The 54,414-nt window shown below is 68.8% G+C and carries 58 protein-coding genes and 1 riboswitch; of the genes, 23 read left to right on the forward strand and 35 right to left on the reverse strand.

Annotation, left to right across the window (positions count from 1 at the left end; genetic code table 11):
* Positions 1-98: 98 nt before the first annotated feature.
* Together Q9G87_RS16670 and Q9G87_RS16675 are read right to left on the reverse strand one after the other, a co-directional pair.
* Positions 99-377 (reverse strand): hypothetical protein, encoded by a 279-nt coding sequence (locus Q9G87_RS16670; protein WP_305917279.1) that lies wholly within the window; start codon positions 375-377, stop codon positions 99-101.
* 195 nt (positions 378-572) lie between these two features.
* Positions 573-839 carry a hypothetical protein gene (locus tag Q9G87_RS16675; protein WP_305917280.1) on the reverse strand — a complete coding sequence of 89 codons (267 nt, stop codon included), beginning with the start codon at positions 837-839 and terminating at the stop codon, positions 573-575.
* A gap of 394 nt (positions 840-1,233) precedes the next feature.
* On the opposite strand from Q9G87_RS16675, the gene Q9G87_RS16680 reads away from it, so the two are divergent.
* Both Q9G87_RS16680 and Q9G87_RS16685 read left to right on the forward strand, forming a co-directional pair.
* Complete coding sequence (locus Q9G87_RS16680) at positions 1,234-1,809, forward strand: O-methyltransferase (RefSeq protein ID WP_305917281.1); 576 nt, start codon at positions 1,234-1,236, stop codon at positions 1,807-1,809.
* Positions 1,810-1,970: 161 nt separating this feature from the next.
* Positions 1,971-2,849, forward strand: a complete 879-nt coding sequence (locus Q9G87_RS16685) for a helix-turn-helix domain-containing protein (RefSeq protein WP_371825783.1) — start codon at positions 1,971-1,973, stop codon at positions 2,847-2,849.
* Positions 2,850-2,974: 125 nt separating this feature from the next.
* On the opposite strand, the gene Q9G87_RS16690 is transcribed toward Q9G87_RS16685, so the two are convergent.
* Entirely contained in the window at positions 2,975-3,421 is a 447-nt protein-coding gene (locus Q9G87_RS16690) for a MarR family winged helix-turn-helix transcriptional regulator (RefSeq protein ID WP_305917283.1), read from the reverse strand.
* Complete coding sequence (locus Q9G87_RS16695; RefSeq protein WP_305917284.1) at positions 3,418-4,035, reverse strand: type 1 glutamine amidotransferase family protein; 618 nt, start codon at positions 4,033-4,035, stop codon at positions 3,418-3,420. Before Q9G87_RS16695 ends, Q9G87_RS16690 begins: the two co-directional genes overlap by 4 nt.
* Before the next feature lie 60 nt (positions 4,036-4,095).
* Here Q9G87_RS16695 and mads6 point away from each other — a divergent pair, with 60 nt between their 5' ends.
* Complete coding sequence (gene mads6 / locus Q9G87_RS16700) at positions 4,096-5,442, forward strand: methylation-associated defense system protein kinase MAD6 (RefSeq protein WP_305917285.1); 1,347 nt, start codon at positions 4,096-4,098, stop codon at positions 5,440-5,442.
* Positions 5,439-5,966 (forward strand): GNAT family N-acetyltransferase, encoded by a 528-nt coding sequence (locus Q9G87_RS16705; protein ID WP_305917286.1) that lies wholly within the window; start codon positions 5,439-5,441, stop codon positions 5,964-5,966. Before mads6 ends, Q9G87_RS16705 begins: the two co-directional genes overlap by 4 nt.
* Here Q9G87_RS16705 and Q9G87_RS16710 read toward each other — a convergent pair.
* Positions 5,953-6,756: an FKBP-type peptidyl-prolyl cis-trans isomerase gene (locus Q9G87_RS16710; protein WP_305917287.1), complete on the reverse strand. Its 804-nt coding sequence runs from the start codon at positions 6,754-6,756 to the stop codon at positions 5,953-5,955. The two genes, Q9G87_RS16705 and Q9G87_RS16710, sit on opposite strands and share 14 nt — an antisense overlap.
* Positions 6,757-6,990: 234 nt before the next feature.
* Here Q9G87_RS16710 and Q9G87_RS16715 point away from each other — a divergent pair, with 234 nt between their 5' ends.
* Positions 6,991-8,034: a DUF2293 domain-containing protein gene (locus Q9G87_RS16715; protein ID WP_305917288.1), complete on the forward strand. Its 1,044-nt coding sequence runs from the start codon at positions 6,991-6,993 to the stop codon at positions 8,032-8,034.
* Here Q9G87_RS16715 and Q9G87_RS16720 read toward each other — a convergent pair.
* From Q9G87_RS16720 to Q9G87_RS16730, 3 genes are all read right to left on the reverse strand, one after another.
* Positions 8,031-9,227 carry a kynureninase gene (locus Q9G87_RS16720; RefSeq protein ID WP_305917289.1) on the reverse strand — a complete coding sequence of 399 codons (1,197 nt, stop codon included), beginning with the start codon at positions 9,225-9,227 and terminating at the stop codon, positions 8,031-8,033. The genes Q9G87_RS16715 and Q9G87_RS16720 overlap by 4 nt on opposite strands.
* A 68-nt stretch (positions 9,228-9,295) precedes the next feature.
* Entirely contained in the window at positions 9,296-9,715 is a 420-nt protein-coding gene (locus Q9G87_RS16725) for a RidA family protein (RefSeq protein ID WP_305917290.1), read from the reverse strand.
* Positions 9,712-10,509 carry a 2-keto-4-pentenoate hydratase gene (locus Q9G87_RS16730; protein WP_305917291.1) on the reverse strand — a complete coding sequence of 266 codons (798 nt, stop codon included), beginning with the start codon at positions 10,507-10,509 and terminating at the stop codon, positions 9,712-9,714. Before Q9G87_RS16730 ends, Q9G87_RS16725 begins: the two co-directional genes overlap by 4 nt.
* 285 nt (positions 10,510-10,794) lie before the next feature.
* Between Q9G87_RS16730 and Q9G87_RS16735 the strand changes: the two genes are divergently transcribed.
* The 3 genes from Q9G87_RS16735 to Q9G87_RS16745 all read left to right on the forward strand — a co-directional run bounded on the left by Q9G87_RS16735 (position 10,795) and on the right by Q9G87_RS16745 (position 12,529).
* Complete coding sequence (locus Q9G87_RS16735) at positions 10,795-11,259, forward strand: VanZ family protein (protein WP_305917292.1); 465 nt, start codon at positions 10,795-10,797, stop codon at positions 11,257-11,259.
* 152 nt (positions 11,260-11,411) lie between these two features.
* Positions 11,412-12,164 carry a GntR family transcriptional regulator gene (locus Q9G87_RS16740; RefSeq protein WP_305917293.1) on the forward strand — a complete coding sequence of 251 codons (753 nt, stop codon included), beginning with the start codon at positions 11,412-11,414 and terminating at the stop codon, positions 12,162-12,164.
* A 122-nt stretch (positions 12,165-12,286) separates the two neighbouring features.
* Positions 12,287-12,529: a hypothetical protein gene (locus tag Q9G87_RS16745; RefSeq protein WP_305917294.1), complete on the forward strand. Its 243-nt coding sequence runs from the start codon at positions 12,287-12,289 to the stop codon at positions 12,527-12,529.
* 174 nt (positions 12,530-12,703) lie between these two features.
* Here Q9G87_RS16745 and Q9G87_RS16750 read toward each other — a convergent pair whose 3' ends face one another.
* Positions 12,704-13,690 carry a hypothetical protein gene (locus Q9G87_RS16750; protein ID WP_305917295.1) on the reverse strand — a complete coding sequence of 329 codons (987 nt, stop codon included), beginning with the start codon at positions 13,688-13,690 and terminating at the stop codon, positions 12,704-12,706.
* A gap of 159 nt (positions 13,691-13,849) precedes the next feature.
* On the opposite strand from Q9G87_RS16750, the gene Q9G87_RS16755 reads away from it, so the two are divergent.
* Positions 13,850-14,371 (forward strand): gamma carbonic anhydrase family protein, encoded by a 522-nt coding sequence (locus Q9G87_RS16755; RefSeq protein ID WP_305917296.1) that lies wholly within the window; start codon positions 13,850-13,852, stop codon positions 14,369-14,371.
* Here the strand turns inward: Q9G87_RS16755 and Q9G87_RS16760 are convergent.
* On the reverse strand, positions 14,343-15,245 hold the full coding sequence (locus tag Q9G87_RS16760) for a DUF1349 domain-containing protein (RefSeq protein WP_305917297.1): 903 nt from the start codon (positions 15,243-15,245) through the stop codon (positions 14,343-14,345). The two genes, Q9G87_RS16755 and Q9G87_RS16760, sit on opposite strands and share 29 nt — an antisense overlap.
* Positions 15,246-15,298: 53 nt before the next feature.
* Here Q9G87_RS16760 and Q9G87_RS16765 point away from each other — a divergent pair, with 53 nt between their 5' ends.
* Together Q9G87_RS16765 and Q9G87_RS16770 are read left to right on the forward strand one after the other, a co-directional pair.
* Entirely contained in the window at positions 15,299-16,642 is a 1,344-nt protein-coding gene (locus Q9G87_RS16765; protein WP_305917727.1) for a hypothetical protein, read from the forward strand.
* Between the two features lie 184 nt (positions 16,643-16,826).
* Positions 16,827-17,018: a hypothetical protein gene (locus Q9G87_RS16770; protein ID WP_211370473.1), complete on the forward strand. Its 192-nt coding sequence runs from the start codon at positions 16,827-16,829 to the stop codon at positions 17,016-17,018.
* 139 nt (positions 17,019-17,157) lie between these two features.
* Here Q9G87_RS16770 and Q9G87_RS16775 read toward each other — a convergent pair whose 3' ends face one another.
* The 7 genes from Q9G87_RS16775 to Q9G87_RS16805 form a co-directional block, all read right to left on the reverse strand.
* Entirely contained in the window at positions 17,158-17,439 is a 282-nt protein-coding gene (locus tag Q9G87_RS16775) for a metal-sensitive transcriptional regulator (protein WP_080044376.1), read from the reverse strand.
* A 29-nt stretch (positions 17,440-17,468) separates the two neighbouring features.
* Positions 17,469-18,617 carry a glycosyltransferase gene (locus tag Q9G87_RS16780; RefSeq protein WP_305917298.1) on the reverse strand — a complete coding sequence of 383 codons (1,149 nt, stop codon included), beginning with the start codon at positions 18,615-18,617 and terminating at the stop codon, positions 17,469-17,471.
* The gene (locus Q9G87_RS16785) at positions 18,614-19,429 is read right to left on the reverse strand and encodes a hypothetical protein (RefSeq protein ID WP_305917728.1); all 816 of its coding nucleotides are present in this window, start codon (positions 19,427-19,429) and stop codon (positions 18,614-18,616) included. Before Q9G87_RS16785 ends, Q9G87_RS16780 begins: the two co-directional genes overlap by 4 nt.
* A gap of 148 nt (positions 19,430-19,577) precedes the next feature.
* Positions 19,578-21,677: a (Fe-S)-binding protein gene (locus Q9G87_RS16790; RefSeq protein WP_305917299.1), complete on the reverse strand. Its 2,100-nt coding sequence runs from the start codon at positions 21,675-21,677 to the stop codon at positions 19,578-19,580.
* A 138-nt stretch (positions 21,678-21,815) separates the two neighbouring features.
* Complete coding sequence (locus tag Q9G87_RS16795; RefSeq protein WP_305917300.1) at positions 21,816-22,400, reverse strand: TetR/AcrR family transcriptional regulator; 585 nt, start codon at positions 22,398-22,400, stop codon at positions 21,816-21,818.
* Between the two features lie 46 nt (positions 22,401-22,446).
* Positions 22,447-23,202: a class I SAM-dependent methyltransferase gene (locus Q9G87_RS16800; protein ID WP_305917301.1), complete on the reverse strand. Its 756-nt coding sequence runs from the start codon at positions 23,200-23,202 to the stop codon at positions 22,447-22,449.
* An 11-nt stretch (positions 23,203-23,213) separates the two neighbouring features.
* Entirely contained in the window at positions 23,214-24,023 is an 810-nt protein-coding gene (locus Q9G87_RS16805; RefSeq protein ID WP_305917302.1) for a sugar phosphate isomerase/epimerase family protein, read from the reverse strand.
* A gap of 91 nt (positions 24,024-24,114) precedes the next feature.
* Here Q9G87_RS16805 and Q9G87_RS16810 point away from each other — a divergent pair, with 91 nt between their 5' ends.
* Genes Q9G87_RS16810 through disA form a run of 5 tightly spaced genes read left to right on the forward strand, consistent with a single transcriptional unit; the run spans position 24,115 to position 28,102 of the window.
* Complete coding sequence (locus Q9G87_RS16810; protein WP_305917303.1) at positions 24,115-24,813, forward strand: class I SAM-dependent methyltransferase; 699 nt, start codon at positions 24,115-24,117, stop codon at positions 24,811-24,813.
* A 50-nt stretch (positions 24,814-24,863) separates the two neighbouring features.
* Positions 24,864-25,232 (forward strand): MerR family transcriptional regulator, encoded by a 369-nt coding sequence (locus tag Q9G87_RS16815; protein ID WP_305917304.1) that lies wholly within the window; start codon positions 24,864-24,866, stop codon positions 25,230-25,232.
* A gap of 3 nt (positions 25,233-25,235) precedes the next feature.
* A complete protein-coding gene (gene trxA, locus Q9G87_RS16820) occupies positions 25,236-25,541 on the forward strand; it encodes a thioredoxin (protein WP_305917305.1) in 306 nt (101 codons plus the stop codon).
* A gap of 36 nt (positions 25,542-25,577) precedes the next feature.
* Complete coding sequence (radA, locus tag Q9G87_RS16825) at positions 25,578-26,984, forward strand: DNA repair protein RadA (protein ID WP_305917306.1); 1,407 nt, start codon at positions 25,578-25,580, stop codon at positions 26,982-26,984.
* Positions 26,985-27,025: 41 nt separating this feature from the next.
* Entirely contained in the window at positions 27,026-28,102 is a 1,077-nt protein-coding gene (disA, locus tag Q9G87_RS16830; protein ID WP_305917307.1) for a DNA integrity scanning diadenylate cyclase DisA, read from the forward strand.
* A gap of 15 nt (positions 28,103-28,117) precedes the next feature.
* On the opposite strand, the gene Q9G87_RS16835 is transcribed toward disA, so the two are convergent.
* Complete coding sequence (locus Q9G87_RS16835; RefSeq protein WP_305917308.1) at positions 28,118-28,792, reverse strand: hypothetical protein; 675 nt, start codon at positions 28,790-28,792, stop codon at positions 28,118-28,120.
* A 195-nt stretch (positions 28,793-28,987) separates the two neighbouring features.
* Between Q9G87_RS16835 and Q9G87_RS16840 the strand changes: the two genes are divergently transcribed.
* Positions 28,988-29,746 (forward strand): HhH-GPD family protein, encoded by a 759-nt coding sequence (locus Q9G87_RS16840; RefSeq protein ID WP_305917729.1) that lies wholly within the window; start codon positions 28,988-28,990, stop codon positions 29,744-29,746.
* Positions 29,747-29,799: 53 nt separating this feature from the next.
* Here Q9G87_RS16840 and Q9G87_RS16845 read toward each other — a convergent pair whose 3' ends face one another.
* A complete protein-coding gene (locus Q9G87_RS16845; RefSeq protein ID WP_305917309.1) occupies positions 29,800-30,177 on the reverse strand; it encodes a cupin domain-containing protein in 378 nt (125 codons plus the stop codon).
* A gap of 64 nt (positions 30,178-30,241) precedes the next feature.
* On the opposite strand from Q9G87_RS16845, the gene Q9G87_RS16850 reads away from it, so the two are divergent.
* Positions 30,242-30,712: a MarR family winged helix-turn-helix transcriptional regulator gene (locus tag Q9G87_RS16850; RefSeq protein ID WP_305917310.1), complete on the forward strand. Its 471-nt coding sequence runs from the start codon at positions 30,242-30,244 to the stop codon at positions 30,710-30,712.
* Between the two features lie 47 nt (positions 30,713-30,759).
* Here the strand turns inward: Q9G87_RS16850 and Q9G87_RS16855 are convergent, their stop codons facing one another.
* The 5 genes from Q9G87_RS16855 to Q9G87_RS16875 all read right to left on the reverse strand — a co-directional run bounded on the left by Q9G87_RS16855 (position 30,760) and on the right by Q9G87_RS16875 (position 37,979).
* The gene (locus tag Q9G87_RS16855; RefSeq protein ID WP_305917311.1) at positions 30,760-31,698 is read right to left on the reverse strand and encodes a sugar phosphate isomerase/epimerase family protein; all 939 of its coding nucleotides are present in this window, start codon (positions 31,696-31,698) and stop codon (positions 30,760-30,762) included.
* Between the two features lie 850 nt (positions 31,699-32,548).
* Positions 32,549-35,050 (reverse strand): ATP-dependent Clp protease ATP-binding subunit, encoded by a 2,502-nt coding sequence (locus tag Q9G87_RS16860; protein WP_305917312.1) that lies wholly within the window; start codon positions 35,048-35,050, stop codon positions 32,549-32,551.
* A 969-nt stretch (positions 35,051-36,019) separates the two neighbouring features.
* The gene (locus Q9G87_RS16865; RefSeq protein ID WP_305917313.1) at positions 36,020-36,352 is read right to left on the reverse strand and encodes a histone-like nucleoid-structuring protein Lsr2; all 333 of its coding nucleotides are present in this window, start codon (positions 36,350-36,352) and stop codon (positions 36,020-36,022) included.
* A 511-nt stretch (positions 36,353-36,863) separates the two neighbouring features.
* Positions 36,864-37,352 carry an RDD family protein gene (locus tag Q9G87_RS16870; protein WP_305917314.1) on the reverse strand — a complete coding sequence of 163 codons (489 nt, stop codon included), beginning with the start codon at positions 37,350-37,352 and terminating at the stop codon, positions 36,864-36,866.
* A 108-nt stretch (positions 37,353-37,460) separates the two neighbouring features.
* Positions 37,461-37,979 (reverse strand): RDD family protein, encoded by a 519-nt coding sequence (locus Q9G87_RS16875; RefSeq protein ID WP_305917315.1) that lies wholly within the window; start codon positions 37,977-37,979, stop codon positions 37,461-37,463.
* Here Q9G87_RS16875 and Q9G87_RS16880 point away from each other — a divergent pair.
* Positions 37,974-39,077, forward strand: coding sequence for a hypothetical protein (locus Q9G87_RS16880; RefSeq protein WP_305917316.1), 1,104 nt, complete (start codon positions 37,974-37,976; stop codon positions 39,075-39,077). The two genes, Q9G87_RS16875 and Q9G87_RS16880, sit on opposite strands and share 6 nt — an antisense overlap.
* On the opposite strand, the gene Q9G87_RS16885 is transcribed toward Q9G87_RS16880, so the two are convergent.
* Positions 39,074-39,631 carry an amino-acid N-acetyltransferase gene (locus tag Q9G87_RS16885; protein ID WP_305917317.1) on the reverse strand — a complete coding sequence of 186 codons (558 nt, stop codon included), beginning with the start codon at positions 39,629-39,631 and terminating at the stop codon, positions 39,074-39,076. The genes Q9G87_RS16880 and Q9G87_RS16885 overlap by 4 nt on opposite strands.
* Positions 39,632-39,908: 277 nt before the next feature.
* Positions 39,909-40,060, forward strand: a riboswitch (cyclic di-AMP (ydaO/yuaA leader).
* Between the two features lie 5 nt (positions 40,061-40,065).
* Between Q9G87_RS16885 and Q9G87_RS16890 the strand changes: the two genes are divergently transcribed.
* Positions 40,066-41,109 (forward strand): C40 family peptidase, encoded by a 1,044-nt coding sequence (locus tag Q9G87_RS16890; RefSeq protein ID WP_305917318.1) that lies wholly within the window; start codon positions 40,066-40,068, stop codon positions 41,107-41,109.
* Between the two features lie 4 nt (positions 41,110-41,113).
* Here the strand turns inward: Q9G87_RS16890 and Q9G87_RS16895 are convergent, their stop codons facing one another.
* Positions 41,114-41,326, reverse strand: a complete 213-nt coding sequence (locus Q9G87_RS16895; RefSeq protein ID WP_043615366.1) for a LuxR C-terminal-related transcriptional regulator — start codon at positions 41,324-41,326, stop codon at positions 41,114-41,116.
* An 811-nt stretch (positions 41,327-42,137) separates the two neighbouring features.
* Entirely contained in the window at positions 42,138-42,317 is a 180-nt protein-coding gene (locus Q9G87_RS16900) for a winged helix-turn-helix transcriptional regulator (RefSeq protein ID WP_305917319.1), read from the reverse strand.
* A gap of 79 nt (positions 42,318-42,396) precedes the next feature.
* Between Q9G87_RS16900 and Q9G87_RS16905 the strand changes: the two genes are divergently transcribed.
* Positions 42,397-43,332 (forward strand): NADP-dependent oxidoreductase, encoded by a 936-nt coding sequence (locus Q9G87_RS16905; RefSeq protein ID WP_305917320.1) that lies wholly within the window; start codon positions 42,397-42,399, stop codon positions 43,330-43,332.
* Positions 43,333-43,376: 44 nt separating this feature from the next.
* Here Q9G87_RS16905 and lysX read toward each other — a convergent pair whose 3' ends face one another.
* The gene (lysX, locus tag Q9G87_RS16910; RefSeq protein WP_305917321.1) at positions 43,377-44,858 is read right to left on the reverse strand and encodes a bifunctional lysylphosphatidylglycerol synthetase/lysine--tRNA ligase LysX; all 1,482 of its coding nucleotides are present in this window, start codon (positions 44,856-44,858) and stop codon (positions 43,377-43,379) included.
* A 156-nt stretch (positions 44,859-45,014) separates the two neighbouring features.
* On the opposite strand from lysX, the gene Q9G87_RS16915 reads away from it, so the two are divergent.
* Positions 45,015-45,497 (forward strand): hypothetical protein, encoded by a 483-nt coding sequence (locus Q9G87_RS16915; protein WP_305917322.1) that lies wholly within the window; start codon positions 45,015-45,017, stop codon positions 45,495-45,497.
* 57 nt (positions 45,498-45,554) lie between these two features.
* Here the strand turns inward: Q9G87_RS16915 and Q9G87_RS16920 are convergent, their stop codons facing one another.
* The 5 genes from Q9G87_RS16920 to Q9G87_RS16940 form a co-directional block, all read right to left on the reverse strand.
* A complete protein-coding gene (locus Q9G87_RS16920; protein ID WP_305917323.1) occupies positions 45,555-46,337 on the reverse strand; it encodes a type III pantothenate kinase in 783 nt (260 codons plus the stop codon).
* A 3-nt stretch (positions 46,338-46,340) separates the two neighbouring features.
* Positions 46,341-48,860 (reverse strand): L-aspartate oxidase, encoded by a 2,520-nt coding sequence (locus Q9G87_RS16925; RefSeq protein ID WP_305917324.1) that lies wholly within the window; start codon positions 48,858-48,860, stop codon positions 46,341-46,343.
* 91 nt (positions 48,861-48,951) lie between these two features.
* Entirely contained in the window at positions 48,952-49,788 is an 837-nt protein-coding gene (gene panC / locus Q9G87_RS16930) for a pantoate--beta-alanine ligase (protein ID WP_305917325.1), read from the reverse strand.
* Between the two features lie 28 nt (positions 49,789-49,816).
* On the reverse strand, positions 49,817-50,707 hold the full coding sequence (locus Q9G87_RS16935; protein ID WP_305917326.1) for a Rossmann-like and DUF2520 domain-containing protein: 891 nt from the start codon (positions 50,705-50,707) through the stop codon (positions 49,817-49,819).
* A 316-nt stretch (positions 50,708-51,023) separates the two neighbouring features.
* Complete coding sequence (locus Q9G87_RS16940; protein ID WP_305917327.1) at positions 51,024-51,245, reverse strand: chaplin; 222 nt, start codon at positions 51,243-51,245, stop codon at positions 51,024-51,026.
* Positions 51,246-51,428: 183 nt separating this feature from the next.
* On the opposite strand from Q9G87_RS16940, the gene Q9G87_RS16945 reads away from it, so the two are divergent.
* Positions 51,429-52,391: an SAM-dependent methyltransferase gene (locus Q9G87_RS16945; RefSeq protein WP_305917328.1), complete on the forward strand. Its 963-nt coding sequence runs from the start codon at positions 51,429-51,431 to the stop codon at positions 52,389-52,391.
* 53 nt (positions 52,392-52,444) lie between these two features.
* Here the strand turns inward: Q9G87_RS16945 and Q9G87_RS16950 are convergent, their stop codons facing one another.
* Both Q9G87_RS16950 and Q9G87_RS16955 read right to left on the reverse strand, forming a co-directional pair.
* Entirely contained in the window at positions 52,445-53,635 is a 1,191-nt protein-coding gene (locus tag Q9G87_RS16950; RefSeq protein WP_305917329.1) for a cytochrome P450, read from the reverse strand.
* A complete protein-coding gene (locus Q9G87_RS16955) occupies positions 53,635-54,396 on the reverse strand; it encodes a TerC family protein (protein WP_305917330.1) in 762 nt (253 codons plus the stop codon). The genes Q9G87_RS16950 and Q9G87_RS16955 overlap by 1 nt, the downstream gene beginning before the upstream one ends.
* Positions 54,397-54,414 lie beyond the last annotated feature (18 nt).

Here is a 54,414-nt window from a genome sequence, read left to right on the forward strand (position 1 = left end):
GCCCAGGAGCGACCTGGGCCGCACGGCGCTCGGACATTCGGTGTTCTTCAAGAGCCGTCCGTGGCCTCGCGAGCACCCACGACGGACTCCTGCGAGCGTCAGAAGCGGGGGGTGACCGCGGCCTGGTTGTTGGTGAGCAGGTCGAGGTCGACCTCCTCGAGGTACAGGAACTTGACGAGGGACACCTCGGTGTCCCTGAGTGCCCCGTTGAGCGAGTTGTTGAACCAGTTGTTCAGCACGTCATCGGTGACCTGGAACTGGCTCAGCACCGCCTGACCCGAGTTGTTGGCGTTGGGCTGGTCGGCGGACGCGCTGGAGGCCGAGAAGCCCAGGGCCACGGCCGCGATTGCCGCGCCCGCCAGAATACGACTGATCATTCTTGTCTTTCCTTCCATGGATGGGCGCGAATTCAGCGCCATGGTCGTTTCGCGCTTCGCCTGGGCGCGAGGAGGGCGCCTCTGGCCAGACGGCCACCGCCAAGGGGGCGGCCGCGAATCGCCTCTCCTGCTGCGCCACGCGACGAGTGTCAGTAGGTGGTGTCGCCGACTCAGGCGGCACTGTCCTTGCTGTGGTTACTGAACGCCGTTGTTGTTGGTCAGCAGGTCGAGGTCGACCTCGTTGATCATCAGGTTCTCGACGAGGGACAGCTCGGCGCCGCTGAGCGCCTCGTTGAGCGAGTTGTTGAACCAGCCGTTCAGCACGTCATCGGTGACCTGGAACTGGCTGAGGATGGCCTGACCCGAGTTGTTCGGGCTGGGCTGGTCGGCGGACGCGGTGGTGGCCGTGAAGCCCAGGGCGACTGCCGCGATTGCCGCGCCCGCCAGAATACGACCGAACATACTTGTCTTTTCCTCCATGTATGGGCGCGGAATTCCCGGCGCCATAGTCGTTTGTGCAGGGCTGTGAGGTGCCGCAGACAACAATCGCGGGAGGCAGCCGGTATCGCAACCCAGAACGCCCCACACGAGGTCAAGGAGGCGCCTCGATTTCTTGGCACTCGGTTTTCACGCAAATCACCGACGCACGGCACTCAGCGCGCACTCACCATCCGGCAATCGACGTTCATTTGGCCGGCGGCAAGATCGATGGGCCAATCTTTCACCGCCACATAAGCAAGGATCGCCGGAAACTTTGAGCAGCCGTGGACGCCGATCGGCGTACCTGGAGCGCCATCTGCGGGCGGATGCCCGGGGCCAGGTGACGCTCGGGGCGGTGCCGGGATAGAAATCAATCATGAACGATGAGACGCCGGAGCCGGTCCGCGTGGCCATGGAGCGGGCACGGGCGGCGGGGTTCGCCTACTCCTGCGAACCCGCCGTCGGCCGCCTGCTCGCCACCCTCGCCGCGGGCGTGCCGGAAGGCGGCCGCGTGCTGGAGATCGGCACCGGTGCCGGGGTGGGGCTCGCCTGGCTGGTGAGCGGCCTCCTCCCGCGGGCCGACGTGACGGTGACCACGATCGAGTGCGATCTCGGGCGGGCCAAGCTGGTGACAAATGGTGACTGGCCTGGGTTCGTGGATTTCCGTTCGGGGGACGCGCTGGACCTGCTGCCGGAGCTCGGGACTTTCGACCTGGTCTTCGCGGATGCGGAGGCGGGCAAGCAGGTGGGGCTGGAGCTCACGATCGCCGCGCTCAGCCCGCGGGGCGTGCTGGTCGTGGACGACATGGTGCCCGCGCCCGCCGTGGTGTGGGACGCGGAGTTCGCCGGCAGGCAGGAGGCCGTACGGCGGACGTTGCTCGGGCACGAGCGGTTGGTCGCCGTCGAACTGGCCGGCCACGGCTCCGGCGTCATCCTGGCGACGGCCCGGTAGCCACGCCGAATCCCCATAAATACACGAAAGAGCACTACATTCCCCAATTTAGGAGATACGGCACGCGCATCGGCTGGCGTGGCAGGATTGTCCTCAGGCCGGAACTATGGAGATCTGCCGATTTAGGAGCATAGATACGGAGTGCTCGCGGTATGGGCGACATGACCGAAATATTCGATAGCGATTCGCTCCAATCTGGACCGACCGCGCTGAGGCTTCTCATCGGCGCACAGCTGCGCCGGCTCCGCGAGTCCAGCGGCATCACCCGCGAGGACGCCGGATACGCCATCCGCAGCTCACATTCCAAGATCAGCCGAATGGAGTCCGGGCGCACCAGCTTCAAGCGGCGCGACGTGGCCGACCTGCTCACCCTGTACGGCGTGAGCGACGACGCCGAGCGCGCGAGCCTGCTCGCCCTGGTCGCTCAGGCCAACGCACCGAGCTGGTGGAGCGACTACCGCGACGTGATCCCCGACTGGTTCGAGCCGTACCTCGGGCTCGAGCACGACGCCGCGCTGATCCGGACCCACGAGGTGCAGTTCGTCCCCGGCCTGCTGCAGACCGAGGACTATGCCCGCGCCGTGATCGCACAGGGCCACGAGCACGACTCCCCCGAGAAGATCGAACGCCGGGTCGCGCTGCGGATGCGCCGCCAGGAGATCCTGAACCCGCCCACGCCGCGCAAGCTGTGGGTGGTGCTGGACGAAGGCGCCCTGCGCCGCCGGGTCGGCGGCGAGGCCATCATGCGAGCGCAGCTGGAGCACCTCGCCCGGATGGCCGGAGAACCGCACATCACCCTGCAGATCGTCCCGTTCGCCTCGGGCAGCACCATCGGCGGCGTCGGGCCCGTCACCATGCTCCGCTTCACGCAGCAGGGGCTGAACGACGTCGTCTACCTTGAGCACCTCACTGGCGCCCAATACCTGACCAAGGAGAGCGACGTGCGCCACTACCGCCGGCTGCTGGACGAGCTCGGCGTGCACGCCTCGCCCCCGGCCGGCACCCCGGCTCTCCTGGATCAGATCATCGAGAGGCTGTAGACCCTCCCGCACCTGCTGCGTCGTCGCACGTCCGCCGCCCTGGGGCTTCGGCCTCCACTCAAAGGACCTCCGCCGAAGTGCGGAGGGTGGTGAGGGAGCCGCAGACGGTCGCCGGGGCGGGCGGGTCAGGGCTGGTCGCCGAGGCGGTCCAGAGCGGCCGACAGGCGTTGGAGGGCCTCCAGGCACTGCCGTGCCTGCTCCAGCCCCAGCTCGCCCACCAGACGGTCGGCGAGCTCTTGGTGTCCGGGGACGATCTTGGAGATCGCCTCCCGGCCGGCCGCCGTCGGCTGGAGCAGCTTGGCCCGCCGGTGCGCCGGGTTGGGCCGGTATTCGGCCAGCCCCCGCTCCACCAGCAGGTCCGCGATCCGCTGCACCCCCTGCCTGGTCATCCCCATGACCCGGGCGATCCCGGCCACGGGCAGGGGCTCGCGCAGGACCGCGCCGAGCACCTGCCACCAGGCCGCGGTCATCCCCGCGGGCCTGGCCAGCCCCTCCGCGACCTGGAGGAACTGGCCGTTGAGCCGGAACGCCCCCAATGCCAGGCCCGACAGCAGGTCCGCCTTCTCACTCATGCCGCCATCAGCACCTCGTAGGCCGAGGGGTCGCTCCGGGCGAAGAGCCGGAACCAGGCGTCCAGCACCTCGGGCCGGTAGATGTCCAGCCGCCGGAAGATCTCCCTGGCGAACGCCACCGGCTCCGTGGGCCCGGCCGTGATGAGGTCGCCGTCGAGCACCGCGTCCTGGTCCAGGTAACGCTTGGCGCCCGTGTAGCCCTCCTGCGCCTCCAGGTATTGCACGACGCCACTGGTGTGCTCGCGCTCATTCAGCAGCCCCTCCCTGGCGAGCCCGGCCGTGGCGCCACAGATGGCCGCGACCGGCACCCCGGCCTCCAGAAACTCACGGGCCTTGCGCGCGAACGGCGCCAACTCCCCGCCCGCGTCCCACAGGGTCGCCCCCGGCAGGATCAGCAACGCGCTGCCGGCCGGAGACAGCTGGTCGAGGGCGAGGTCCGGGGTGATGCGCAGCCCGCCTATCGTGACGACGGGGTCGGTGGTCAGGCCCACGGTGACGACCTCGTAGGCGCCGGGCTCGCGCTGGTAGCTCCCGTTACGCAGGTGCGCGGTCGCGTGACCGGTCTCCCAGTCGGCGAGCGTGTCGTAAACGGCGTGGTGAACGATTCCCTTCATGACAGCATCTTGTCATTTCGACAGCATGTTGTCAATCGGATTGCGTGGGAGGATGGGCGCATGGCAGAGATCGTCGGCGGAGGACGTCCAGTCAACGACGCCGAGCGGCGCGTCATCGCATACCTGCGCGACCAAGCGCCCGCCGACTGGCTCCTGCTGCACAACATCGAGGTCCCGCGCGGCCATGACGTCTTCGAGGTCGACCTGCTCGTGCTGACCGGCCACTCGCTGGTGGTCGTCGACGTCAAGGGCACCAGGGGGCGGATCGAGGTGTCGGGCACGCGGTGGTTCCCACCGCGCAGGGAGGCCTTCGGCTCTCCGGTGGCCAAGCTGCGGGGCACGGCCAAGGCGCTGAAGGGCCTGCTGGTGTCCAAGGCCACCCAGCTCGAACGCGTCTACGTCGACAGCCTGGTCGTGCTCACCTCCCCGGACGCCGAGCTGATCGATCCGGCTGGGCGCGACGCGGTCAACGCCACGACCCTGCCCGGCCTCCTGGCCACGCTGAGCGACGCCTCGCGGGTCAGGCGCGGGTGCACCCCGGACGCGCGACCATATATGACCGCGATTCTCGACGCGCTCAACCAGACCGTGCGCCGCAGCACCGCGCCGCCCAGGTTCGGCAACTGGGAGGTCGAGGAGCAGCTCGGGGGTGATGCCAAGGTCACCGAATACCGCGCGTTCAACGCGACGATGCCGGGCAGCGAGACCGTGCTGCTCCGGGTTTACCAGGCCGATCCGCTGGCCGACCATGAAGCCCGGGCGGCCGAGCGGCAGCGCATCGCCAACGCCTACCAGACGCTGGCCAGGATCCCCCCGCACCCATGCGTGGTGCGCTCGCGCGACTTCTTCGCCATCGACGACGAAAGCCGGTTCGTGCTGGTGCTCGACGACGTGCACGGCCAGGCGCTGCACCTGTCGCTGGGCCGGGGCGAGCGGATGGGCGTGATCCAGGACCTGCTGCGCGGGCTGGCGCACGCGCACGCCAACGGCGTCATGCACCGGGCGCTCACGCCCGCGTGCGTGCTGGTCACCGACGACGGCCACGCGGTGCTGACCGGGTTCGACTACGCCAAGCCGGGACCGCGCAACTACACCGTCGCCCACGAGCTGGGCAACGTGCTGGACGCGCATTACGTGGCGCCGGAGTGCCAGGAGCGGCCCGACAGGATGACGGTCGCGTCCGACGTTTACGCGGCCGGGGCGATCGCCTACCAGCTGCTCACCGGGGAGCTGCCGACGAGCGCCGACGCCCACGGCCCCGACGTGCCCGAGGTGGTGCGACGGATGCTCGACCACTCTCCGGCCAAGCGGCCGACCGCCGCCGAGGCGCTGCACGCCCTGCAGGCCGCGCCGGTTCAGGAATCACGGCTCAGGCGCCTGGTCCGTCGCATAGTGTCCGGATCATGACCATCAAGCTGCGCCCCGTCGACGAGGACGACCTGCCCTTCCTCCACCGGCTCATCAGCGACCCGGACAGCACGGGTGCCTTCCAGTGGTACGGCTTCCAGAACCCGCACCGGGTCCGCGAACAATGGGCGGACAACGGGATGCTCGGCGACGACCGCGGCATGCTGATCATCGCGGACGGCGACGAGGCGGCCGGCTTCGTGTCGTTCAGCAAGCAGATCGCCAACCGCGCCAGCTACTACTGGTCCATGGGGATCATCGTGGCGCCGGAGTTCCGCGGCAAGGGGATCGGGACTGAGGCGCAGAAGCTGATCGCCCGTTACCTCTTCGACCACACGACGGCCAACAGGATCGAGGCGTCCACCGAGATCGACAACCTGGCCGAGCAGCGGGCGTTGGAGAAGGCCGGGTTCACCCGGGAGGGCGTCCTGCGCGGCGGCGGGTTCCGCGCCGGCAAGTGGCACGACGGCGTGCTTTACAGCATGATCCGCTCCGACCTCGACGGCGAGGTCACGCCTGGGTGATGGTGTCCAGGACGTCGATGACGTACAGCCTCGGCTCCTCGCCCGGGGACGGCACCACCAGGCGGCAGCCCACCCGCTGCCCGACCAGCGCGCTCAGCCAGGCCGGCGGCACCGCCCCCGGCTTCAGCGGGTACGCCGCCGGTCCGCCCCGCCGGTAGGAGGAGTCCACGACCAGGCGGGACGGCCAGGCGGCGGCCACGTACTGGACGACCACCTTCGAGCCGGCCACGATCTCCCGCCCGGAGCCGTCGATGAGGGTGCGGGGCGGCGCGGCAGGGGTGAGGTCGGCGGGGACGACCGGCAGCGCGCGGCCGATCAGGCGGGCGTCGGGCGGGTAGCCGCCCAGGATGTCGAAGACCACCACGAGCGTGTCCGCGGGCGCGACGCCGGTCACCGGAACGTCCGGCCCCAGGGCCTCGGCGGCGGGGCCGACGAGCATGACGCGGCTGCCCGCCGGGTGACCGATGAGCGAGCGGCGCCAGGTCTCCGCCACCTGCCTGCCGTCGAAGACGACCGTGGTGGGCTGGTTGGCGTCGTACGTGCTCAAATACGGCTGATTGCCGGACCACCGCCGGATGTCCACGTCCGCGAGCACCACGTCCCCCGGCAGCGTGCGCCGCCCGCTCCCCTCCGACAGCACCGTGATCCGCGACGTGCGGGCTGGATCCCCCTTGGGGATGGCGACGATCGGCTTGCTGCCGACCGCTCCGGTGACGACGGGTTGTGTGCCCTCCTCGGCCAGGCCACACGAGGTGGCGACCATGAGGACGGCAGGCCAGAACAGGCGCACGATGTTCCTCCAATCCGGAGGAATTACTAGCCCCGATGCGCAAAAGGAAAGCTTCGAGTCTGGCCATCTCCCGACAAAGGGCGCGAGAGACTGGCCACGTGAGCGAGCGGAGCGAGCGAACCAATAGACACAGCAGCATGCTCACAGGGCCGACGAAGGAGGCCCTGTGAGCGAGCGGAGCGAGCGAACCAATAGACACAGCAGCAAGCTCACAGGGCCGACGAAGGAGGCCCTGTGAGCAAGCCGAACCTGGCACGCAGGGTCGCCGACGCGGCCGAGATCGCGCTGACCACCCGCAAGTACGTGACGTTCATCGACGTGGTCGCGGGCCTGCGCTGGCTGCATTCCAGGCACGTGGATACCTGGCGGCAGGGCCGGGTGGCCACGCTGGCCGAGCTGGCGGACGTGGACGAGGACCGCCTGGTCTCCGCGGCCGCGTTGCTGAAGGAGTGGGCGCTGGCCAAAGGGCTCAATCCGGTGGACACCCCGTACGTGGCCGGCACCCGCGACCGTCGCGAGCTGCGCTTCACCGCCCGCCACCCGCAGGAGCCGTTCCGTGTCCACTGGATCTCGCCCGACCTCGGCGAGGCCAGGGTGCGCCGCCTCACCGAGCGGCAGAGCAAGGCGCCCGACCTGGTGGCGGTGGCCCCGCTGACCGACTGGACGTGCGCGGCCTGCGGCGACACCGGCCCCTACCTGATCATGGAGGACGACCAGCCGCACTGCCTGACCTGCGCGGACATGGACCACCTGGTGTTCCTGCCTGCCGGGAACGCGGCGCTCAGCCGCCGCGCCAAGCAGGAGAGCGGCCTGTCGGCCGTGGTGATGCAGTTCAACCGGCGGCGCAAGATCTACCAGCGCCTCGGCCTGCTGGTCGAGCAGGCCGCGCTGGACGCTGCCGAGGAGCGCTGTCTGGCCGACGAGGAGGTGCGCCTGCGCCGCCGCGAGCGCGACCGGGAGCGAAGGGCCGAACAGGACGTCGAGTTCCAGGCCCGCATGGCGGCCGAGATCGCCCGATTGTTCCCCAGCTGTCCGCCGGAGCGGGCGCGGGAGATCGCCGAGCACGCCGGGCAGCGCGGCAGCGGCAGGGTCGGCCGGTCGGCGGCGGCCAGGGCGCTCGACGAGAACGCGATCACGCTGGCCGTGATCGCCTCCATCAGGCACCTCGACACCGACTACGACAGCCTGCTGATGTCGGGCGTGCCCCGGATGCAGGCCCGCGACCTGATCAGGGACGTCATCGAGGGCAAGCTGGAGGAGTTCCGCCGCCGCGCTTAGGTGACGGCCAGCCGCTGGGCGTACTTCTCCTCCCGCCAGAGCTCCCGATCCAGCACCTCCAGCAGCGTGGCGGCCGCGTCGTAAACGTCGGTGTAGCGGATGTAGAGCGGCGCGAAGCCGAACCTGAGCACGTCCGGCGCGCGGAAGTCCCCGTGCACGCCCCGGTCGATCAGCGCCCGCATGACCGGATAGCCGTCGGGGTGGCGCAGGCTCACCTGACTGCCGCGCGCGGCGGCGTCGGCCGGCGAGGCCAGCTCCAGCGCGTCCCCGACCAGGTCGACGAAGAGCGAGGTCAGCGCCATGCTCTTGGCCCGCACCTGGCCCATGGGGACCCGTTCCCATACGTCGAGCGCCGCCTCCAGCGCCGCGAACGACAACACATGCGGCGTGCCCACCGCGAACCGTCTGATCCCCTCGGCCGGGCGGTAGCCGGGCTCGAACGCGAACGGCTCGGCGTGCCCGTGCCAGCCGGACAACACGTTCTCGGCGGTGGCGTGGTGCCGCGGGTTGACGTAGAGGAACGCGGGCGCGCCTGGGCCGGCGTTCAGGTACTTGTACGTGCATCCGACCGCGAAATCCGCCGCCGACACGTCCACCTCCATGGCGCCCACGCTGTGGCACACGTCCCAGACCATGAGCGCCCCGGCCTCCTGCACGCGGGCGGTGATCGACGGCACGTCGTGGCGCGCGCCGGTCCGGTAGTCCACCTCCGACAGCAGCACCACGGCCGCGTCGTCGAACCGCCCTGCCCCGAAGTCGCGGATCTCGTAGCCGCCGAGCAGCCCGGCCAGCCCTTGCACCATGTAGTGGTCGGTGGGGAAGTTGCGCACGTCGGAGACGATCACCCGGCGCTCCGGGCGCAGCCGCAGCGCGGCCGCCACCGTCTGGTAGACCGCGATCGAGGTCGTGTTGCCCACCACGACCTGCCCGGGTCCCGCGCCGATCAGCGGGGCCAGCCGGTCACCGGCGGTCAGCGGCTGGGCGTACCAGCCGTCTTGGTTCCAGCCGCCGACCAGGTGCCCGCCCCACTCGTCCTCGACGGCTCGCCGCACGCGCTCCGCGGTACGGCGGGGCAACGCGCCGAGCGAGTTGCCCACGAGGTAGACGACGCCTTCGGGGAGCACGAACTCGTCTCGGAACGCGCGGAGTGGGTCGCCGGCGTCGAGGGCGAGACAGTGGTCGCGATCTATCACCCGTTCACTCCCTTTATGGGCAATTATCCCGGTTTACACCATTCTGGCCGGTTGTGGGGCGTCCCGGGTCACTCCTGCGGATGGTAGGCGACGGCCTGCATCTCGATGAGCAGGTGGGGGTGCGGCAACTGGTGCACCGCGACCGTGGTCCTGGTAGGCCCCTCCTCGTCGAAGAACTCGGCGTAGACCTCGTTGTAGCCCTTGAAGTCGTTCATGTTGACCAGGTACGCCGTGATCTGGACGAGGTCGGCGAGCGAGCCGCCGGCCGCCTTGAGAATGTCGCCGATGTTCTCGATGACCGCCCTGGTCTGAGCGCGGATGTCCAGGTTCGTCGCCCCGTCCTTGTAGACCTCCACTCCCACGAACGTGTCGTCGGTCCTGCGGCAGTTGACGCCCGAGACGTACAGGAAGTCACCTGCCCGCTTGACGTGCGGAAACCTGCCACGCGGCGTGGCCTTTCCAGGCACCCGCATGCCTTTGGCCCTCACGTGCCGAACACCGCCCGCACCGATCCGAGCCCGTCGATGTGCGCCTCGAACACGTCCCCGGGCTCGACCGGCACGACCGGGCCGAGCGCGCCGGTCAGCACCACCTCGCCGGCCCGCAGCGGCCGCTGCGTGCGGCCCAGCCGCGTGGCCAGCCACACGAGCGCGTTGAGCGGACTGCCCAGGCACGCGGCGCCCGACCCGGCCGAGACCTCCGTCCCGGCGCGGGTCATCGTCATCCCGGACGCACGCAGATCGAGTCCCATCAGCGAGACCGGCGTGTTCCCCAGCACGAACACCCCGCTGGAGGCGTTGTCGGACACCGTGTCCGCCAGGGTGATGTCCCAGCCGTCAATGCGCGAGTCGGCGATCTCGATGGCGGGCAGCGCGAACTCCACCGCCCTGATCACCTCGGCCACCGTGAAAGGACCGCCCACCAGGTCCGCGCCCAGCACGAGCGCCACCTCCGCCTCGGCCCGCGGCTGCAGGAGCCGTCCGTACGGAATGGGCAGCCCGTCGAGGTAGGCCATATCCGCGAAGAGCGGGGCGCAGGTCGGCTGGTCGATGCCGAGCTGCCGCTGCACCTCGAGGTTCGTGACGCCGATCTTCCTGCCGACCAGCCGCCGTCCCTCGCCGAGCGCCCGCCGGATGTTGATCTCCTGGACGGCGTACGCGTCGGTCGCCGTACCGATCAGGTCCCTGATCGGCGCGCACGGCTTGCCGGATCGCGCGGCTTCGGCCAGCCGTTCGGCGGCCTGGGAACGCGCGTCGACGGCCTGGGACCATTCGTCATGCATCGGGTTGCTCCAGTTTGATGGTGATCGTGGTGGGTTCAGAGTAGAAGTTGAGCGATCGCATGCCACCCTCCCTGCCACCTCCACGTCGCTCTCGGCGAGAAGGCTTCCCTGGCATCGTCTCCCTCGACCACGGCGCAGAAGGATCCGAGAAGACCTGTCCAGATGGACATCTTCCGGTACCCCTAGATCACTGACCATCATGGTCGGATGGCACGGACGTGGGAATTGTGGGGAAACGTCATTATTGCTGGTACGTTTGCACTCCCCTTGGCCTTGCTAGCAATCTTGCTTGTCTCCCGCCACCGCGCTCGCGCCGGCCACCCGGCGCCTCTGCGCACGTCGATCGCCGACATCGGCATCGTGGTCGGCACCGCGCCGTGGATTTGGATGATCCTCACCCCGTCCGACGGCGCTCGCGGAGTCGGCCTCGTCCCGTTCATGGACCTCGCCGACGTCGCCACCGCATCGTGGCAGACCGTATTGGTGCAGGTCGGAGGCAATCTGCTGGTGTTCGCCGCCCTGGGGGCGCTGCTGCCGGTACGCACCCCCGCCATGGCCTCGATCGGCCGGGTTGCGGCGGTCTCCGCGGCATTTTCGGTCCTGGTCGAGCTCCTCCAGTACGTGCTGAGACTGGGCCGTTTCTCCTCCATCGACGACGTCATCCTCAACACGGCAGGCGCCGTGATCTTCGCACTGATTACTCGCCGCTGGTGGGCCACCCGAATACCGGCTGGGACCGTTCCACGGTAACGGTCTGCTAAAACGCAGCGGAATTCACCACACGGGCACGATCCGCTCAAAAGAAGCCCGGGACCAACCTCTGTATCTGTGCGATCGTGGACAAGACGGGGCAAGTTCTCTGGAGACGCCACTACCTGGTTGGTGACAGAGGGTGATCAAAGTTGTCTGAATCCCCGGTACCCCACGAGCCCCCTATCTATCGCCGCATCGCCGACGGTCTCCGCGCCCGGATCCTGTCCGGCGAGTTGCGCGATGGGGACCGACTACCGGGCGAGAACGCTCTGATGGCCGAATACGCAATCGCACGAGCCACCGCCAGGCAGGCGCTTGCCGTACTGATCAATGAAGGGCTGGCGGTGCCCAGACGAGGTTCGGGGGTTTACGTGCGGCTGTTCAAACCGATCCGCAGGCACGGCTCACGTCGCCTGTCACGAGAGCAGTGGGGTCAGGGCCAGGCCATCTGGGAGGCCGACACCCGAGGCCGGCCGTTCACCGTGGATCACGTCGAGGTGGCGCTGGAGCGGGCCACAGAGGAGGTCGCGAGCGTTCTGGACAGCCGCGAGGTCTGGGTGCGGCGACGCCGCTACTCGGTCGACACCAGGCCCGTGCAACTGGCCACGTCCTACTTTCCCGCCGCCCTGGTGGAGGGCAGCGCGATCACCCTTCCCGACACAGGCCCGGGCGGCGTCTACGCCAGGCTGGGCGATCTGGGCGTGCCCCCGGCCCACTTCACCGAGGAGGTGCGGGCCCGCATGCCGCAACCGCGCGAGAGCGCGCTGCTGGACCTGCCGGGCGGCACACCCGTGATCGTCATCGCGCGGACCGCGTACACGTCCGGAGGACTGCCCGTCGAGGTCAACGAGATGGTGCTGGATTCGGCGGCTTATGTACTCCAGTACGACTTCGACGCCTAAATCAAGGTGATCTGTCAAGCGATAGGTTGACCTGTCCATCACGATCATTGATATCTCTAGAGAAGTCGTTCATCTTCTTAGAGAGATGGAACTTCGCCTGGGGCCCGGGAAGGTGGACGGCGATGTCCTTTGATCGGCACCTCGCCGAGATCGCCCGGGAGTTCCCCCAGTGGACCATCTGGCGGAGCGATGCGGGCCGCTGGTGGGCCACGAGACACCATCCGCTGAGCGCGGCGCAGCGCGACGCGGGATGTGCGATGACCATCGACGCGGACGACCCGGACGGCCTGCGTGACCGGCTCCGGGACCAGGAACGACGAGCCGGGGACCCGCACCGGTGGCGGGCCGGCCCGGCGCCGCCTTGACGTCCGCCGTGGAGCGTTCCGCGGCGGACGCACATGAGCAGCCCGGTGCCGGGTCCAGCGTCTCGGCGGCCCCGGCACCGGGCCACCACACAGGAGGGGCCACGAACGCGGAAGCCTCCGACCCTATCGGGGGCGGGGGCTTCCGCTCCGTACAGTCATAGCCGCCTGGTGGGATTACTTGGGGACCTCGGACAAGCGGACGATGGTCACGTCCGTGTCGTCGGAGATGGCCGGGGGCGCGTCCGCCGGCGGACGCTCCTCCTCCTGCGCCTCCACGATGATCCGCACGTCCTCCTGCCCCGAGGGAAGGGCGTGCTCCTGAGGCGAGGGGGGAAGGGCGTGCTCGGGCACCAGCGGCCCCGCGCCCGACTCGCTGCGCATGAGATCGCCCAGCACCGAGCTGATCTCCGTCAGCCGCCGCACGACCTCGCTGTGCGTGTTGGTCAGATAGTCCACCCGCCGCCCCGCGTGCTCGTCCAGCGTCGCGGTGCGCTGCCGCGCCGCCGCGAGCATCGAATCGGACTCACTCCGCGCACCCGTGAGCAGCTGCTCGGCCTGCGCGTTGGCGGACTTCATCAGCTGCTCGGACTCGGCCTGGGCGGCGGTCACCACCCGCTCCGCCTCGGCCCGTGCCTCGCGCAGCGCCTCATCAGCCTCGGTGCGGGCGGCGGTGAGATGCTCCTCCGCGTCCGCACCCGCCTGGGCCAACATGCCCTCCGCCGCCTGCGTCGCCTCGTGCACGCGGCGCTCGGCCTCGCCCTGCGCGGAGGTGAGGATCTTGTCAGCGGTCTCGCGGGACGTCATCAACAGCCGGTCGGCCTCCGACTTGGCCGCGTCACGCACGCTGGCGGCCTCGGCCTCGGCGTCCGATCGCTTGGCCGCGGCCTCCTCTTCGCCGAGCTTGAGGATCTGGGCGAGCCTGGGGCTGAGGTCCTCATAGCTCTGCGGCGCCTCGACCATGCGCCGCCTGGCCTCGGCCAGCTCGATGCGGCCCTGCTCGGCCTGGTCGATCGCCCGTGCCAGCCGCTCTTCCAGATCCCGTATCTGGTTACGGGTTCGGAGCATGTAGTCGTGGACCTGGCGGCGGTTGTAGCCGCGCATCACGACTTCGAAGGTGTCCTCTTGCATCAGATCGGGAATGCTCTCGTGCTGGTTCATCATGGGGGTTACCTAAAGGTGGTTTGCGTGAGGCGGGGGGAAACTGCGGGTTGTGAGGGTCTGACGACGAGACGTCAGGAAACGACTCTCCTGCCATCTGCCCACGTCCGCAACCGGAACGCCATAGTGGAGCCACGGAGCTCGGGAATTACGATGTGACGGGTGTACATAGCAGCGTTGGACAACGGAGCAGTCCCGGACATACATCCCGAGGCGTACATAGGGCACGGCGTGACCGTGGTCGGCAGGGTCCGGATCGGCCGGGCGTCCAGCATCTGGTACGGCTCCGTTCTCCGCGGCGACGACGAGCGGATCGAAATCGGCCAGGAATGCAACGTACAGGATCTGTGTTGCCTGCACTCCGACCCGGGTGAGCCCGCGGTCCTGGAGGACCGGGTCAGCCTGGGCCACAAGGCCATGGTCCACGGCGCCCACGTGGAGTCCGGCGCGTTGATCGGCATCGGCGCGATCGTGCTCGGCGGCGCCCGCATCGGGGCGGGCACACTGGTCGCCGCCGGAGCGCTGGTGGGCCCTGGCAAGAAGATCCCGGCCGGCGTGCTGGTCGCCGGCGTGCCCGGGAAGATCGTGCGCGAGCTCACCGACGACGACCGGGCGTCCTTCGCCCGCACGCCGGACAACTACATCGCCAAGGCGCTCAGGCACCGGCAGGCGTCATCGCTTTGATCAGGACCTCGTCGGACACCGACGCGTTGTTGAGCGGGTCGGCGTACTCCGGCAGCTCGGGCCGCAGGAACCGGACGAAGTCGACGGTCAGTTCAAGGTCGGGCCGGCCGCTGACCTGCTTGGCGTTGGCCTTGGCCGCGTCCTTCTTGAGGGTGTTGTAGCTGTCCCAGTCCGTATAGGCGGTGACGCCCCATTGCAGCACGTCAGGCAGGGTCGAGGGCCAGCGGTTGCCGACCTTCCACTTGCCGCCGTCCTCCTTGTACAAGGCGACGAAGACGCGGCCCACCCTGGCCAGCACGAGCTCCACCCAGCCGTTCTTGACCGCCAGCTCCTTCGGCTTGGAGCTGCCGTCCTTGGTGTACTTCACCTCGACCTGACCGCTCTTCTCGGCAGTGCCGGTGGTGACCGACACCCAGTTGGGCGTGGTGTACGAGTCGGGCTGGCGGGCCATCAGGCCGCCGAGGGAGAACTTGCGCTTGGGCTGGCCGCCGCTCTTGCCCTCGACCTTGACCCGGGCGTGCATGACGATGTCGCCGGCGAGCTCCTGGTAGACGAAGGGGCCGCGGAAGCCGTCGAACCAGGCCGAGGTCTTGGGCTCCAGATACATCGAGCCCTTCACGGTCTTGTTCACGTCCCACTTGGCGATCCTGTCGACGTCCTTCTCGGTCTCGCTCAGCTTCGTCCACAGGGACAGGTCGGTCGCGTTCGCGAACTCCGTCGAGGCCTGGCCCACCTCCCCGCCGGGCGCCGGCGGGGTGACCTTGTCCAGGGTGACCAGTCCGGGACCGCTGGGCGTCGGCTGTGCCGAGGTAGTCGTGCCGCAACCGGCGAGCACGCTCGCGACCGCCAACGTCCCTGCTACCTTCGCCCTCATAGCGGACATTCTGCCGTGAAATGCCGATGGTTGATCCGATGGCTCCCAGTACCATGACGCCCGTGCCACCCTGGGACGCGTTCACTTCTGCCGAGGCGGAGGTCCGCGCGATGGTCGCGGACCCGCGCTGGCAAGGGCTTTCCGTGCCCGATCGCGCCCACGTCCTGGCCGCCAGGATTCTTGTGACCCCAGATGGCGACCGCTGGCTCTTCGGCGCGCACGCGCGCTGGCACCTGTACGACCCCGCCGACGGCTGCTGGCGCCTGGCGGCGCCGCCGCGGAGCACACGGGCCCGGCAGGTCCAGCACGCCGCGGCCGTGCTGCCGGACGCGGTGCTCCCGTACGGTCCCGACTTCCACGCCGAGCCGGGCTCCACCCAGGCGTTCATCGGCCCCGACGTGTCGGCGGACCTGACCGAGCAGGTCAGGGTGCTGGTGCGGGCGAGCGGGCGCAAGTCGGAGCTGGACTATCCCCTGACGGCGTTCGACGAGATCTTCGCCTCCGACGTGCCGAGCACGGTGGCGGCGGTCTGGGGCACGATCATGTGGTGCGCGTACGCGCCTGCCTTCGACGGCAACGAGCGGCTGATCACCGTGTTCGGCGAATACCTGCGCCGCCCGCTGCCCGGCGACGAGTGGGTGCGCTGGTTGCCCGCGCCGCCCCTGCTCGACCTCGTCACGCTGGTGGCGGAGCGGGCGCGGGCCGGCCGCACGCGCGAGGCGCTCAGGCTCGCCGCCGTCATGGCCGACACGGCGCAGATCCTCCTGTCCGACACCCGTTTCAGGCCGCGGGCGCTGGCGCTGCTCACCATGGTGGAGCCCATGCTGCGCCGGTCCGGGCTCGACGACACCTCGCCCGGCGACGAGGTGGTGCGCCAGGTCTGGCTGGGCCGCTGTCCCGCGCGGCTGAGCCGGGCGTTGCTGGTGGAGACCGATCCCGAGGCGCACTTCTCCCACTCCGTCTACGACCTGGCCGAGGCGCTGGCTTTCATGCCGCACCCGCCGCGGTCCACGGCGGCGTTCCTGGCCGATCTGTCGGACTCCAGGGGTCTGCTGCCCGCGCGGCTGGATCACCGGCTCAGGATGGCATACGAGGAGCTGGAGCGGGCCGGGCTCACCGGAACCTCCGCGGGGGAGACGACCGCGCCGGACGGGTTCCCCGCGCAGGGACGGCCCGGCGGGGTGTCGATCGCCCCCTCGCCGGTGCTGGAGGTGGCGCCGCCGGACCGGGCCAGCGCGGCGGCTGTGCTCGGGGCCGCGTACGCGACGGGGCTGGCGTGGGGCAGGCTGACCGGCGCCAAGGTGCCCGAGCGCGGGCTGGCGGGGCAGTCGGCGCTTGTGCAGAAGCTCGTCCACGAACGCGACGATCATCATGAACATGACACAGGTCACTACTAAACCACTTATCCCGCTATTTCACCCTAACCACCCCTATATCGTTCTAACACTCCAGGTAACAGGAAATACGCTGAATTGTGATCTCGGATTCGGGAAATGATCCCACTGGGGCTCCGCGGCACGGAAAGGAATGACTCCGATGGGCCATGTCGCCGGAAGGGGCCGCACCGTAACCTCGTAGAGGGTGTGGGCTGCGGAAGGAAAGGACGACGCGGTGGGGCACGACGACCTGGACTCTCGGGTCCACGACCGTGTCGCGTTGGACGAGATTGCGCTCTACGCCGAGGTGCTCACGGCCGTGGCTGTCAGCGAGCGGCGGCTGACCTTGGACGAACTCGACGACGCGCTCGGATTGCGGACTTCGGCGAGCCGCTGAAGGACCATACGACCATCACGATTACTGACCCCGGGGACCTAGTTCCCGGGGTTTCGCATAACTAGTCACTTGCCCCCATCGGTCTCCTCCGTACAAATGAGGCATCCTCACATTCGACGGAGACTTACGAGACGGAGACTTACGAACGGACGAGGCGCGCGATCGCCGCGGAGGCCTCTTTCACTTTCGCCTCGGCCTCGGGCCCGCCGGTGTTGATCGCGTCGGCCACGCAGTGCGAGATGTGCTCCTCGAGCAGCCCCAGCGCCACCGCCTGCAGCGCCCGCGTGGCCGCGGAGACCTGGGTGAGCACGTCGATGCAGTATGCGTCGTCATCGACCATGCGCTGCAGGCCCCTGATCTGACCCTCGATGCGCCTGAGCCGCGTCAGATAGGCCTGCTTGTCTCCGCTGTACCCATGCATGCCTCTACGGTACCCGGAACCGGTATCCCTCAGTGGAGATCCGTGATCAGCTTCTCCCACTGATCGGCCACCTCGCCGACCGAGTGGCGCAGCGCCGTGTCGAGCGCCCCTGCCGCGAGCGAGCGCCGCCTGCGTTCGTCGTCGATCAGCGCGAGCAGCGCCGCGGCGAACAGTTGCGGGTCGGCGTTGGATACGGTGCCGGACCCGGGCACGTCGGATACGGTGCCGGACCTGGGCACGTCGGACGTGGTGCCGGACTCGGGCACGTCGGGCTGAGGCACCAGAATCCCGTTGTAGCCCGTGGCCACGAACTCCGTCGGCCCCTTGGCCCCCTCGAACGCCACCACCGGCACCCCGCACCCCATGGCCTCGAGCACCGTCATGGACTGGTCCTCGGCCCGCGAGGTGTTGGCCACGATCGACGCCTTGGCGAACTCGCCCGCCAGGTCCGGCGTGGTGCCCATGAAGTAGACGTGGTTGTGCAGGTCGAGCTCGCGCACCAGCGCGCGCAGCCGCCGCTCCTCCGGGCCGCCGCCGTAGAGCCGCAGCCGCCAGTCGGGCCGCTTGTCGGCGACGATGGCGAACGCCTTGATCAGCCGGTCGTACGCCTTGACCGGCACCCACCGCCCGCCGGCGGCCACGATCCTGTTGTCCATCCGCGAGCGCGGCCACGGACCGGCCGCCAGCGCGTCCTGTACGGAGTGCACGACGGGCCCGCCGTCCAGGAGCCTGGTCCACTCCTCCTGAGCCGACTCCGTGGCCGTCACAACGGCGTTCAGGCGCGGATAGAAGCGTTTCACGGGCGCGGGCACAGCCGGCCGCGACCATTCCCTGGCGATCTTCAGCATCTCGCGGGGAGCGTGCCTGGCGGCCTGGACGCCGAGCGCCGGCCGGGTGGTGATCAGCACGTCGCACTTGAGCCCGCGCAGCACCCGCCACAGCGCCACCTCGGTGCGCACCTGGCCGCGCGGCAGCAGGTGCCTGACGCCCGGCCGGGCGTCGACCACGCTGCGCATGGCCACGTCGGAGTCGACGGGGAAGAACGGCTTCTCCTTCTGCCGCCGTACGCTGATCACCTCGACCTCGTGCCGCTTCGCCAGCGCCGAGGCGAGGTTGAGCGTGGCTCGCACATCGCCCCGCATGCCGTACGCGGAGGGCAGGACCAGGCTGACCTTCATCCGCCCACCTCGATGCGCAGCTCGTCGTCGGCGGTGTAGCAGGGTTTGATCGGCACGCCGTCCACCTTGGCCGAGGGGTAGTGCAGCCGGCGGCGCTTGCCGTCCACGTCGTCGAGCCAGGCGCCCAGCTTCAGCGGCGTGGGCACGCCCTCGACCTGCAGCGCCGGCTCCCAGGTGCCGGAGCCCGCCGCGGTGTCGGAGCTCGTGGGGTCGGCGGCCACCACGTCCACGAGGGAGAAGGCGGCGTGGAAGCGCACACCTTGGACGAAGGCCGTGGCCGTCACCCGCGCGCTGGTCTGCCGGCGGTCCAGCGTCAGCGTGGCCTCGTGGCGGGAGTCGTCGTCCTCGAGCCCGGAGTAGGCCAGCAGGCCCATGACCTCGAAGCGGCCTTCCCTGAACCAGATCGCTCGGACCTCGGCGGCGGGCTCCGCGTCGGAGATTTTCAGCGCGAGGAACCCGTTGCGGGTGCGATAGGAGCGGTAGGCCAGGGTGCGCTTGCACAGGGCGTAGGCGTCGAGGTGGTCGAGCGAGAAGCCGGGATCGACGCTGCGCAACCTGCTGCGCTTGCCGTTCGCCCCCCGCAGGTAGGCATCCCAGCGCCCGGCACTGAGGTCCAGCGGCGCCAGCGAGACCGCCAGCGTGGCCTCGCGCGATCGCGCGCCCCGGGTGCCGAGCCGCACGTCGCGCTCCACCCCCGTGGTGCGGTTCCTGAGGACGAGCTCTGTGCCCTCTTGTAGTGGTTCGTCGATGGCCAGTCGCAAGGAGAGCACGTCAGCCAGGGTGACCTCGGCGTCGGTGACGACGACGCCCATCACGAGCCCCCTCCCCGTCGAATAGAGCCATGCGACGTTGAGGTTACCGTGATTTTCCCGTTATGTGGATGGTTGATTTCTTGTAACCACCCCTGCTGACATGCGAAACTCCTCCACCACACGTGTGGAGGAGTCCGACATTTCCCGGTCAGGAAGCGCCTTTGACCGATTTGATCAAGAGCTGAGCCACGTCCACGACTTCCAGCGACTCCTTGGCCTCACCGTTGTTCTTCTTCTCGTTGATCGCATCGCCCAGCATCACCATGCAGAACGGGCAGGCCGTGGACACGGTGTCCGGGTTGGTGGTCAGCGCCTCGTCCACGCGCTCGGTGTTGATGCGCTTGCCGATGCGCTCCTCCATCCACATGCGCGCGCCGCCCGCGCCACAGCAGAAGCCGCGGTCCTTGTGCCGGTGCATCTCCTGCGTCGTGACGCCGGGCACCTTGGACATGATGTCGCGGGGCTGGGAGTAAACCTTGTTGTGGCGGCCGAGGAAGCACGGGTCGTGGTAGGTGATCTTCTCCTCGATCGGCGTGATCGGGGTGAGCAGTCCCTCGTCCACCAGCTTCGACAGCAGCTGCGTGTGGTGCACGACCTCGTACGTGCCGCCGAGCTGTGGGTATTCGTTCGCGAGCGTGTTGAAGCAGTGCGGGCAGGTGGCGACGATCTTCTTGACGCCCGCCTCGTTCAGCGTCTCGATGTTCTGCTGGGCGAGCATGTTGAACAGATATTCCATGCCCAGGCGGCGGGCCGGGTCGCCGGTGCACGCCTCCATCGGCCCGAGCACCGCGAACTTCACGCCCGCGATGTGCAGCAGCTCGGCCACGGCCTTGGTGGTCTTCTTGGCTCGGTCCTCCAGCGCGCCCGCGCAGCCCACCCAGAACAGGTATTCGGCGTCCTCGGGCATCTTCTCGTCGACGACCTCGACCTCGAAGTCGAGCTCCTCGATCCAGTCGGCCCGCTTCATCTCGGACATCCCCCACGGGTTGCCCTTGTTCTCCAGGTTCTTGACCATCACCCCCGCCTCGGATGGGAACGACGACTCGACCATCACCTGGTAGCGGCGCATGTCGAGGATGTGGTCGATGTGCTCGATGTCCACCGGGCACTGCTCGACGCACGCGCCGCAGTTGGTGCACGACCACAGCACGTCCGGGTGGATCACGCCCTCCTCGCCGACCAGCGGCTTCTCCAGCAGCGCTAGCACGTCCTTGTCGGCGTGCTCCGTGCTCGCCGCCATCAGGTAGGGCGCCACCTTGAAGGCGTGGTCACGCTGGTCGAGGATGAGCATCTTCGGCGACAGCGGCTTGTCCGTGTTCCACGCCGGGCACTGCGACTGGCAGCGACCGCACTCCGTACAGGAGTAGAAGTCCAGGAACCCCTTCCACGTGGTGTCGCCGATCTTGCCGCGCCCCAGCCGCTCCGGGTCCAGGTCCTCGTCCTCGAAGTCCACCGGCTTGCCGTCCACCCGCATCTCCACTGCCGCGCCGAGGCCGTCGGGGCGGCGCGAGAACAGCACGTTCAGCGGCGCGGTGAAGATGTGCAGGTGCTTGGAGTGCACCACGATCACCAGGAACACCAGCATGAAGCCGATGTGCAGGAGCAGCGCGATCTCCTCCAGCAGCCCGCTCTGCGGCAGCACGTCGCCGAGCGCCAGCGAGACGAAGGCGCCCGAGGAGTACGGGAAGTTCCCGTTGGCCGCCGCCGCGCCCCTGGCCAGGAAGAGCGTCCAGATGATGTTGAAGATCATGAACAGCACGAGCCACGCGCCGCCCAGGTGGGAGCCGGAGAAGCGCGAGCTGCGGCCGAGCTTCTCGGGTGCGTTCTTGATCCGGATGCCCGCGAAGACCGCGAGACCCGCCAGGCACGCCACCGCGATGAAGTCCTGCAAGAAGCCCAGCACGCCCCAGGTCCCGATGAGCGGGATGTGGAAGTCGGGCCGGCCGGTGATCGCCCCCTGGACGATCGCGCCGTACGCCTCGATGTAGACGGTCAGCAGGATGAAGAACGCCCACATGACGAAAAAGTGCGCGGTGCCCGACGGCGTCCACTTGAGCAGCTTCTTCTGCCCGAACACCTCGACCAGCTGCGCCTTGGCCTCGTCGGCGGCGTGCGTCTTGGCGTAGTCGATCCGCTCAGGTGCGGGCGGGCCCACGGTCGCCAGCTTGTACAGGAAGAGCGCCCTGCGGCCGGCGACGGCCACCGCCAGGACGGTCATGACGAGTCCGATGATGGCTACCCAGAGCACGGGTTCCTCCCACAGACGACGTTGGCTGCCAGCGTACGGTCACCCGAACCACCGACCGCTACCCTGATCCTACCCGTGAGTAACTTTGCCAGGGTACGCGACATACCCTAAGGTCACCGCGCTGCGTAGAACAATGCTCTAGCCGGCGAAGTACCTCTGGATGGTCGGCCCCAGCAACTCGACCAGCTCCTCGGGATCGGCGCTCGCCAGCGGCTCCAGCTTGAGCACGTAGCGCCCCAGGATCACGCCGAACATCTGGGCGAACGCGGCCTCGATCCGCAGGTGCGGCACCTCCAGACGGCCGGCCACCTGGTAGAGCAGGGCGTTGGTGATGAACTCCCGCATCATCGCGGCCGCCTGCTCGTTGGTCATGGCCGACCGGATCAGCGCGACCAGAGGCTCGCGCGTCTCCGGCGAGGCGGTGACGCGCAGGATCATGCGGACCAGCCGCTCGCCGATCTCCTCGCGCGGGCCCTCCAGCAGCAGCGGGATGACGGTCTCGGGGCTGACCGGCAGCTGCATGGCCGCCGCGAACATGCCCTCCTTCGTCGCGAAGTAGTGGTGCACGAGGGCGGGATCGACCTTGGCCTCCCTGGCGATACCGCGCACCGTGGCCTTGTCGAACCCCTTCTCGGAGAAGACCTTCCTGGCCGCCGCCAGGATCTCTCCACGCGTGTCGGCAGACCCGGGCCGACGCCCCGGGCGCCGCTTTACTGTGCTCATGGCCTCACTCCGCGAGGCCGGCTCGGTCGCCAAACGCCTCGCGTGCTCACCGGCCCACCGCCAGATAGACCCGCATCGGCACCGACAACACGCCCTCCGGAAACTCCTCGCGCAACTCCGCCCGCTGCCGCTCGACGAGCGCGCCGGCCGCCTGCGGCGACAGCGCCGCCATGTACGAGTGCGAGCGTAGGTCCAGCAGGAAGTCCTCGATGCCGACCAGCCGCGTCCACGGGATCCAGCGCTCCTCGATCACCTCGAAAGCCGAGGCGATGGGCGGCACCGACCACTCCTCGACGGCCGGCCCCCAGTAAGCGGGGACCTCCTCGGCCAGGCGGGCCTCGTAGGCGGCCAGCCAGTCCGCCTGGGCGGCGTGGTGGAAGTTCCAGCAGCCCAGGATCGCGCCACGCCGCCGCAGCACCCTCCTGGCCTCGGCGATCGAGACCACCGGGTCCAGCCAGTGCCACGACTGGCCGTACGCCACCAGGTCGGCCACCCCGTCCGCGAGCGGCAGCGCGTTGCCGTCGCCCTGCACCGCCGCGACGGCCGGCGTGCCGTTCGCGGACCTGGACATGAGCCTGGCCAGCATCTCCGCAGCCGGATCGACCGCGATGACGTGCGAGCCACGCGCCCTGAGCGCCCGCGTCAGAATGCCCGTGCCCGCCCCCACGTCCACGGTCGTGGCGCCGTCCAGGTCGACGCCGGTCAGCTCGCTCACCGCGCGATACATCTCGTCGGGGTAGCTGGGCCGGCCCGCGTCGTAGGCGTCGGCCACGCGGTCGAACACCCTGCCAAGATCCCTCATCGGCCCGATGTTCATGTAGACGCCGCCAGGTGCAGCCGCGCGAAGGCCAGCCCCTCGGCCAGATCGTCGATCCGCTCGGTACGGCTCGCCGCCTTGCGCGTGTTGATCTCGAGCACGACCAGGCCGGAGTAGCCGGTCTTGGCCAGGCGCTCCAGCATCTGGGCGCAGGGCTGGTTGCCCCTGCCCGGCACCAGATGCTCGTCCTTGTTCGTCACCCCGATGCCGTCGGCCAGGTGGAGGTGCGCCAGCCGGTCACCGAGCTTGGCGGCCATCTCCATGGCGTCCGAGCCGGACACGGCCGTGTGCGACAGGTCCAGGGTGACCTGGGGGAACTCGTAGTCGATCGGGTTCCAGCCGGGCGAGTAGGGCACCACGTCGTTGCCCCTGGCCCGCAGCGGGAACATGTTCTCCACCGCGAACGTGACGTCCGTCTCGTCGCGCATCCTGGCCAGCCCCACCTCGAAGTCCCGCGCGTAGTCGCGCTGCCAGCGAAACGGCGGGTGCACCACGACTGTCGAGGCGCCCAGGCGCTCGGCCGCCTTCTGTGCCTTGACCAGCTTGGCCCAGGGGTCCCGGCCCCACACCCGCTGGGTCACCAGCAGGCAGGGGGCGTGAATGGCCAGGACAGGAACTTGATAGTGCTCGGAGAGCCGCTCGATCACGTCGATGTCCTGGCTCACCGGGTCGGCGCCTACCATGATCTCTACGCCGTCATAGCCCAGGCGGGCGGCCAACTCGAACGCGTCAGGAGTGCGTTCCGGATATACCGAAGCAGTGGACAATGCGATCTTCGCATTGGGCACGCGGATGACATCAGCCACGCTGCCAGCCTAAGCCGGAGAACCGGATATGGCGCGCTAGCCCCTGTGGTGAGCCGCCTCACCACGGAGGTTGTGCATCTACCGTTGGGGCATGCCACGGATAGCCAAAGGCGCGATCCCGAGCCCCAACATCTGGAACACACCCCAGGTCTACGAGGTGGAGAACCGCGCCGTCGATCCCGAGGGCGCCGCCGACGCGGCGATGCGCGCCCTGCGCCCCTGGGACGCCGCCACCGTGCTCGACATCGGCTGCGGCACCGGCTACCACCTGCCCGTGCTGGCCAGGTCAGCCGCGAGCGTGATCGGCGTCGAGCCGCACGGCGACCTGGCCATGCTGGCCCGCCGCCGGTGCGCCGCGCTGGCCAACGTGAGCGTGCACGCCGCCGCGGCACAGGACCTGCCGCTGCCGGACGCGAGTGTGGATGTGGCGATGGCGCGCTGGGCGTACTTCTTCGGCCCCGGCTGCGAGCCGGGGCTCCGGGAGCTGTCCAGGGTGGTACGCCGCGGCGGTGCGGCCTTCGTCATCGACCTGGACGCGACGCGGGGCTCGTTCGGGCGGTGGTTCTCGCGCACCGTGCCGACGTACTCGCCACGCGAGGTCGAGGCGTTCTGGGACCTCCACGGGTGGCAGCGTCAGCCGCTGGACCTGCGCATGGCCTTCGAGCGGCGGGCGGATCTGGAGGCGGTGCTGCGCATCGAGTTCGCACCCGAGGTGGCCGAGCAGGCCATCGCCGAGACACCCGGGCTGGAGCTGCCCTATCCGAACGTGTTGCGCTGGCGCTATTACTGAGCCCCCAGGGCTTGACCTTGACGTCAGTGTCAAAGTTTACCCTTGGGGGTATGCGCATCGGAGAGCTGGCGGAACGCACCGGAGTGAGCACCCGCTCGCTCCGCTACTACGAGCAGCACGGGCTGCTCAGCGCACGGCGCGGATCCAACGGCTACCGGCAATACTCCGAGGACGACGTCAAGCTGGTCACCGAGATCCGGGCCCTGCTCGCCGTCGGCTTCACCTTGGAGGACACCCGGCCATTCGTGGACTGCCTGCGCAGCGGGCACAGCACGGGCGGCTCGTGCGCCGAGTCCGTCGAGGTCTACCAGCGCAAGCTGGCCGAGATCGACGAGGAGATCCGTCTCCTGCTCACCCGCCGCGCCGAGGTGGCCGCCCAGCTCTCCCAATCGTGCCCAGGTTGCTTTGTCAGGGGATGAAACATGATCACATTGACGACTGAAAACTTCGACGAGCAGGTGCTCAAGAGCGACCGGCCGGTGCTGGTGGACTTCTGGGCCGAGTGGTGCGGTCCCTGCCGGATGGTGGCGCCCGTGCTGGAGCAGATCGAGGCCGAGCGCGGCCTGACGATCGGCAAGCTCAACACCGACGAAAACCCGGAGATCATGGCCAAGTACGGCGTGATGGGCATCCCCACGCTGATCCTGTTCGAGAACGGCGAGCCGGTGAAGCGCGTGGTCGGCGCCAAGCCCAAGCGCCTCCTGGAGTCCGACCTGGGCCTCGTCTAGCCAAGATTGTCGGCTCGTGCCGCTACCCTGCTCGGCATGGCCAAGTCAGCCCAGAAGCCCGGATACCGCTGCGCCGAATGCGGTTGGCGCACCACCAAATGGGTGGGGCGGTGCGGCGAGTGCCAGGCGTGGGGCACGGTCGACGAGGAAGGCGCCCGGGCCGGCGTCACCATCGTCCAAGGCGGCGCCACCAACGCGCCCGCCGTCCCGATCGGGCAGGTCAAGGCCGAGGTCGCGGCCGCGCGCACGACCGGCGTGGGCGAGCTCGACCGGGTGCTCGGCGGCGGGCTGGTGGCCGGCGCGGTCGTGCTGCTGGCGGGCGAGCCCGGCATCGGCAAGTCCACGCTCCTGCTGCAGGCCGCCGCCCGCATCGCCCAGCGCGAGACCGTGCTCTACGTGACGGGCGAGGAGTCGGCCGCCCAAGTGCGGCTGCGAGCCGACCGCATCGCCGCGATCGAGCCCAACCTCTACCTCGCCGCGGAGACCGAGCTGTCGGCCCTGGTGACGCACGTGGAGAAGGTCCAGCCCACGCTCCTCGTCGTCGACTCGGTGCAGACGGTCGGCTCCGCGCAGGCCACCGGCGTGCCCGGCGGGGTGACGCAGGTGCGCGAGGTGGCCGCCAATCTCGTGCGTCTGGCCAAGGACCGCAACATGGCCACGGTGCTCGTCGGCCACGTCACCAAGGAAGGCTCGATCGCCGGCCCCCGCACGCTCGAGCACCTGGTCGACGTCGTGCTCAACTTCGAGGGCGACCGCCACTCCAGGCTCCGCATGGTGCGCGCGATCAAAAACCGGTTCGGCCCCACCGACGAGGTCGGCTGCTTCGACCTGCACGAGCGCGGCATCGAAGGCATCACCGACCCGAGCGGCCTGTTCGTCTCCCGGCGCAGCGAGCCGGTGCCCGGCACCTGCGTCACGGTCACGGTCGAGGGCACCCGCCCGCTGCCCGCCGAGGTCCAGGCCCTGGTCGCGCGCACCGATGCGCAACAGCCCCGGCGCACCTCCTCCGGCCTCGACACCTACCGTGTGCAGATGATCCTGGCGGTCCTGGAGCGCCGGCTCAACGCCCGCCTCGGCGGCTGCGACGTGTTCACCGCGACCGTGGGAGGCATCAAACTGGCCGACCCCGCCGTGGATCTGTCGGTCATGCTCGCGGTGGCCAGCGCCGCCGGCGACAAGCCGCTGCCTCCGGGACTGGTGGCCCTGGGCGAAGTGGGCCTGGCCGGTGAGCTGCGCCCAGTCAAGGACGTACGCAGGAGGTTGACCGAGGCGGCCAGGCTGGGTTTCAAACGCGCACTCGTACCGGCCGGGTCCTTGGAAGACGACGCCCGGCGGCGGGGCGGGCAGCGTGCTCTGGTGCCTGTGGGGCCTGTGGCGTTCGCGCCCGGGTTCGAGGTGGTTCAGGCGGAGAACGTCTGGGACGCACTCACACACGTCACATAGCACGGCTAAGCTGACGGTTGACCGATCGACACGGGGGTCAGGTGGATAGGAGTCTGGACGAACGTCGTCGCGAAGCCCTGGCCGCTGTGGCCCCGGGCACACCGTTGCGCGACGGCCTCGAGCGGATTCTGCGTGGGCAGACCGGCGGGTTGATCGTGCTCGGCTACAACCGGGATGTCGAGGAGCTCTGCAGCGGCGGTTTCGAGCTCGACGTCGATTTCTCCGCCACCCGGCTGCGCGAGCTGGCCAAGATGGACGGCGCGATCGTGCTGAGCGACGACCACAAGATCGTGCGCGCCGCCGTGCACCTCGTGCCCGACCCCGCGATCCCCACCGACGAGGCCGGCACCCGCCACCGCACCGCCCAGCGGGTCGCCAGGCAGACCGGGCTGCCCATCATCGCGATCAGCAAATCGATGCGGATCATCGCGCTCTACCTTGACGGCATTCGCTACGTGCTGGAGGAGTCCGCGGCCATCCTCTCCAAGGCCAACCAGGCTCTGGCCACCCTAGAGCGCTACAAGCACCGCCTGGACGAGGTCTCCGGCACCCTGTCGGCTCTGGAGATCGAGGACCTGGTCACCGTCAGAGACGTGGCCGCCGTCGTCCAGCGCCTCGAAATGGTCCGGCGCATCTCCGACGAGATCAAGGGCTACGTGGTGGAGCTGGGCACCGACGGCCGCCTGCTGTCCCTGCAGCTCGACGAGCTCGTGGCGGGTGTGGACTCCGAACGCGAGCTGGTGATCCGCGACTACCTCCCCGCCCCCTCCGCGCGCCGCCAGAGGCGCCTGGTGGACGCGATGCACGACCTCGACACGCTGTCAGGCAACGAGCTCTTGGACCTCTCGGCCGTCGCCCACGTCCTCGGCCACCACGGCTCCGACAAGCTGGACAGCCCGGTCAGCCCGCGCGGATTCCGCCTGCTCGCCAAGGTCCCCCGCCTGCCCGCGACGGTGGTGGACCGCCTGGTCAACCACTTCGGCAGCCTGCAGAAGCTGCTGGCGGCCAGCATCGACGATCTGCAGGCGGTGGGCGGCGTCGGCGAGTCCCGCGCCCGCAGTGTCCGCGAGGGCCTGTCCCGCCTCGCCGAATCCTCCATCCTCGAACGCTACGTATAACCCGACTCTGACGATCTAGCGCAGGTGGAAGACGCCCTTGGTGCTGCGTAGCTTGCCCAGGCGGACAGTGGCCACGTAGGTGCCGGGCAGGGCGGCCGCCGGGGTGGAGCGGCAGTCGCTGCTGGAGCGGCGGCGGTCCCAGCTCAGTGTCCGCACGTACGGCACGCCCCGCTGCAACTGCTTGATGTCGGTTCCCGGGCCGCTGACGCAGTCGGCCGTGGACCAGATGCGATCCGCGCCCGAGGTGATGCGGATCTCCATGGCCCGCGGTCCCACGTCGGCCGTGCACATCACGGGTCCCGTGTTCACCAGCGTGACCACGAAGGCGGGCTGGGCGCCGGCTGCGTAGATCTTGTCCTTGCCGGCCTGGAGGCTGAGCACCAGATCTTCCTCGGCGCAGGGCTCGCCGGGCCGTTTGTGGCGCGCGACGGGGGTCGGCGTGCTCGGGCTGGGGGTGGGTGTCGGGCTGGCCGTGCCCATGGCGAGCGTACGCAGGCCCGCCAGCAACGGATCGGTGGTGGGCGTCGCGCTCGGTGAGGACTGGGCGCTGGACTTGCGTTCCGGTCCGCTGCCCCCGCTGGAACACGCCCACGCCACCACGGCCACCACGACGAGCACCGCCACCAGCACGCTCATGCGCCGCCGCCAGTAGACGTCACCGCCGTCCTCACGCATCGTGTCCGGATCCATACGCACAGCATGGTAATTCGGCGGGCACTTAGAGTGACGACACGCCGAAATCATTCACGGAGCCATACCCTTGACCGCGTGGCTGATCCGAAAACGTTGCACGGGCCTGTACTCAATTGGTACGAGGACAACGCGAGGGACCTTCCCTGGCGGGCGGCCGGTGCGACGCCGTGGGGAGTGCTGGTCAGCGAGATCATGCTCCAGCAGACCCCGGTCGTCCGGGTGCTGCCCGTGTGGCATGACTGGATGGCCCGCTGGCCCACCCCCAAAGATCTTGCCGCCGAGCAGCCGGGCGAGGCCGTACGCCACTGGGGCAGGCTCGGCTACCCGCGCCGGGCGCTGCGCCTGCACGCCTGCGCCAGGGCCATCACCGACGAGCACGGCGGCGAGGTGCCGGCCGACCACGCGACCCTGCTGTCGCTGCCCGGCATCGGCGAGTACACCGCCGCCGCGGTCGCCAGCTTCGCCTACGGCGGCCGGCACGCCGTTCTGGACACGAACGTCCGCCGGGTGTTCGCCAGGGCCGTACGCGCGGAGGAATACCCGCCCACGGCCACGTCGGCGGCCGAGCGGCGGCTGGCGGAGAGCCTTCTGCCCGAGCTGGGCGCGGCCCGCTGGGGCGTGGCGGTGATGGAGCTGGGCGCGCTGGTCTGCACGGCCAGGGCGCCGCGTTGCGCGGACTGCCCGATCATGGACGTCTGCGCGTGGCGCCTGGCCGGCAAGCCCCCGCACGCCGGCCCGGCGCGCAAGGGCCAGACGTACGCGGGCACCGACCGCCAGTGCCGCGGCCGGCTGCTCGCGGTGTTGCGCGCCGCCCACGGTCCGGTTCCCAAGGAGGCACTGGACGTGGTGTGGGACGACGCGGTGCAACGCGAGCGCGCCCTGGACGGCCTGATCGCGGACGGCCTGGCCGAAGCACTCGAGGACGGCACCTACCGCTTGCCCCACGCCTGACCGGCCACCCCTTCAGCACGCCCACAGGGCGGCACGAGCCGTTCAGCGGCGAATCAGCCGATCCACGGCGGAACGCCCAGGTCGGCCCCATCGGCGGACATGGCCCTGGCGCCGGCCGAGGCCGTCACGACGGCGGTGTATCCGGCGGCCGGGTCGGCCAGCACCTGCCGCGCCGTCCGGGCGGGCATGACGACGGTGTCACCGGCGGCCACGGCGTACTTCTCCCCGCCCAGCTCGACGGTCGCCGCGCCCTCGATCCAGGTCCACACCTGCTCGACGTCGAAGTTATGCACCGGCCCGACGGCGCCGGGACGGGCGTCGACGCGCCAGAGGGAGCGCTCGGCGCCGCCCTGCGTCGGCGAGGCGAACGTCGTCATGATCCCGCTGGCCGTCTCCGATCGCCGCGCGTCAGCGGCGCGAATAACAGTCATCTCTTGAAACCCCTAAGATAGGCAACCACGTTGTCCACCGATATAGTTAACCAGGTTGTCTATAATGTCAAGCGACACCCCGGGTTTCGAATTGCCACTACGCCTGCTGCTGGCGTTCCGAGCGCTCATCGACGAGCTCCACGCCGAGCTGTCCCGGCAGGGCCATCCGGACATCCGCCCTATGCACGGATTCGTCATGCAGGCCATCGGGCCGGAGGGCACCACGGCCGTCGAACTGGGCCGTACGCTCGGCGTGTCCAAGCAGGCAGCCGGCAAGACCATCGACACACTGGAGCGGATCGGCTACGTCGAACGCACCGCCGACCCGCGTGACACGCGCCGCAAGATCGTCCGCCTCACTCCGTACGGGATGGACGCGCTCGGCCGCTCGGCCCGCATCTTCGACGCCCTGCGCGCCCGCTGGGCCGGCGAGCTGGGCGAGGACCGCCTCCGGGCCCTGGAGTCCGACCTGCGCAAGCTCACCCCGGCCAACCCGTGGCGCCTGGACATGCCAGGCTGGTTCGGCACCCTCTAGAAGGGCTGAAGGCCCGGGCTCGCGAGCTTCGCACGAGCCCAGGCCCCTCAGGCGGCCAGCTGCAGGCCCAGACTGGTGAGGTTGGTACGGGCCCAGGCCAGCTCCTCGGCCAGCATCGACACCAGCGCGCCCGGTCCCTTGGCCCGCCCGGGAACGATCAGGTTGTGCGTCTCGACCTCGATGTGCGCGCTCCCGCTCACCGCGCCCGACAACATCGCCGTCAGCGTGTCGTGCAGCACCGCGCCGGTGTTCGTGGTATCGCCCGTGTGGTTGTGTACGTGCCCCAGCTTGACGACAGGGGCCCCGGCCTCCGCCAGGCCCTTCAGTGTCGCCCCCGCCTCCTCGGTCCCGCAGGCGAGATGACAGGCGTCCAGGCACACGCCCAGGTGCTCGGAGTCGATCCCGCACACCCGCTCGAGCGCCTGCTCCGTGGTCTCCAGCACGCACCCGGGCCACGGCTCGAACCCGACCCTGATCGTCTTGCCGGTGACGCTGTAGATGCCGCGCAGCTCGCGGGCGAGCCGCTCCAGGCGCCGGGTGGCGATCGCGTGCAGGTCGGCGGGCCAGTCGCGACGCCAGCCGATCGGAATCGTCGAGATGCTACCGAACCGCACGTCGTCGGGCAGCAGGAAGGCCAGGATCTTGGCCAGCGCCATGGTGTAGCGGTATCGCTCCGGCTTGGCCCAGTCGGGGCCGGGGACCTCCTGGTTGCGGCCGCCGGTGCCGTTGAGGCTCACGACCTCGAGGCCGCGCTCCTCCAAGGAGCGGCGCAGCCGTACGAGCTCGATGCGGTCGGCCGTGAGGTGGTCGGCGACGCTCGGCGAGAGCCACAGCCCGATGCCCATCCGCTCCACGCCCAGCCGCTTGCGCACCGGGACCGCGTAGCGGGTCAGGTGCGCGATCAGGTTTTCCAGATCCTCGGCAGGATGGACGCCTGCGTTGTAGGCGAGGTGTACCAGCGTTCCGTCATCGTGACGCAGGCGCATCGGTTTCCTCCACGGCTTGCTTTGTGTGTTCCCGTCGCCTGCCCCAGACGAGCGCGAACCTGGTCGAGCATGCCTGCTCTTGGGTGGCTCACGCGTCCGCCCTGAGTTGATTCCCGGCTACTCCCTTGGGAGCAGTCCCCAACCTAGGAACACGATCTTGTGGCTCACTTGGATGAGACTTGGCGAAGCTCTACGCAGTGTAGTACTACTCGCGGTGGTGGTATAGCCGCCCATCCAACAATTAGGCAACGACCAAATTCACCCGCTTTGCCCCCTTTGCCCCGCTTAACGTATTTATACCTGCCGGCCGCGCCAACCCCCACGCCTCCATCGAGCGTCACTCGCTCCGCGGCACACGTCGGCCACAGCGCCTACCGCGCCCCAGCCCCGCCACAGCGCCTACCGCGCCATAACCCCTTCCGCGCCACAGCGCTCGTCGCGCACATTCAGACGCCGCGCACATCGGACGCCGCGCACTGCGGCGCCGCGCACATCACACGCCGCGCACTGCGGCGCCGACGCCCGCCATCGGATGCGGCCAGCACCCATGGACGCCGCACACGGCGGCCACGGAGCACACCAGACGCGGCGCACATCGGCCGGGGCGCGCTCGGCGCCTACGTCGGCACCGCAGTGCCGACGGCCGCCGTCGGATGTGGCCGGCACCATGGACGCCACCCCCGCCGGCGCCGCGGCGTGCTGGGGCCGGCGACGCCAGTGGGCGTGCGCCGTCGGCATCAGGAACGCGAGACACGCGCTGCCGGGATTGGGCCGAAGGTATGACCTCCGGACGCGCGAAAGCCCCCGTGTGAGGACCACACGGGGGCCGTCGTCGCGCGAAGCGGTCCCGTCAGTGCTGGATCGGGGCCGCGATGGCAGCCGCCGAGTCCGGAATCTTCGAGATCGACTCGCCCCGGAAGGTGAACTTGGCGTTGTCGCCCTCACCCTCGACCGCAACCTTCACGACCTGCCCCGGCCGGAGCTCACCGTAAAGGATCTTCTCCGACAGGGAGTCCTCCAGCTCGCGCTGGATCGTACGCCGCAGCGGACGGGCGCCCATGACCGGGTCGTAACCACGGTCGGCCAGCAGCTGCTTGGCCTCGGGCGAGACGTCGAGCGCCATGTCGCGGTCCTTCAGCCTGAGGTCCACCTGGTGGAGCATCAGATCGACGATCTTGATGATCTCGGCGGGCGTGAGCTGGTGGAAGACCACGATGTCGTCGACACGGTTGAGGAACTCGGGCCGGAAGTGCTGCTTGAGCTCTTCCTGCACCTTGGACTTCATCCGGTCGTAGTTGGAGTCGGCGTCGTTGGACTTGGCGAACCCGACCCCGATGCCCTTGGAGATGTCCCGGGTGCCGAGGTTGGTGGTCATGATGATGACCGTGTTCTTGAAGTCGACCACCCGACCCTGGGCGTCGGTCAGGCGACCGTCCTCCAGGATCTGCAGCAGCGAGTTGAAGATGTCGGGGTGGGCCTTCTCGATCTCGTCGAACAGGACCACGGAGAACGGCTTGCGCCGCACCTTCTCCGTGAGCTGGCCGCCCTCCTCGTAGCCGACGTAGCCGGGAGGCGAGCCGAACAGCCTGGAGACGGTGTGCTTCTCCATGAACTCCGACATGTCCAGGCTGATCAGCGCGTCCTCGTCACCGAAGAGGAACTCCGCCAGAGCCTTGGACAGCTCGGTCTTACCGACACCGGAGGGACCCGCGAAGATGAACGAGCCACCGGGACGGCGCGGGTCCTTCAGACCGGCGCGGGTGCGCCGGATGGACCGCGACAGGCCCTTGATGGCGTCGTCCTGGCCGATGATCCGCTTGTGGAGCTCGTCCTCCATGCGGAGCAGGCGCTGCGACTCCTCCTCGGTCAGCTTGAAGACCGGGATGCCGGTGGCGGTCGCCAGGACCTCGGCGATGAGCTCCTGGGTGACCTCGGCCACGACGTCCATGTCGCCGGCCTTCCACTCCTTCTCCCGGCGCTCGCGCTTGAGCTGCAGCTGCTTCTCCTGGTCACGGAGGGCAGCGGCCTTCTCGAAGTCCTGCGCGTCGATCGCGGACTCCTTGTCACGGCGCACGTTGGCGATCTTCTCGTCGTATTCGCGCAGGTCCGGCGGAGCGGTCATCCTGCGGATGCGCATCCGGGACCCGGCCTCGTCGATGAGGTCGATCGCCTTGTCGGGCAGGTAGCGGTCGCTGATGTAGCGGTCGGCCAGCTGCGCCGCGGCCACCAGCGCGTCGTCGGTGATGGACACGCGGTGGTGCGCCTCGTAGCGGTCACGCAGACCCTTCAGGATCTCGATCGTGTGGCTGAGTGAGGGCTCGGCCACCTGGATCGGCTGGAAGCGCCGCTCCAGCGCCGCGTCCTTCTCCAAGTACTTCCGGTACTCGTCGAGCGTGGTCGCGCCGATCGTCTGCAGCTCGCCACGGGCCAGCATCGGCTTGAGGATGCTGGCGGCGTCGATCGCGCCCTCGGCGGCGCCCGCACCCACGAGCGTGTGCAGCTCGTCGATGAACAGGATGATGTCGCCGCGCGTGCGGATCTCCTTGAGCACCTTCTTCAGGCGCTCTTCGAAGTCGCCGCGGTAGCGGGAGCCGGCGACCAGGGCGCCGAGGTCAAGCGTGTAGAGCTGCTTGTCCTTCAGCGTCTCGGGCACCTCGCCCCTGACGATCTTCTGCGACAGGCCCTCGACGACGGCGGTCTTGCCGACGCCGGGCTCGCCGATGAGAACGGGGTTGTTCTTGGTCCTCCGGGAGAGGACCTGCATGACCCGCTCGATCTCCTTCTCACGGCCGATGACCGGATCCAGCTTGCCCTCGCGGGCCGCCTGGGTCAGGTTGCGGCCGAACTGGTCGAGCACCAGGGACGTGGACGGCGCAGACTCCTGCGGGCCGCCCGCCGCGGCCGGCTCCTTGCCCTGGTAACCGTGCAGCAACTGGATGACCTGTTGCCTGACACGGTTGAGATCAGCTCCAAGCTTGACCAGCACCTGGGCGGCCACACCTTCACCCTCGCGGATGAGCCCGAGCAGGATGTGCTCGGTGCCGATGTAGTTGTGACCCAGCTGCAAAGCCTCACGGAGCGACAGCTCGAGGACCTTCTTGGCCCGCGGGGTGAAGGGAATGTGCCCCGACGGAGCCGACTGGCCCTGGCCGATGATCTCCTCGACCTGCTGGCGCACACCCTCAAGGCTGATGCCCAGGCTCTCCAGAGCCTTGGCGGCAACGCCCTCACCTTCGTGGATCAAACCAAGAAGAATGTGCTCAGTGCCGATGTAGTTGTGGTTGAGCATCCTGGCCTCTTCTTGGGCCAAGACGACAACACGCCTCGCTCGGTCGGTGAACCTCTCGAACATCTCGTCGCTCCTCACAGAGCGGTCAGTCAGGCCGGTAAATCCGGTCCCGTCCTCCCGCATGCTAGCCCTGGCTCGGCGAACCGTGCCCACTCGCCGCTGACACGCTCTATAGCAGACACGTTCCCCGAGAGCAGGGCGTTCACCCTCCATCCAACTACTGTTCGGGGGTGACGTGTTCCCGATACGCCGCAAGCGAACGATGTTTAGGGTGCTTCACGTCGGCAGCACTAAATTGCCGTCCGCGGCGTACGCAGATCAACACGCGCCGGCCACCGGACGCTTCGGGCGGACCGGCGTCAGCCGGCCCGCGCCCGCGCATCTCCGATGCCACGTCCGTATCTGTTACGCAATCATCCTATGTCCCCACGCAATGGTTGGCCAAGTGCGCGCACTACGCCCTGAACAGGACACGGCACCTACCGCACTCTCATGAAATTCTCATCCGGTCAGCCGGGTTACCGACCTCATCAGGCACGACTGTCCAAGTGGTCACGGCATTCCCGGCAGGATGCACCTGGGGAGCCCCGGCATTGTGCGGCACATGCCCTGGGGAGCGGGTTTTGCCCGGTGCCACACGCGCGTGAGTCGAGATCCCGGATTAGAGCCGGTCTCAGGTTTTACTCAACGCGGATGAGCGGCTCGATACCTCATTCAACGTATGTTCGGGCGGCTCGATCCCGGCAAACGCCGGGCCGCCCTCCGCAAGCACCGCTCTCCTGGAACGGGCCATCGTGGGGATTCACCATTCGGGCGCGCGGAGCGCGACACCATCACATATGCGGGCACCTGCCGGTGAAACGACGCCGGACATGGTCCACAACACACGGCCAAAACGCCCGCATATGGGGAGTTAGAGATCATCCTCTTGGTGTTCCGGCATTCGGAACACCCTAGAGACGATCATGCGCTTATGGCGGCCGCCGGGGTCCAAGGCGAACATCATAAGCGCATGGTCGTGAGTTGGCTCGATCAGTGAGCCGCCTCGTACTTCTCGACGACCGTGGAGGCGATACGGCCTCGCTCGCTGACCGGGAGCCCGTGGGCCTTGGCCCACTGACGGATCTCGGAGCTCTTCTCGCGGCTCATCGCACGGCTCCCGCCACGGCCACGACGACGCGTGGCCACGGCACCTGCCCGGCGCGCGTTCTGCACGAAAGGCGTGAGCGCGTCCCTCAGCTTCTTGGCGTTAAGGTCGCTGAGGTCAATCTCATAGGAGGAGCCGTCAATAGCGAAGCTCACCGTCTCATTGGCCTCGCCCCCATCGAGGTCATCGATGAGAATCTCCTGGATCTGCTTGGCCATGTACGCAATCCTTTCGCGGGCATTGTTTCATTCGCCTGCCCAAACATATACCCGGAAAGGCCCTGAGACAATTCAGCGCTGCGGGGATTCGGCTGACTAGCCGATCAGTTCTGCTTCTCGGCCGGCTCCTCGCCGTTACGGTGCCGCCTGGGGCCCTCGGCGCGGACCAACTTCACTACGCCAAAGATGAAGGCTCCACCGACCACGACCGGGGGGATGAGCGCTGACAATACGTCTGTTAGGGCTTCCATTCGTCCTCGCCTCCACGGCTAGCGGGGTTTCGGGGGCGCTATATGAGCGCGTGCGCGGCCCGGAGGAGCGCGACGGTCCTCATGAGCAAGGCGACAACCGCCCTCACCCGACCATAGCGGCACACAGATGCCCTGCATGCGGCAGGTGCGCCAACATCCGGCAACCCGGACGCCCCATAGCCTAATGCCAGTCTCTCCAGGCTCCTTACCGGATCAAGGGAAAATTTTGCGATAAGGCGTCGGCGCAGGCCCCGGAAGGCTCAGCGAAGATCTTTTACCACGCGCGTTCCGGCCAGCCTGTCATGCGGCCCCCGCTCCAGCGGCTTGTCGATCAGGATGAGCAGCCCGACGCCGAACAGCAGCATTCCAGCCAGCAGATTGACCACTGGAATGCCCATGAGCATGAGCGGCCCCGGATAGACCAGGGATCGTTTGAGCGCCGCTCCCGGCGTGAGCTTCGCCGGGGCCAGGCGAATCCGCATGATCGCCTTGCCGAACGTCCTGCCGTGCCTGAAATGGGCCCGCCAGTCGTAGCCGGCATAAGCCAGTCCGGCCCCGAACCACGCGCACACGCCGGGCAGGCGACCGCCGAACACCTCCAGCACCCCGACAGTTCGGAAGATGGCCCAGAGCGCAATGAACAGAATGTAATAGAAGACCCCAAAGACGAGCGCTTCAATCAGGCGGGCGGCGAGCCGTTCCCACCATTCCGCCGGCAGCGAGATCGCCCATGACGGCGTCCCGGCCATAACCTCCACCTCGCCTCCGGCTACGGGTTCCGTCCCATTCTGGTACGGCCCCACGGACAAACATAGGGGCCGGCGGGAAGCCGGCCCCTATGTTTACGTGCGGGAGGACTACTTGATCTTCACCACCACGGTGCGCGCGAACTTGTCCGCGAACGTCTGCTGCAGCGGCTTGTCCCACAGCATGGAGGCGCCGTTCAGGCCGCACAGAAGCGGGGCGAGCAGGGTTCCGAAGGGTAGCCAATAGAGGATGTAGGCACCCCACGTCCCGAGCGCGCGCTTGAGTGCCGCATCGTTGGGGATGCCACCCGGCGGCACCGGGCCGCCGACCTGGACGACCTTGATACCCATGATCATCTTGCCGACGGTCTGACCCTTCATCTTGTGCATGAAGAAGTCGTAGCCGACGTAGACGAGGGTGAGGACGACCGACATCAGGATGCCGATGACGAACGAACCGAACAGGCCCGTGCTCGCTCCGGTGGTCGAGCTGTAGCTCGCGACCAGGAACAGCCCGAAGATGAAGGACACCAGGCCCATCACGACGCCGAAGATCACGCCGTCGACGATCCTCGCCACCAGCCGCTGCCACCACTCCGCCAGCGGAGCCGGTGCGCCCGGAGGTTGCACGCCGACCGGCTGCCCGTAGGCCTGGCCGTAGCCCGGCTGGCCGTAGGCGGCCTGCTGCGGCTGCCCGTAGGCCTGGCCATACTGCTGGTCGCCGTACTGCTGCTGGCCGTACTGAGGCTGGGCGTAGCCAGGCTGGGACTGCGCCTGCTGGCCATAACCCTGCTGGTCGTAGCCCTGCTGCTGAGCGTAACCCTGCTGCTGGCCGTAGCCGGGCTGGGACTGCGCCTGCTGACCGTAGCCCTGCTGCTGCCCGTAGTCGGGCTGGGACTGCGCCTGCTGACCATAGCTGGGCTGCTGGCCGTAGCCCGGCTGCGACTGCGGCTGCTGGCCATAGCCCTGCTGACCGTAGTCGGGCTGGGACTGTGCCTGCTGACCGTAGCCCTGCTGCTGGCCGTAGTCAGGCTGCGCCTGGGGCTGCTGGCCATACTGCGGCTGCTGGGCGCCGTACTGCCCGGAGGAGGGTTGCTGGCCGTAGCCGGGCTGGGACTGCGCCTGCTGGCCGTAGCCCTGCTGCCCGTAGTCGGGCTGGGACTGCGCCTGCTGACCATAGCCCTGCTGCTGACCATAGCCCGGCTGGGACTGCGGCTGCTGACCGTAGCCCTGCTGCTGGCCGTAGTCGGGCTGCGACTGCGGCTGCTGACCATACTGTGGCTGCTGGCCGTATTGCTGTTGCTGACCGTAGCCCTGCTGGCCGTGCTGCGCCTGCTGACCGTAATCCGGCTGCTGGCCGTAGCCCTGCTGCTGACCGTACTGGGAGGGTTGCTGGCCATATTGCTGTTGTTGTTGCTGGCCATAACCCTGTTGCTGTCCGTAGCCCTGCTGGCCGTATGGGGGCTGCTGGCCATAGGCGTCGTCCGCCCGGTAGCCGACCACAGTGACGTCGGGGTCGGGCTCGCCGGGGTGGCGGCCCGTGTTCTGCTGCCCGTACTGGGGATTGACGGGTGCAGAGTTCTCGCCCGATTCGTCCTGTGGATACGGCGGCTGTCCGGTGCTCACCGTGTCACCTCGCTTCGAGTGCGCATGTGGCACGTGTCAGGACACATGCCCTGTGCTGCCCAACGTATCGACATAGGTATCAACAATCACCTTTCCAGCTAGTCAAGGCCAGCGTCACCCGATGTCAGGTGGAGCAGCATGCGGGTGTTGCCCAGGGTGTTCGGCTTCACGTGCTCCAGGTCGAGGAACTCCGCCACACCCTCGTCGTACGAAGCCAGCAGTTCGGCGTAGACCTCGGGCGAGACCGGCGTGCCCTGGATCGGGCGGAAGCCGTGCCGCGCGAAGAAGTCGACCTCAAAAGTCAGGCAGAATACACGCCGCAGTCCCAGATCGTTCGCCTGCCGGATGAGCGCGGAGACGATCCGGTGGCCGATCCCCATGCCCCGGCACTCAGGATCGACGGCCACCGTGCGGACCTCAGCCAGGTCCTCCCACAGGACGTGGAGCGCGCCACACCCGACCACCCGCCCGCCCCGCTCGGCCACCCAGAACTCCTGTACGTCCTCGTACAGGGTCACTGTGGTCTTCTCCAGGAGCCGGGGGCCGGCGCCCGCATAGGTGTCGACCAGGCGCCTGATCCTCCGCACGTCGGGCGTGCGGGCACGCCGGACCACCACCGCGGTCTCCGGCGTCGTCAGTTCGGCCACCTGTTCCATGGCTCTCCAGAGTACAGATGTCATTACGGTTCGGTCCTAACTCCCATGTCTGGCCCCATCCTGTGACGTGCCACGAGCCACATGGGCGCGAGCCCGGCGTCTTCCGGCGTTCGGCAGAAGCGATGACAAAGGGGACATAAGGTCTCTTCTGCATGGCTGATCACGAGATCACCTTGTGACCCGCCAGTTGTGAAACCTCTACAGATCGAGCAGTTCTGGTTGAGCACGAACCCGGAGTGCATTAGTGTCCAGCGACAACGTTCCCCGCGTGGCGCACGCGGGAGACACGCCCAATTCCCGCATGGGGAGCCGGGGACCCACCGGTGGCGAGCTTCGCACGCCACCACTGGGGTGAATCCGAGTTTCTTCGGTAGGGCTGCTCCGGCCCGAACCCGTCAGCTAACCCGGTAGGCGTCGATGAGAGGAGCTGGTTGGTGAAGCGTACGCACGGCCGTGGGGGGAAGTCGGCGGGCAGGCATGCCCGCCCTCCGGAACGGGCCTGGCTCGCACGCCGCCTCGGCGTGGTGAGCATCACAGTGGCCGCGCTCCTGATCGCCATCCCCGCCGCCGCTCCGGCGTCCGCGGATCCCAAACCCTCGCTCAAGGAGCTCTCCGACCAGGTCGAGAAGCTGCACGTCGAGATCGAGACGCTGACCGAGCAGTACAACGGGCAGCGGGAGAAATACAAGGTCGCGCAGAAGGCGGCCGACGCCGCCCAGAAGACGCTGGCCGGCAGCGAGGCGGACCTCGCCGCCAAGCGCGCCAAGGCCGCCCTGCTCGCTCAGAACGCCTACATCTCCGGTGGGCTGAGCAGGGCACTGGCTTTCACCTCCTCGACCGACCCCGAGAAGTTCCTCGATCAGGCCGCGACCACATACGCGTTGGAGCAGCAGCAGGCCGAGCAGGTCAACCAGCTCGCCAAGGCCATGGACGCCGCCGAACGCGCCAGGGCGGGCGCCAAGACCCGCATGGAGGAGCTGCAGAAGATCGTCGCGGACCTCGACAGCAAGCGCGACAAGATCACCACGCTGGTGGCCAAGGCCGAGAGCAACCTGTTCAGGCGGGCCATGGGAGAGGCCGGCCGGGCCGGCAAGCGCGTGCACATCAACCTGCCGATCCCCGGCAACGGCAAGGCGGCCCAGGCCGCGAGGTGGGCACTCACGCAGCAGCTCAAGCCGTACGTCTGGGGCGCCGAGGGACCCAGCTCCTACGACTGCTCCGGCCTGGTGATGGCGGCCTTCCAGCGGGTGGGCATCTCGCTGCCCCACTACACCGGTGACCAGTGGACCGCGGGCCGGCACATCGACAAGTCCGAGCTACGCGCCGGCGACCTGGTGTTCTTCTACAGCGACCTGCATCACGTCGGCATCTACCTGGGCGGGGGCATGATGGTGCACGCCCCGCGCACAGGTGATGTGGTGCACATCGCCTCGATCGCCAACCGCCCCTACGCCGGCGCGGTGCGCATCGCCGACTGAGGCGTCAGATCAGCTGACGCCGCGCCGCCCAGGCCACGGCCTCGATGGCCGTGGCCACGCCGATGCGGTCGCAGATGCCCCGCAACCGCCGGCGTACTGTCCGCCCACTGATATCCAAACGTCTCCCCACGCGATCGACCGTAACCCCCTTGGCCAGCTCCGCCAGCAACGCTAGATCCGCATGGCTCAGCTCGACGCCTTCAGTGAGCACATCCATCGGGAGCCCTCCCCCCCAACAGCAGAACTCGGACCTCACAACGGGCCAAAGCCGCTCGTCTCGCAGACGGTAAACGCATCCCGGAAAGGACGTCAAGCGCCAGAATCTTCGCACTTGACGGGCACTATTGACATGATCCGTTATATGTGACGAACTCGCCATATGGCGACGAGACCGTCGGCACAATGAGCGATCCCATAGAACGGTCCAATGGGCCCGGCCGGCGTCCTGGGTTTTGATCCGAGCGATCCGGACTTTCTGCGCGAGCCATACGCGCGCTACCGCGAGCTGAGCACCCGCGGGCGATCTTCCGCACGCGCGCGGGGCTGCTCGTCGCCACCACCCACGAGCTGTACGGAGCGATGCTCCGCTTCGGCCACGGCTCCGCCCCTCTGTACGGAGGAGACCCAGGTCACCCCGTTGAATCGGTCCTCCGGACGGACCCGCCCGACCACACCACACTGCGCGCTCCGGTCGGCAAGGCGTTCACGCCGCGCATGGTCGAATGGCTCCGCCCCGAATCGGGGCGATCATCGCCCAGTTGATCGGCGCGTTACCGGAAGAGGCGAACCTGGTTTCCGGCTTCGCCTAGCCGCTGCCCGTCAAGGGCATCACCGAGATGCTCGGGGTGCCTCCAGAGGACCGTGAACGTTTCAGCGGCTGGAGCGAAATCCTGTTATGCAGCCTTGACTCGATGCTTACCGAAGGTCCGCAGAGAGCCGCGCGCCGGGCCCAGATCGTTCGCTACCTTGAACACGGGCGATAACCAAGCCTGTACGGAACGCAATAACAGGCGGCCGGGCCGGTCGTCTCAGGGCGTGGAGACCTCCAGACGGTGGTCGGGTCCATGAAGCGCCAAGCACCGCGTTCCATAGCTCGTCTCGCCCAGCGGGGTGAGCTCGTAGTCGACGCGTACCGGCACCGACGGTGTGAGCGTGCGCGAGACCAGGCTGTCACGTTCCAGGCACGCCGCTCCGCGCTCAGTGGCCATCCGTTCGCTCCTCCCAGTGGGTTACGCACTTGCAGGTGTCTACTTACCATTAGAGAGCAACTCTTCCTAGGGTCGCAGCATGACTTCGACGACTATGCGTGCACTCATCGGCGGTTCCGGCGCTCCCCGGCTGGTGGAGGTGCCGGTGCCGCAGGCAGGACGACGGCAGGTGCGGATCAGGGTGGCGGCGGCTGGGGTGAACCCGTTCGATCTCGCGGTGGCGGCCGGGACGCTCGCCGACTATGGCGTGGCGCGGCGGCTGGACTCGTACGGTCTCGGCTTCGACGTCGCAGGAACCGTCGACCAGGCAGGCGACGGGGCGGGCTTCCTGGTGGGCGAGGAGGTGATCGGCCTCGCCGCCCGGCTGGAGCTGCCCGTGAAGGCGCAGGCCGAGTACGTGGTGCTCGACGCGGAGGCGGTGGCGCGGGCGCCGCGCGGGTTCACCGCCGTGCAAGCGGCCACCATCCCGCTCAACTCGCTGACCGCCTGGCAGGCCCTGGACCGGGCCGGAGGCCGGCCTGGGCGGACGCTGCTGGTCACGGGGGCGGCCGGGGCCGTGGGGGGTTATCTGGTGGAGCTGGCGGCGCTGCGAGGCGTCCGGGTGGTTGCTCTGGCCGGTGCCGGGGACGAGGAGCTCATACGAGGACTCGGGGCCGAGTGGTTCGTGGCGCGTGGCGAGGACGTGGCCTCCGCGGTACGGGAGCACGTGCCCGGCGGTGTGGACGCCGTCGTGGACGCGGCCGTGCTGGGCCTGGCCGCACTGGACGCGGTCCGTGACGGCGGGACCTTCGTGGCGCTCACAGCCGGAGTCGCGCCGGTCGGGCTGCGCGGGATCGATGTGGGCACCGTGTTTTTCCGTGCCGACGCGGCTCAGCTCGGTGAGGCGGTGCGGCTGGTGGAGGCCGGTCGGCTGACGTTGCGGGTGGCGGAGGAGTATCCGCTGGAGAAGGCGGCCGACGCCCACGCCAGGCTGGCGGCGGGCGGGATTCGCGGCCGTCTCGTTCTCATTCCTTGAGCCCCGGCGGGCGCGCGGGGCCGGCCGCGCGCCCGTCTCTCGGCTCAGCGGGTCGGCTTGACCAGCGGGAACAGGATCGTCTCCCGGATGTTCTTGCCGGTGAAGGCCATGATCATCCGATCGATGCCGGCGCCCATGCCGCCGGTCGGCGGCATCGCGTATTCCAGCGCCTGCAGGAAGTCCTCGTCGAGCTGCATGGCCTCCAGGTCGCCGCCGGCGGCCAGCAAGGACTGCTCCATCAGGCGGTGGCGCTGGTCGATCGGGTCGTTGAGCTCCGAGTAGGCCGTGCCCAGCTCGGTGCCGAAGCCGATCAGGTCCCACTTCTCCGTCAGCAGCGGGTTGTCCCGGTGCAGGCGGGCCAGCGGCGAGGTCTCCAGCGGATAGTCCATGACGAACGTGGGCTGGATAAGCGTGTGCTCGACCAGCGCCTCGAAGAGCTCCTGCACGATCTTGCCCGAGCCCCACTTCGGGTCCCAGTGGACCTCGCGCCGGTCGGCGATCTTGCGAAGCTCCTCCAGCGTGGTGGAGGTGGTGATCTCCTCGCCCACGGCCTCCGACACGGCGCCGTAGAGCGTGATGCGCGGCCACTGGGCGAGGCCGAGGTCCACCTCGACGCCGTCGTGCACGACCACGGACGTGTCCAGGGCGGCCAGGACGGCCTTCTGGTACATCCGCTGCGTCAGGTCCGCCATGTCGTTGTAGTCGAGGTAGGTGCCGTAGGCCTCGACCATGGTGAACTCGGGGTTGTGCGTGGAGTCCGCGCCCTCATTGCGGAAGTTGCGGTTGACCTCGAAGACCTTCTCGATGCCGCCGACCACCAGCCGCTTGAGGTAGAGCTCGATCGCGATGCGGAGGTAGAGCTCCATGTCGTAGGCGTTGATGTGGGTCTTGAAGGGCCGGGCCGTCGCGCCGCCGTGGATGGGCTGCAGCATCGGCGTCTCGACCTCGAGGTAGCCCTCGTCGTGCCAGAAGTCGCGCACCGCGCGCACGGTGGCGCTGCGGATGCGGGCCATCTTCCTGGCCTCATCGTTGACGATGAGGTCGACGTAGCGCTGGCGGACGCGGGCCTCGGGGTCGGTGAGGCCGACGTGCTTCTCCGGCAGGGGGCGCAGGCACTTGGCGGTGATCTGCCAGCTTTCGGCGAGGATGGACAGCTCGCCGCGGCGGGAAGTGATGACCTCGCCGATCACGCCGACGTGGTCGCCCAGGTCGACGTCGCGCTTCCAGCGTGCCAGCGACTCCTCGCCCACCTTGTCGAGCGAGATCATGACCTGCAGATCGGCCTCGCCGTCCCTGAGCGTGGCGAAGCAGAGCTTGCCACCCACGCGGCTGAGCATGACGCGGCCCGCGACCGCGACCGTGTCACCGGTGGCGGCGTCGGGCTCCAAGCCCTGATATTTATCCCTCACCTCGGCGTTGGTCGCCGTACGGGGGAAATTCACCGGGTAAGGGTCGACGCCCTCGCTGCGAAGGCGGTCGAGCTTCTCCCTCCGGATCCGCATCTGCTCAGGAAGTTCGTCGCTCACAACAACAAAGCGTAGGGGATATGGCGAACTGCAAGGACTCGTCGGTCCCCTGCAGGGAGCACGCAGGAACGCTGCAAGAGACCTCTTCTATCAATGAGTCACGAGCTCAGGGGGGAGCCGGCAGGGAGCCGGCCCAGGGGAGCTCAAGGAGAGAAGATGTTGAAGAAGATCGCGACGGGCGCCCTCGCCATCGCCGCCACCACGGCCGTGGCCCTGTCGCTTCCGGCCGCCGCGTCAGCCAGCACCTCGCCCGACTACGACGACTACTCGGAGTATTGGGGCCCGGTCTACGCCAAGCACGGCCTGGCCAAGGCCCACGGCCAGGTCACCGTGGACTGGGACCACGACGGGGAGTCGAACGAGGTCCACGTCTACGGCAAGCTGTACGACCTGGACAACCGTACCTACAACGAGGGCGGCAAGTGCGCGTTCGTGAAGTTCGAGGCCAGCGACTTCGACCACGACTGGTCCCCCGCGTACTACAAGAAGTACTGCGGCTTCCCCGGCTACAAGAAGTTCCACTTCCAGGAGCACGACGTCTACAGCCTGCGGGCGAAGGTCTGCCAGATCGGGCTGCACAGCAACTACCCGACGAAGTGCGGCCCCTGGCAGTACCTCTACACCGCCGAGAGCGAGTAATCCTCACGCGGTCATATGCACAAGCGGCCCTCTTACCCGAGCGGAGGGCCGCTTGTCCTATGTGGTGTTCCTGTTGTAGATCAGGCGCAGGCCGATGAGGGTCAGCCACGGCTCGTGCACGTCGATCGAGCGCGACTCGCCGACCACGAGCGCGGCGTGCCCGCCGGTGGCCACCACCGTCACTTCGTCGGGGTCGTCGGCCAGCTCGGCCGTCATGCGCTCGACGATGCCGTCCACCTGTCCGGCGAAGCCGTAGATGATGCCGGCCTGCAGGGCCTCCACCGTGTTCTTGGCGATCACCGAGCGCGGCCTGACCAGCTCCACCTTGTGCAGTTGCGCCCCGGCGGCGGCCAGCGCGTCCACCGAGATCTCGATGCCGGGCGCGGTGACGGCGCCGACGTATTCGCCCTTGGCCGACACCGCGTCGAACGAGGTCGCGGTGCCGAAGTCGACGATGACACACGGGCCGCCGTATTGATCGATGGCCGCCAGCGCGTTGACGATGCGGTCGCTGCCGACCTCCTTGGGGTTGTCCATGCGCACGGGCACGCCGGTGCGGATGCCCGGCTCCACGATCACCGCGTTGACGTCGCCGTAGTAGCGACGGCACATCTCGCGCATCTCGTTGAGCACGCTCGGGACCGTGGAGCAAATGGCAATGCCATCAATGTCGGTCCCCTTGAGCAGCGGCGACTGCGCCAGCAGCCCTTGGAGCACGACCGCGATCTCGTCGGCGGTGCGACGGGCGTCAGTGGCCAGCCGCCAATGCTCGATGACGTCCTCGCCCTCGAACAGCCCCAACACCGTGTGCGTGTTGCCGACGTCGATCGTGAGCAGCATCAATTACCCCCGCAGATCCAGTGCGATGTCCAGGGCCGGCGCCGAGTGCGTAAGCGCTCCCACCGCCAAGTAGTCAACGCCAGTTTCGGCCACCTCGCGGGCCGATTCCAAGGTCAATCCCCCACTGGCTTCGACGGCAACCCTGTTTTTCGCCCGATTTTTCACGACTTGTACGGCACGCGCGGTGTCCTCGATCGTGAAGTTGTCGAGGAGGATCTCCTCGGCTCCCTCGTCCAGCACGGCCTCCAGCTGATCCAGCCGGTCGATCTCCACTTCGATGGACAAATCCGGGTACCGCTCCCTGACCGCCCTGAACGCCTCGGCCACGCCGCCCGCCGCCACCACGTGGTTGTCCTTGATCAGAGCGGCGTCCGACAACGACATCCGGTGGTTGACGCCGCCGCCGCAGCGCACCGCGTACTTCTCCAGTGCCCGCAGCCCGGGCAGCGTCTTGCGGCTGTCGCGCACCCGCGCCCCCGTGCCGCTGATCGCCTCGACCCACCTGCCGGTCAGCGTGGCCACCCCGGACAGGTGGGTGAGCAGGTTGAGCGCGGTCCGCTCGGCCGTCAGCAGGGCCCGTGTCGGGCCCTCGACGGTCATCAGCACGTCGCCCGCCCGGACCCGCTCGCCGTCTTTGGCCCTCCGCTCGGTACGCCCCGCGCCCAGCCGTACGAACACCGCCTCCGCCACGGCCAGCCCGGCCACGACACCGTCCTTGCGTGCCACCACGTCAGCCGTCGAACGCTGCGCGGCCGGGATGGTGGCAAGGCTCGTCACGTCGCCCGCGTCCTGCAGGTCCTCCTCGAGCGCCCGGTCGATCAGCGCGTCCACCTCGGCCGCGTCGAGACCGGCGACGGCGAGCTCCTGCGTCAGGCGCGCGGGAATCCCGTGCGGCGTGTACGTCATGCGGGGGCCTTCCTCCGTCAGGGTCACGTCCAGGTGCCCCAGCCATTCGTCGTCGTCACGGGTGTCGTGGTCCTCGCGCCAGTGTGAGCCACGCGTCTCCAGTCTGGCCGCCGCCGCGCCGGTGAGCACGGTGGCGACCGTCAGCAGGTTCGTGGCCTCCCATGACTCGGTGCAGGGCGGCACCTCGACGGGGGTCCAGCGGGACTCACGCAGCGCCCTGGCGGTGGCCAGCAGCGACTCGCGGCTGCGCAGCACGCTCGCCCCGGTGCTCATGTGGGCCTGGACCCTCGTTCTGATCCTGGGGTCGGCCAGCCCGGGCGCGGACTGGCTCGCGACCGGGTCGCCCGGCGCCGGGCGTGCCTGATGGATGTCCTCGGCGATGCGCTCGGCGAAGACCAGCCCTTCCAGCAGGGAGTTGGAGGCCAGCCGGTTGGCGCCGTGCACGCCGGTGCAGGCGACCTCGCCGCACGCGTACAGGCCCGCGATCGAGGTACGCCCGCGCAGGTCCGTACGCACGCCGCCGCTGGCGTAGTGGGCGGCGGGGGCCACCGGGATGGGCTCGGTTGCCGGGTCGATGCCGTGCTCCCGGCAGACCGCGTAGATCGTCGGGAACCGGCTCTCCCACTTGTCCCGGCCGAAGTGACGGCCGTCGAGATAGACGTGATCGCGGCCGGTCGCGCGCATCGTCCGCATGATCGCCTTGGCCACGACGTCGCGCGGCGCCAGGTCGGCCAGTTCGTGCACGCCCTCCATGAACCGGTTGCCGTCATGGTCGATGAGGACCGCGCCCTCGCCCCTGACCGCCTCGGAGATCAGCGGCTGCTGGCCCGTCGACCCCTCCCCGAGCCAGAGCACGGTGGGGTGGAACTGGACGAACTCGATGTCCCGCACCACGGCCCCGGCACGCAGCGCGAGCGCGACCCCGTCGCCGGTGGAGACCATGGGGTTGGTGGTGGCGGCGTACACCTGGCCCATGCCGCCGGTGGCCAGCACGACCGCCCTGGCCAGCACCGCGCCGACGCCGTCGCGCGCACCCTCGCCCATGACGTGCAGCGTCACGCCCCTGGCCCGGCCCTCGGCGTCCTTGAGCAGGTCGAGCACCAGCGCGTGCTCGATCACCTCGATCGAGGCGGCCCGCACCGCCTCGATGAGCGCCCGCTGCACCTCGGCGCCCGTGGCGTCGCCGCCGGCGTGCACGATCCTGCGCCGCCGGTGCCCGCCTTCCCTGGTGAGCTGGAGCCTCCCGTCGGGGGTGCGGTCGAAATTGGCCCCGCGCGCCATCAGCCGGCGCAGCGCGGCGGGGCCCTCGGTCACCAGCGTCCGCACCGCCTTCACATCGCACAGGCCGACCCCGGCGAGCAGCGTGTCGTTCAGGTGCTCCTCAGGCGTGTCGCGCGGGTCGAGCACGGCCGCGATGCCGCCCTGGGCCCAGCGCGTGGAGCCCGCCGACAACACGTCCTTGGTGACGACCATGACCTTGGCGGCCGGTTCCAGCTCGGCATAGTGCAGGGCCACGGTCAGGCCCGCGATGCCGGAGCCCACGACGACCAGGTCGGCCTCGGCGGTCCAGCCGGGCGCGGGAGCGGTCAGCCGCAAGGGAATCGCCGGTGCGCTCATTCGGGGTCTCCTCACTGAGGCGATTTCGTCAATATGACGATAACGCCCGGCGCGGCGTGCGCATGCCCCGGGGCGGTCACGGAAATCCGCCTCAGGTGGGATTCAAGGTCAGGGTGACGTTGTCGATCAGCCGCGTGCCACCGACCCTCGCGGCCACCGCGAGCACCGCCTCACCCGTGTGCGACTCTTCTACCTCGGTGAACGTCGCCGGGTCCACCAGGACCAGGTAGTCCACGTCGAGCTCGGGGCCCGCCGCGTCGAGCACCTGCTGCGCGGCCGCCCGGATCCTGGAAGGGGCTGGCTCGGCGGCGCCCTCGCGCAGCGCCCGGGACAGCGCCAGCGCCACCTGCCGGTCCGCGGTGGACAGGTAGCGGTTGCGGCTGGACAGGGCCAGTCCGTCGGGCTCGCGTACGGTGGGCGCCCCGATGATCTCGACCGGCACGTCGAGGTCCGCCACCATCCGCCGGATCAGCGCGAGCTGCTGGGCGTCCTTCTGCCCGAAGATCGCCACGTGCGGCTGGACCAGGTTGAACAGCTTGAGCACGACCGTCAGCACGCCGTCGAAGTGTCCCGGCCGCGAGGCGCCTTCGACGATCTCGCCCATCCGGCCGGAAAGAAGGCTCACCTGGCGATCGGGGTGGTACATGTCCTCGGCTGACGGATGGAACACCACGCCCACGCCCTCGGACCGGCACACCTCAAGGTCGGCGTCAAACGTACGGGGATATCGCGAAAAATCCTCGGTTGGCCCGAACTGCAGGGGATTGACGAAGATGCTGACCACGACCTGATCGGCCCGGGCCCGGGCGAGCCTGATCAGCGACCGGTGTCCCTCATGCAAGGCGCCCATGGTCGGCACCAGGGCCACCTCGCCGCCGGCGCGCACCTTGACCAGGTCGTCCCGGTTCCTGGCGACGATCAGATCCATAGAGCCCTCCCTGTTCACGGCCTCGCTGTCAGGTCCATATGTTGCCCCCGAGAGCGTCGAGCAGGCGCTCCGCCTCCTCCGGCTTGAGCAGGCCCGCGGCCAGCGCGCGGTCGGCCGTGAGCCTGGCCAGCGCGATGTAGGCGTCGGCCGCCTCCGGAGCCGCAAGGATCAGCGCGTCCACATGCTTGCGCACGGTGCCGGCGTCGCCGCGCACGACCGGTCCCGTCAGGCCGGCGATGCCGAGCCGCAGCACGTTGTCGAGCGCGGCACCGAGCAGCGGGCCAAGCATGCGCCCCGGGTGCTCGACGCCGATGCGTCCCAGGAGCTCCTGCGACTCCGCGACGAGCGTGACCATGTGGTTGGCCGCCCCGGCCAGCGCCGCGTGGTAGAGGGCACGGTCGGCGTCGGCGATCCAGACCGGCTCGCCGCCCATCTCGATCACGAGGGCCTCGGCGATGGGGCGCAGCGTGTCGGGCGCGGTCACGCCGTAGGAGATGCCGGTGAGCTTGTTGAGGTCGTCGTCGCGGCCCGTGAACGTCATCACCGGGTGCAACGCGAGCGGCAACGCGCCGACCCTGGCCGCCGGATCGAGCACGGACAGCCCGTAGGCCCCGCTGGTGTGCACCAGCAGCTTGCCCTTCAGGTCGGCCCCTGTGGTGGCCAGACCGTTGACGAGGTCGGGCAGCGCGTCGTCGGGCACGGTGAGAAGGATCAGCTGGGCCGCCGCCACGACCTCGTCGGGACGCGACAGCGTGACGCCGAGCCGCTCCGAGGCCCATCGCAGGGAGTTGTCCGAAACCCCGCTCGCGGCCACGACCCGGTGTCCTGCCTGCGCCAACGCGGCGCCGAGAGCCGAGCCGACCTTGCCCGAGCCGAGCACGCCGACGGTCAGCCGTGCCGGGCGATCCCCTGCGTCCATGACGTCACACCCCTGTCGAGCAAATGGCACTGCCGACCAGCGTAACGGCCTCTCAGCACTACAGATGTGACCGGTGCTTTGCCGCATGTTGAGTTAACGACAAAAGGGACAAGGGCAGACAAATAGTGCACCCCCTGTCGGAAGAGATGAGGAGAGGGGTTCATCGCATGGCCGCGGGCGCCGAGTCCTGGCAGGACCCGACGCCCGCATACGATTGCGCCCCTTGGAGGTGCGCCTGGCCGGGTTCATCCGCCGACTGACCGGCCAGGACCGGGAGCCCGGGCCGGACCGCGCCGACCCGGGCTCTCTTCGTTGATCAGTGGCCTATCACCTTGGCGCCGCCCTTGCAGCCGGCGATGGCGTGGCCGAGAACGGCCACCGCGTTGCCGCAGACGTTGATCGGGATGCTGATCGGAACATGCACTTGGTTGCCGGAAAGCACGCCGCCGCTGCCGCTTGTGATGTCGGCGTGCGCCGGCGGGGCGGCCAGCGACAGCATGGCGGCGGCTCCGGCCACGACCAGGATCTTCTTCAGCATGAGAGCTCCTCTCGGTTTCGCGGCACCGGGCCGCGGATGCTTGGTTCGATCGACTCCGCCAGTGGGGGGTTGGCGGAACGCGATCGCGTGATGACGCTGGGTAACAGTAGCGCAAGGTGACATCAATAAGTAGTCAAACAATTACTGTGCGTGTCAGACGGAACTCGTGAGATAGTCCAAGGCATGTGGCTCACGTGGCGTGCCGCGACGGAGCGGGCGTTGTACGGCGAGGCGGGTTTCTACCTCCGAGAGCGCCCGTCGGGCCACTTCCGCACCTCGGTCAGCGCCTCTTCGGTGTTCGCTGACGCGGTGCTGGCGCTGCTGAGACAGCTCGACGCCGAGCTGGGTGAGCCCGAGACGCTCGACCTGGTCGACATCGGCGCGGGAGAGGGCGCGCTGGTGGCCCAAGTGCTGGCCGCCGCCGACCCCGCGCTGCGCGACCGGTTGCGGGTCACGGCCGTCGACCTGTCCCCCAGGCCGCAGGCCCTTCCCGAGCGGATCGGCTGGCGCCGCGGCCTGCCGGAGCGCATCACGGGGCTGGCCATCGCCAATGAGTGGCTCGACAACGTCCCGGTGGACGTGGCCGAGCAGACGCCCGACGGCCCGCGACTCGTCCTGGTGAACATCCGTACGGGCGAGGAGCGCCTCGGCGGCCCGCTGCGGCCCGTCGACCGGGAGTGGATGGATCGGTGGTGGCCACTGTCCCGGGTGGGCTCACGGGCGGAGATCGGCCGCCCCCGTGACGAGGCCTGGGCCTCGGTCGTGACCCGTCTCACCAGGGGCCGGGCGATCGCCATCGACTATGCACACCCTGTGGATAACCGGCCGATGTGCGGCACGCTGACGGGATACCGCGACGGCGCCGTCGTCTCCCCGATTCCCGACGGGACCTGCGATATCACGGCCCATGTCGCGCTCGACGCGTGCGCCGCGGCGGGGCGGCGGGCCGGCGCGATATCCACAACCTTGTCCACACAGCGTGACGCTCTGCGGGCCCTGGGGATCATCGGCGCCCGGCCGCCCATGGAGCTGGCCGGCACCGATCCGCGCGCCTACCTGCGGGCCCTGGCCAGGGCGTCGGAGGAGGGGGAGCTCATCGACCCGTCGGGCCTCGGCGGCTTCGGCTGGCTCGACCAGCGACGGTGAACAGGCCTCGGCTGACGGCGCCGGGACGGCGGACTCGGCTGGCTCCCCTCACGTCACTCGGCGGTCAGCTCCAGGGCGTGCAGGCCGCGGATGATGTAGCCGGGCTTCCAGACCGGCTCCTGGCGCAGCTCCAGCGTGGCCGCCCGGTCCAGCAGCGCGCCGAACGACTCGATGAGCTCGATGCGGGCCAGCGGCGCGCCCAGGCAGAAATGGATGCCGGCCCCGAAGGAGATGTGCGGGTTGTCCACCCGCCCCACGTCCAGCCGGTCGGGATCCTCGAACACCGCAGGGTCCCGGTTGGCCGAGCCGAACAGCAGCGCGACCTCCGACCCGCGCGGAATCGTCACGCCGTGGACCTCGATGTCCTCCAGCACCCACCGCTCGAACATCTGCAGCGGCGTGTCCCAGCGCATCAGCTCCTCGACGGCCGTGGGCAGGAGGGAGCAGTCGGCACGCAGCCGCGCCAGCTCGCCGGGGTTCTTGAACAACGACCACCAGCCGTTGCCCGTGACGTTCACGGTGGCCTCGTGGCCGGCGTTGAGCAGCAGGACACAGGTGCCGACCAGCTCGTCCTCGGTCAGCTCATCGATCGCGGCCAGCGCGCTGATCAGGTCGTCGCCCGGACGCTGCCGCCGCTCGCGGGCCAGGGCCTTGAGGTAATCGGCGAACTCCGCGGCCGCGCGTACCGCGGTGTGCTGGGCTTCGAGCGTGGGGTTGAGCTCGTACATGCCGCAGATGTCGGCCGACCAGGGGCGCAGCAAGTGACGCTCCCCGTCGGGGATGCCGAGCATCTCCGCGATCACGGTCACCGGGAGCGGCTCGGCGACCTCGGCGATCAGATCCCCGCCGCCCTTCTCCACGTACGTGTCCACCAGGCCCGCGGCGATCGCGCGCACGCGCGGGCGCAGGGACTCGACCATGCGCGGCGTGAACGCCTTGGAGACCAGCCGGCGCAGCCGCGTATGCACGGGCGGCTCGACGTCGAGCATGCCCGCCCTGATCACGCGCCAGAACGGCTCCTGGAAGTCCGGCTCGGGCGGCCTGCCGAACTCTTCCGGCGTGGCCACGTGAAGGAAGGACCGCCCTAGACGGCGGTCCCTGAGCAGAGTGTTCACATCGGCGTGGCGCGAGATCAACCACTGGTTCGTCGGCTCGAAGTAGCAGACGGGCGCCTCGCGCCGCAGCTCGTCGTAGACCCGGTACGGGTAGGCCACAAAATCCGGATTCCAGGGATCAAAGCGCACTACTTCATAGTAGAAGCCTCCGGCTCCGCCTCCTGCTGCTCGGACTGCTTGACGTGCCTGCCGCGCATCCGGATGTTCAGCAGCTCGACGATGACCGAGAACGCCATCGCGAAGTAGATGTATCCCTTCGGAATGTGCTGGTCGAGGCCCTCGGCGATGAGCACCACGCCGATCAGCACCAGGAACGCCAGCGCCAGCATCTTGATGCTCGGGTGCTGGTCCACGAACCGGCTGATCGGCCCGGAGGCGAACAGCATGACCAGCACCGCCACCACGACGGCCGCGATCATCACGCCGAGGTTGTCCACCATGCCGACCGCGGTGATGACCGAGTCGAGCGAGAACACGACGTCGAGCACCATGATCTGCAGGATCACCGAGGTGAAGGAGACGGCGGCGGTCTTCTTGCCGTCCTTGGCCGCGGGGGCGTCCATGCTGTGGCCGATCTCGGTGACGCTCTTGGCCAGCAGGAACAGGCCGCCGAGCAGCAGGATCAGATCGCGTCCCGATATCTCGTGGCCGAAGACGGCGAACAGCGGCTGAGTGAGCTGCACCACCCACGACAGGCCGAGCAGGAGGAGCAGCCGGCTGATCAGGGCCGCGGCCAGGCCGAGGACGCGGGCTCTGTCCCGTTGTTCGGGAGGTAGCTTCCCGGCCAGGATGGAGATGAAGATGATGTTGTCGATGCCTAGCACGATCTCCAAGGCCACCAGGGTGAAGAATCCGATCCAGATCTGCGGGTCGGTCACCCAGTCCAACATCTGCTTACCTCCATGACC

The sequence above is a fragment of the Nonomuraea turcica genome, from assembly GCF_030718205.1.
GTDB lineage: Bacteria > Actinomycetota > Actinomycetes > Streptosporangiales > Streptosporangiaceae > Nonomuraea.

Coding starts and splice junctions, on each gene's coding strand:
- Q9G87_RS16670 (WP_305917279.1), bottom strand. CDS start 377: ATGATCAGTCGTATTCTGGCGGGCGCGGCAATCGCGGCCGTGGCCCTG.
- Q9G87_RS16675 (WP_305917280.1), bottom strand. CDS start 839: ATGTTCGGTCGTATTCTGGCGGGCGCGGCAATCGCGGCAGTCGCCCTG.
- Q9G87_RS16680 (WP_305917281.1), top strand. CDS start 1,234: ATGAACGATGAGACGCCGGAGCCGGTCCGCGTGGCCATGGAGCGGGCA.
- Q9G87_RS16685 (WP_371825783.1), top strand. CDS start 1,971: ATGACCGAAATATTCGATAGCGATTCGCTCCAATCTGGACCGACCGCG.
- Q9G87_RS16690 (WP_305917283.1), bottom strand. CDS start 3,421: ATGAGTGAGAAGGCGGACCTGCTGTCGGGCCTGGCATTGGGGGCGTTC.
- Q9G87_RS16695 (WP_305917284.1), bottom strand. CDS start 4,035: ATGAAGGGAATCGTTCACCACGCCGTTTACGACACGCTCGCCGACTGG.
- mads6 (WP_305917285.1), top strand. CDS start 4,096: ATGGCAGAGATCGTCGGCGGAGGACGTCCAGTCAACGACGCCGAGCGG.
- Q9G87_RS16705 (WP_305917286.1), top strand. CDS start 5,439: ATGACCATCAAGCTGCGCCCCGTCGACGAGGACGACCTGCCCTTCCTC.
- Q9G87_RS16730 (WP_305917291.1), bottom strand. CDS start 10,509: ATGCATGACGAATGGTCCCAGGCCGTCGACGCGCGTTCCCAGGCCGCC.
- Q9G87_RS16745 (WP_305917294.1), top strand. CDS start 12,287: ATGTCCTTTGATCGGCACCTCGCCGAGATCGCCCGGGAGTTCCCCCAG.
- Q9G87_RS16750 (WP_305917295.1), bottom strand. CDS start 13,690: ATGATGAACCAGCACGAGAGCATTCCCGATCTGATGCAAGAGGACACC.
- Q9G87_RS16760 (WP_305917297.1), bottom strand. CDS start 15,245: ATGAGGGCGAAGGTAGCAGGGACGTTGGCGGTCGCGAGCGTGCTCGCC.
- Q9G87_RS16765 (WP_305917727.1), top strand. CDS start 15,299: ATGACGCCCGTGCCACCCTGGGACGCGTTCACTTCTGCCGAGGCGGAG.
- Q9G87_RS16775 (WP_080044376.1), bottom strand. CDS start 17,439: ATGCATGGGTACAGCGGAGACAAGCAGGCCTATCTGACGCGGCTCAGG.
- Q9G87_RS16780 (WP_305917298.1), bottom strand. CDS start 18,617: ATGAAGGTCAGCCTGGTCCTGCCCTCCGCGTACGGCATGCGGGGCGAT.
- Q9G87_RS16785 (WP_305917728.1), bottom strand. CDS start 19,429: ATGGGCGTCGTCGTCACCGACGCCGAGGTCACCCTGGCTGACGTGCTC.
- Q9G87_RS16795 (WP_305917300.1), bottom strand. CDS start 22,400: ATGAGCACAGTAAAGCGGCGCCCGGGGCGTCGGCCCGGGTCTGCCGAC.
- Q9G87_RS16800 (WP_305917301.1), bottom strand. CDS start 23,202: ATGAGGGATCTTGGCAGGGTGTTCGACCGCGTGGCCGACGCCTACGAC.
- Q9G87_RS16810 (WP_305917303.1), top strand. CDS start 24,115: ATGCCACGGATAGCCAAAGGCGCGATCCCGAGCCCCAACATCTGGAAC.
- Q9G87_RS16815 (WP_305917304.1), top strand. CDS start 24,864: ATGCGCATCGGAGAGCTGGCGGAACGCACCGGAGTGAGCACCCGCTCG.
- trxA (WP_305917305.1), top strand. CDS start 25,236: ATGATCACATTGACGACTGAAAACTTCGACGAGCAGGTGCTCAAGAGC.
- radA (WP_305917306.1), top strand. CDS start 25,578: ATGGCCAAGTCAGCCCAGAAGCCCGGATACCGCTGCGCCGAATGCGGT.
- Q9G87_RS16835 (WP_305917308.1), bottom strand. CDS start 28,792: ATGGATCCGGACACGATGCGTGAGGACGGCGGTGACGTCTACTGGCGG.
- Q9G87_RS16840 (WP_305917729.1), top strand. CDS start 28,988: ATGCTCCAGCAGACCCCGGTCGTCCGGGTGCTGCCCGTGTGGCATGAC.
- Q9G87_RS16845 (WP_305917309.1), bottom strand. CDS start 30,177: ATGACTGTTATTCGCGCCGCTGACGCGCGGCGATCGGAGACGGCCAGC.
- Q9G87_RS16850 (WP_305917310.1), top strand. CDS start 30,242: ATGTCAAGCGACACCCCGGGTTTCGAATTGCCACTACGCCTGCTGCTG.
- Q9G87_RS16855 (WP_305917311.1), bottom strand. CDS start 31,698: ATGCGCCTGCGTCACGATGACGGAACGCTGGTACACCTCGCCTACAAC.
- Q9G87_RS16860 (WP_305917312.1), bottom strand. CDS start 35,050: ATGTTCGAGAGGTTCACCGACCGAGCGAGGCGTGTTGTCGTCTTGGCC.
- Q9G87_RS16865 (WP_305917313.1), bottom strand. CDS start 36,352: ATGGCCAAGCAGATCCAGGAGATTCTCATCGATGACCTCGATGGGGGC.
- Q9G87_RS16870 (WP_305917314.1), bottom strand. CDS start 37,352: ATGGCCGGGACGCCGTCATGGGCGATCTCGCTGCCGGCGGAATGGTGG.
- Q9G87_RS16885 (WP_305917317.1), bottom strand. CDS start 39,631: ATGGAACAGGTGGCCGAACTGACGACGCCGGAGACCGCGGTGGTGGTC.
- Q9G87_RS16895 (WP_043615366.1), bottom strand. CDS start 41,326: ATGGATGTGCTCACTGAAGGCGTCGAGCTGAGCCATGCGGATCTAGCG.
- Q9G87_RS16900 (WP_305917319.1), bottom strand. CDS start 42,317: ATGGCCACTGAGCGCGGAGCGGCGTGCCTGGAACGTGACAGCCTGGTC.
- Q9G87_RS16905 (WP_305917320.1), top strand. CDS start 42,397: ATGACTTCGACGACTATGCGTGCACTCATCGGCGGTTCCGGCGCTCCC.
- Q9G87_RS16915 (WP_305917322.1), top strand. CDS start 45,015: ATGTTGAAGAAGATCGCGACGGGCGCCCTCGCCATCGCCGCCACCACG.
- Q9G87_RS16920 (WP_305917323.1), bottom strand. CDS start 46,337: ATGCTGCTCACGATCGACGTCGGCAACACGCACACGGTGTTGGGGCTG.
- Q9G87_RS16925 (WP_305917324.1), bottom strand. CDS start 48,860: ATGAGCGCACCGGCGATTCCCTTGCGGCTGACCGCTCCCGCGCCCGGC.
- panC (WP_305917325.1), bottom strand. CDS start 49,788: ATGGATCTGATCGTCGCCAGGAACCGGGACGACCTGGTCAAGGTGCGC.
- Q9G87_RS16935 (WP_305917326.1), bottom strand. CDS start 50,707: ATGGACGCAGGGGATCGCCCGGCACGGCTGACCGTCGGCGTGCTCGGC.
- Q9G87_RS16940 (WP_305917327.1), bottom strand. CDS start 51,245: ATGCTGAAGAAGATCCTGGTCGTGGCCGGAGCCGCCGCCATGCTGTCG.
- Q9G87_RS16945 (WP_305917328.1), top strand. CDS start 51,429: ATGTGGCTCACGTGGCGTGCCGCGACGGAGCGGGCGTTGTACGGCGAG.
- Q9G87_RS16955 (WP_305917330.1), bottom strand. CDS start 54,396: ATGTTGGACTGGGTGACCGACCCGCAGATCTGGATCGGATTCTTCACC.